Source organism: Paenibacillus sp. VT-400 (genome assembly GCF_001029205.1).
Taxonomy (GTDB): domain Bacteria; phylum Bacillota; class Bacilli; order Paenibacillales; family Paenibacillaceae; genus Paenibacillus; species Paenibacillus amylolyticus.
On the sequence record NZ_LELF01000059.1, the window covers coordinates 173,015 to 230,685 of the forward strand.

At 48.0% G+C, this 57,671-nt stretch carries 40 protein-coding genes (1 of these 40 cut by a window edge); 12 read left to right on the forward strand and 28 right to left on the reverse strand.

Going from position 1 to position 57,671, the window contains the following annotated elements:
* Positions 1 to 673: the 5' portion of a glycosyltransferase family 2 protein gene (locus tag EL84_RS07665; RefSeq protein WP_053061417.1), read on the reverse strand. The gene continues 284 nt to the left of window position 1, outside the view; 673 of the gene's 957 nt are visible here — the first part of the coding sequence; its start codon is at positions 671 to 673; its stop codon lies off the left edge, out of view.
* Positions 674 to 1,079: 406 nt separating this feature from the next.
* Between EL84_RS07665 and EL84_RS31680 the strand changes: the two genes are divergently transcribed.
* Entirely contained in the window at positions 1,080 to 1,397 is a 318-nt protein-coding gene (locus EL84_RS31680) for a hypothetical protein (RefSeq protein WP_144029806.1), read from the forward strand.
* A gap of 44 nt (positions 1,398 to 1,441) precedes the next feature.
* Positions 1,442 to 3,007 carry a M4 family metallopeptidase gene (locus EL84_RS07670; RefSeq protein WP_047841259.1) on the forward strand — a complete coding sequence of 522 codons (1,566 nt, stop codon included), beginning with the start codon at positions 1,442 to 1,444 and terminating at the stop codon, positions 3,005 to 3,007.
* Between the two features lie 170 nt (positions 3,008 to 3,177).
* Here EL84_RS07670 and EL84_RS07675 read toward each other — a convergent pair whose 3' ends face one another.
* The gene (locus EL84_RS07675; protein ID WP_047841260.1) at positions 3,178 to 8,373 is read right to left on the reverse strand and encodes a WIAG-tail domain; all 5,196 of its coding nucleotides are present in this window, start codon (positions 8,371 to 8,373) and stop codon (positions 3,178 to 3,180) included.
* A 515-nt stretch (positions 8,374 to 8,888) separates the two neighbouring features.
* On the opposite strand from EL84_RS07675, the gene EL84_RS07685 reads away from it, so the two are divergent.
* Together EL84_RS07685 and asd are read left to right on the forward strand one after the other, a co-directional pair.
* The gene (locus EL84_RS07685) at positions 8,889 to 10,019 is read left to right on the forward strand and encodes a YheC/YheD family protein (protein WP_047841262.1); all 1,131 of its coding nucleotides are present in this window, start codon (positions 8,889 to 8,891) and stop codon (positions 10,017 to 10,019) included.
* Positions 10,020 to 10,104: 85 nt separating this feature from the next.
* Positions 10,105 to 10,896: an archaetidylserine decarboxylase gene (gene asd / locus EL84_RS07690; RefSeq protein ID WP_047841263.1), complete on the forward strand. Its 792-nt coding sequence runs from the start codon at positions 10,105 to 10,107 to the stop codon at positions 10,894 to 10,896.
* A gap of 347 nt (positions 10,897 to 11,243) precedes the next feature.
* Here the strand turns inward: asd and EL84_RS07695 are convergent, their stop codons facing one another.
* Together EL84_RS07695 and EL84_RS07700 are read right to left on the reverse strand one after the other, a co-directional pair.
* On the reverse strand, positions 11,244 to 12,029 hold the full coding sequence (locus EL84_RS07695) for an AraC family transcriptional regulator (RefSeq protein WP_036605807.1): 786 nt from the start codon (positions 12,027 to 12,029) through the stop codon (positions 11,244 to 11,246).
* Positions 12,030 to 12,207: 178 nt separating this feature from the next.
* On the reverse strand, positions 12,208 to 13,665 hold the full coding sequence (locus EL84_RS07700; protein ID WP_047841264.1) for a PLP-dependent aminotransferase family protein: 1,458 nt from the start codon (positions 13,663 to 13,665) through the stop codon (positions 12,208 to 12,210).
* A 155-nt stretch (positions 13,666 to 13,820) separates the two neighbouring features.
* On the opposite strand from EL84_RS07700, the gene EL84_RS07705 reads away from it, so the two are divergent.
* From EL84_RS07705 to EL84_RS32490, 3 genes are all read left to right on the forward strand, one after another.
* Entirely contained in the window at positions 13,821 to 14,438 is a 618-nt protein-coding gene (locus tag EL84_RS07705) for a pyridoxamine 5'-phosphate oxidase family protein (RefSeq protein ID WP_047841265.1), read from the forward strand.
* Positions 14,439 to 14,616: 178 nt separating this feature from the next.
* Positions 14,617 to 15,915, forward strand: coding sequence for an aminotransferase class I/II-fold pyridoxal phosphate-dependent enzyme (locus EL84_RS07710; protein WP_047841266.1), 1,299 nt, complete (start codon positions 14,617 to 14,619; stop codon positions 15,913 to 15,915).
* A gap of 251 nt (positions 15,916 to 16,166) precedes the next feature.
* Complete coding sequence (locus EL84_RS32490; RefSeq protein ID WP_017692471.1) at positions 16,167 to 16,295, forward strand: hypothetical protein; 129 nt, start codon at positions 16,167 to 16,169, stop codon at positions 16,293 to 16,295.
* Between the two features lie 169 nt (positions 16,296 to 16,464).
* On the opposite strand, the gene EL84_RS07715 is transcribed toward EL84_RS32490, so the two are convergent.
* The 5 genes from EL84_RS07715 to EL84_RS07735 form a co-directional block, all read right to left on the reverse strand.
* Complete coding sequence (locus tag EL84_RS07715; RefSeq protein WP_047841267.1) at positions 16,465 to 17,682, reverse strand: ABC transporter permease; 1,218 nt, start codon at positions 17,680 to 17,682, stop codon at positions 16,465 to 16,467.
* A gap of 2 nt (positions 17,683 to 17,684) precedes the next feature.
* On the reverse strand, positions 17,685 to 18,437 hold the full coding sequence (locus EL84_RS07720; RefSeq protein WP_036605802.1) for an ABC transporter ATP-binding protein: 753 nt from the start codon (positions 18,435 to 18,437) through the stop codon (positions 17,685 to 17,687).
* A gap of 27 nt (positions 18,438 to 18,464) precedes the next feature.
* Positions 18,465 to 19,838: a DEAD/DEAH box helicase gene (locus EL84_RS07725; protein ID WP_047841268.1), complete on the reverse strand. Its 1,374-nt coding sequence runs from the start codon at positions 19,836 to 19,838 to the stop codon at positions 18,465 to 18,467.
* A 395-nt stretch (positions 19,839 to 20,233) separates the two neighbouring features.
* Positions 20,234 to 21,007, reverse strand: a complete 774-nt coding sequence (locus EL84_RS07730) for an SDR family NAD(P)-dependent oxidoreductase (protein ID WP_047841269.1) — start codon at positions 21,005 to 21,007, stop codon at positions 20,234 to 20,236.
* 56 nt (positions 21,008 to 21,063) lie between these two features.
* Positions 21,064 to 21,522, reverse strand: coding sequence for a chemotaxis protein CheX (locus EL84_RS07735; RefSeq protein ID WP_036605799.1), 459 nt, complete (start codon positions 21,520 to 21,522; stop codon positions 21,064 to 21,066).
* A gap of 457 nt (positions 21,523 to 21,979) precedes the next feature.
* Between EL84_RS07735 and EL84_RS07740 the strand changes: the two genes are divergently transcribed.
* Positions 21,980 to 22,882 carry a LysR family transcriptional regulator gene (locus EL84_RS07740; protein WP_036605798.1) on the forward strand — a complete coding sequence of 301 codons (903 nt, stop codon included), beginning with the start codon at positions 21,980 to 21,982 and terminating at the stop codon, positions 22,880 to 22,882.
* A gap of 30 nt (positions 22,883 to 22,912) precedes the next feature.
* Positions 22,913 to 23,722: a histidinol-phosphatase gene (locus EL84_RS07745; protein WP_047841270.1), complete on the forward strand. Its 810-nt coding sequence runs from the start codon at positions 22,913 to 22,915 to the stop codon at positions 23,720 to 23,722.
* Between the two features lie 489 nt (positions 23,723 to 24,211).
* On the opposite strand, the gene EL84_RS07750 is transcribed toward EL84_RS07745, so the two are convergent.
* The 6 genes from EL84_RS07750 to EL84_RS07775 form a co-directional block, all read right to left on the reverse strand.
* The gene (locus tag EL84_RS07750; RefSeq protein ID WP_053061418.1) at positions 24,212 to 24,844 is read right to left on the reverse strand and encodes a GNAT family N-acetyltransferase; all 633 of its coding nucleotides are present in this window, start codon (positions 24,842 to 24,844) and stop codon (positions 24,212 to 24,214) included.
* 168 nt (positions 24,845 to 25,012) lie between these two features.
* Entirely contained in the window at positions 25,013 to 25,744 is a 732-nt protein-coding gene (locus EL84_RS07755; protein ID WP_047841271.1) for a metallophosphoesterase family protein, read from the reverse strand.
* Positions 25,745 to 25,801: 57 nt separating this feature from the next.
* The gene (locus tag EL84_RS07760; protein WP_047841272.1) at positions 25,802 to 26,776 is read right to left on the reverse strand and encodes a metallophosphoesterase; all 975 of its coding nucleotides are present in this window, start codon (positions 26,774 to 26,776) and stop codon (positions 25,802 to 25,804) included.
* Between the two features lie 175 nt (positions 26,777 to 26,951).
* Complete coding sequence (gene sdhB / locus EL84_RS07765) at positions 26,952 to 27,716, reverse strand: succinate dehydrogenase iron-sulfur subunit (RefSeq protein WP_036605794.1); 765 nt, start codon at positions 27,714 to 27,716, stop codon at positions 26,952 to 26,954.
* 474 nt (positions 27,717 to 28,190) lie between these two features.
* Positions 28,191 to 29,933, reverse strand: coding sequence for a succinate dehydrogenase flavoprotein subunit (gene sdhA / locus EL84_RS07770; RefSeq protein WP_036673387.1), 1,743 nt, complete (start codon positions 29,931 to 29,933; stop codon positions 28,191 to 28,193).
* Between the two features lie 43 nt (positions 29,934 to 29,976).
* Complete coding sequence (locus tag EL84_RS07775) at positions 29,977 to 30,645, reverse strand: succinate dehydrogenase cytochrome b558 subunit (RefSeq protein ID WP_036605792.1); 669 nt, start codon at positions 30,643 to 30,645, stop codon at positions 29,977 to 29,979.
* Positions 30,646 to 30,940: 295 nt separating this feature from the next.
* On the opposite strand from EL84_RS07775, the gene EL84_RS07780 reads away from it, so the two are divergent.
* Positions 30,941 to 31,870: a LysR family transcriptional regulator gene (locus tag EL84_RS07780; RefSeq protein WP_036673385.1), complete on the forward strand. Its 930-nt coding sequence runs from the start codon at positions 30,941 to 30,943 to the stop codon at positions 31,868 to 31,870.
* Between the two features lie 54 nt (positions 31,871 to 31,924).
* On the opposite strand, the gene EL84_RS07785 is transcribed toward EL84_RS07780, so the two are convergent.
* Positions 31,925 to 32,596, reverse strand: coding sequence for a potassium channel family protein (locus EL84_RS07785; RefSeq protein ID WP_017692455.1), 672 nt, complete (start codon positions 32,594 to 32,596; stop codon positions 31,925 to 31,927).
* Between the two features lie 54 nt (positions 32,597 to 32,650).
* Complete coding sequence (locus EL84_RS07790; protein WP_047841360.1) at positions 32,651 to 33,970, reverse strand: TrkH family potassium uptake protein; 1,320 nt, start codon at positions 33,968 to 33,970, stop codon at positions 32,651 to 32,653.
* Between the two features lie 521 nt (positions 33,971 to 34,491).
* Between EL84_RS07790 and EL84_RS07795 the strand changes: the two genes are divergently transcribed.
* The gene (locus EL84_RS07795; RefSeq protein ID WP_047841273.1) at positions 34,492 to 36,189 is read left to right on the forward strand and encodes a CPBP family intramembrane glutamic endopeptidase; all 1,698 of its coding nucleotides are present in this window, start codon (positions 34,492 to 34,494) and stop codon (positions 36,187 to 36,189) included.
* On the opposite strand, the gene uvrC is transcribed toward EL84_RS07795, so the two are convergent.
* Positions 36,158 to 38,245 (reverse strand): excinuclease ABC subunit UvrC, encoded by a 2,088-nt coding sequence (gene uvrC / locus EL84_RS07800; RefSeq protein ID WP_047841274.1) that lies wholly within the window; start codon positions 38,243 to 38,245, stop codon positions 36,158 to 36,160. The genes EL84_RS07795 and uvrC overlap by 32 nt on opposite strands.
* Before the next feature lie 473 nt (positions 38,246 to 38,718).
* Positions 38,719 to 39,036 (reverse strand): thioredoxin, encoded by a 318-nt coding sequence (gene trxA / locus EL84_RS07805; protein ID WP_017692451.1) that lies wholly within the window; start codon positions 39,034 to 39,036, stop codon positions 38,719 to 38,721.
* A gap of 265 nt (positions 39,037 to 39,301) precedes the next feature.
* Between trxA and EL84_RS31690 the strand changes: the two genes are divergently transcribed.
* Entirely contained in the window at positions 39,302 to 39,457 is a 156-nt protein-coding gene (locus EL84_RS31690) for a YqzM family protein (RefSeq protein WP_143781130.1), read from the forward strand.
* A gap of 179 nt (positions 39,458 to 39,636) precedes the next feature.
* Here the strand turns inward: EL84_RS31690 and dnaI are convergent, their stop codons facing one another.
* The 9 genes from dnaI to EL84_RS07850 all read right to left on the reverse strand — a co-directional run bounded on the left by dnaI (position 39,637) and on the right by EL84_RS07850 (position 57,407).
* Positions 39,637 to 40,587 (reverse strand): primosomal protein DnaI, encoded by a 951-nt coding sequence (dnaI, locus tag EL84_RS07810; protein ID WP_036605787.1) that lies wholly within the window; start codon positions 40,585 to 40,587, stop codon positions 39,637 to 39,639.
* A gap of 263 nt (positions 40,588 to 40,850) precedes the next feature.
* Positions 40,851 to 43,634: an alpha-mannosidase gene (locus tag EL84_RS07815; protein WP_047841275.1), complete on the reverse strand. Its 2,784-nt coding sequence runs from the start codon at positions 43,632 to 43,634 to the stop codon at positions 40,851 to 40,853.
* Positions 43,631 to 46,810 carry a beta-galactosidase gene (locus EL84_RS07820; RefSeq protein ID WP_047841276.1) on the reverse strand — a complete coding sequence of 1,060 codons (3,180 nt, stop codon included), beginning with the start codon at positions 46,808 to 46,810 and terminating at the stop codon, positions 43,631 to 43,633. The genes EL84_RS07815 and EL84_RS07820 overlap by 4 nt, the downstream gene beginning before the upstream one ends.
* Positions 46,807 to 48,126 carry a glycoside hydrolase family 125 protein gene (locus EL84_RS07825; protein ID WP_047841277.1) on the reverse strand — a complete coding sequence of 440 codons (1,320 nt, stop codon included), beginning with the start codon at positions 48,124 to 48,126 and terminating at the stop codon, positions 46,807 to 46,809. The genes EL84_RS07820 and EL84_RS07825 overlap by 4 nt, the downstream gene beginning before the upstream one ends.
* Before the next feature lie 255 nt (positions 48,127 to 48,381).
* The gene (locus EL84_RS07830) at positions 48,382 to 51,588 is read right to left on the reverse strand and encodes an alpha-mannosidase (RefSeq protein WP_047841278.1); all 3,207 of its coding nucleotides are present in this window, start codon (positions 51,586 to 51,588) and stop codon (positions 48,382 to 48,384) included.
* A gap of 4 nt (positions 51,589 to 51,592) precedes the next feature.
* Entirely contained in the window at positions 51,593 to 53,947 is a 2,355-nt protein-coding gene (locus EL84_RS07835; protein ID WP_047841279.1) for a glycoside hydrolase family 3 N-terminal domain-containing protein, read from the reverse strand.
* A gap of 36 nt (positions 53,948 to 53,983) precedes the next feature.
* The gene (locus EL84_RS07840; RefSeq protein WP_036605781.1) at positions 53,984 to 54,904 is read right to left on the reverse strand and encodes a carbohydrate ABC transporter permease; all 921 of its coding nucleotides are present in this window, start codon (positions 54,902 to 54,904) and stop codon (positions 53,984 to 53,986) included.
* Positions 54,905 to 54,927: 23 nt separating this feature from the next.
* Positions 54,928 to 55,857, reverse strand: a complete 930-nt coding sequence (locus tag EL84_RS07845; RefSeq protein WP_036605780.1) for an ABC transporter permease — start codon at positions 55,855 to 55,857, stop codon at positions 54,928 to 54,930.
* A gap of 77 nt (positions 55,858 to 55,934) precedes the next feature.
* Complete coding sequence (locus tag EL84_RS07850; protein ID WP_036673370.1) at positions 55,935 to 57,407, reverse strand: ABC transporter substrate-binding protein; 1,473 nt, start codon at positions 57,405 to 57,407, stop codon at positions 55,935 to 55,937.
* Between the last annotated feature and the right edge of the window lie 264 nt (positions 57,408 to 57,671).

A 57,671-nucleotide genomic window follows, 5' to 3' on the forward strand; every position in this document is an offset into this window, starting at 1 on the left:
GTGGAATAGCTGTCATGGATGCCCCCCGGAGATCGGATCTTGCGAGTATGCTGTTCAACATGTGCTTGGCCTCCACTACGGGATGAACGGGATGATGAGTGACCGGCCCATGGTAGTCGTTAAGCGCCACATCCGTTCCCTTCAGCACAGCCTTCACGTAAGGTGCAAGATGCTCTGCGGGAATTGCGATATCTGCATCAGTAAATAACAATACCTGACCACGCGCCTCCGCTGCGCCTACTTTTCGTCCTCCATCATGCCCCAGTGCTTCGGGATACGTGAGCACTCGTGCTCCAGCCCGTTTGGCTGCGTTAGCCGTACCGTCTGTAGAACCATTCACAATGACAAGCACTTCAGCATCGCGGCATATCCGCAGCGCTTCACGGACAACTGCACCAATCCTTTTCTCCTCATTCATAGCAGGGATAATAACCGAGAGCATCGGTCGCTGAGAACCCCCCCTGTGTGAAGGAGCATCACTCATGCCATTTTCCGCTCCATTCTCTACTCCATCCTTAGCCTGTGACATCAGCTGTTTGGATGGAATAACGAACGTATAGGCCTTTGTACCCTTTTTGTGTCCAGACTTCCATCTTCGTTTCTTCAGCACTGTTTTTCTTCGTGTCACATTGGTTCGGGTTGCATAACGTGCTGTGGTACGGGTTTTGCGCAACAGTTTCACCTCCCGCATTCGATCATCGGCATGCCAAGGGAGTACACGTTATTCTATGTATTCGTGGAGCAGTGGAAACGGCGTTTGTCCTTGCACTAAGCAGGTTCTCCCTGTGAACACGAGGGTACAGGCCTTGCTTTTAGACAAAATACGTCAAAATATGTGAAAAACGCTACCTCTCCCCTACTTCAGACACAAATTTAACAAAAATCTAAAATTGTATCTTTTCCAAAGTTTTACATTGTGATAATATACGTTCCAAGCAGTTTTATTTACAAAAATAACCTTGTGGTGAACATAAGTTCCCATATATTTTTTAAATCAATTTATTGACCTTAGGTTGATTAGATTATGACCTCATTCACAGAACTTGTTAAGCAGATACATTCTACTCTTGAGAGGAGTGATGCCGTTCAGAACACACTGCCTTTGTCATTTACGCAAACCCGGATTGAACACCCCAGTTTTCCGTGAACGTATCTTCTACCTGCGCAATTGGACAACCCCCGGCTTTCTGAAAGAGGAACACAATAGACGATTAAACCTTCGGGTTGAACTGAATAAACGGTTATCCTTTTTGTTTGGTGTCGTGCTTAACACTTCCCGAGCTAAGGCCAAGCCGATTTTGTTCCAATCGTTTCTTGTCTCATTCCACGCTTCAGGTCTAGCCCCACGCTCCGCGCTGCCCAAGTTGCAGACGGAATTCCAACCGAGACTGGCATGAACATTTTCCAACCAAAAATAAGTTTAAGAATGGGAGAGTTTACTATGAAATTTGCCAAAGTTATGCCAACAATTCTTGGAGGAGCTCTTTTGCTCGCTTCCGTGTCCTCTGCTACTGCAGCTCCAGTGTCTGATCAATCCATTCCACTTCAGGCCCCTTATGCTTCTGAGGAGGGTATTCCATTGAACAGTGGAACAGATGACACTATCTTTAATTATCTTGGACAGCAGGAACAATTTCTGAATTCCGATGTGAAATCCCAGCTCAAAATTGTCAAAAGAAACACAGATACATCTGGCGTAAGACACTTCCGCCTGAAACAGTATATTAAAGGTATCCCGGTTTATGGTGCAGAACAGACGGTCCACCTGGACAAAACCGGAGCCGTGAGCTCCGCACTTGGCGATCTTCCACCGATTGAAGAGCAGGCCATTCCGAATGATGGTGTAGCCGAGATCAGCGGAGAAGACGCGATCCGTATTGCAACCGAAGAAGCAACCTCCCGGATTGGAGAGCTTGGTGCCGCGGAAATCACACCTCAAGCTGAATTGAACATCTATCATCATGAAGAAGATGGACAGACGTATCTGGTTTACATTACGGAAGTAAACGTACTGGAACCTGCCCCTCTACGGACCAAATATTTCATTAACGCAGTGGATGGCAGTATCGTATCCCAGTTTGACCTCATTAACTTTGCCACTGGAACAGGTACAGGTGTGCTTGGAGATACCAAAACCCTGACAACCACCCAATCCGGCAGCACCTTCCAACTGAAAGACACCACTCGAGGCAATGGCATCCAAACGTACACGGCGAACAATGGCTCCTCACTGCCTGGTAGCTTGCTCACGGATTCGGATAATGTTTGGACCGATCGTGCAGGTGTAGATGCTCATGCTCATGCTGCTGCTACGTATGATTTCTACAAAAACAAATTCAACCGTAACGGTATTAATGGTAACGGATTGTTGATCAGATCAACCGTGCACTACGGCTCCAATTACAATAACGCCTTCTGGAACGGGGCACAGATTGTCTTTGGTGACGGAGATGGAACGATGTTCCGATCCCTGTCTGGTGATCTGGATGTTGTGGGTCATGAATTGACGCATGGTGTTATTGAATATACAGCCAATCTGGAATATCGCAATGAACCAGGTGCACTCAATGAAGCCTTTGCCGATATTTTCGGTAATACGATCCAAAGCAAAAACTGGCTGCTCGGTGATGATATCTACACACCTAACACTCCAGGAGATGCGCTGCGCTCCCTCTCCAACCCTACATTGTATGGTCAACCTGACAAATACAGCGATCGCTACACAGGCTCACAGGACAATGGCGGTGTCCATATCAACAGTGGTATCATCAATAAAGCCTATTTCCTTGCTGCTCAAGGCGGAACACATAATGGTGTGACTGTTACCGGAATCGGTCGGGATAAAGCGATCCAGATTTTCTACAGCACACTGGTGAACTACCTGACACCAACGTCCAAATTTGCCGCTGCCAAAACAGCTACCATTCAAGCAGCCAAAGATCTGTACGGAGCAACTTCCGCTGAAGCTACTGCTATTACCAAAGCATATCAAGCTGTAGGCCTGTAAAATCTTATTTTATTGTAATTGAACTTATAATGTACTCTTAATAATGGTAACAAAACGTTCAGACACCCCTCACCGTCCGAACGGATTAAGCTGATATCAATCAAAAGCGGTGTCCCGGACAACTCTGGACACCGCTTTTGTCATTTGTTTATTACGGATACAATCCTGCACTATCCTTGCGAAGGTCCCGCAGCAATCCATGACAACAATCCGTACGTATGCTTGCAATCTGCCGTACGTGACACTTCAAGAACCGCTTCATCCTCACTCTGCGAGAGCAGGGAAATCTGGAATCCCCGATCATTACTCATGCCCACAATCACATAATGTTCTGAAGCAAATGATTCTTCAAAAACAACAGTTACCTCTGTGCATACTTCACTCTCTGGCAATACAAAAGCTTCCATCCCGAATTGTTGTACAACCGGTTGTTTGCTTACGCTGCGAACGGGCTGGAAGGCCAGATGTTTGGCTTGAACTGCCCCCGATTGCAACTGGCTGCTGCCCACGGCATCATCACACAGATGCTCTTGTGTAATTGATTGTTCACTTAACATAAACTCCGTAGTTCCAGCGATCTCCTGTGACTGTTCAAGCTGTGGTTGCTGAGCCTGATCTGCCGGCTCTGTTGTGAACAAAGCTGCCGGTAGTTCGCCAAGCTGATCTGTTTGGGATACCAGCTCTTGTTGTTGCTCCAGACCAGCACTCGGTAATGCCTCGACGATTACCTGCTGTGATTGCTGTACAACCTCATTTTCTGGTTGAAGCAATCCCTCTTGTCTTTTGATAGCTGCCAGCTGCTCCAGCGTTTCTCCACTGAACTGACGAATCGCATTCCATATCTCTTCGCTCAGATGCGCTGGACCTACAATCCCCGCATTCAAATGATTAGAGGTAATACTCTGCTCACTCAGTTTGCTGCCGTTCACGCTGCCATCGGCCAATTTGGCACTTGTGACGGACCCATTTTGCAGATGAACCCCGCTTACTGCTTCCTCTTCCAGATGAGTTGTGCGAATACTGCGTTCTTGAATATGATCAGCAAGAATGGTTCCATCCTGGATATGACGAGTTTGCACACTTTTGTCTGCTATGTGGATAGCCGATACCGCACCTTCAAGCAATTTATTACCGTTTACACTGCCGTCAGCCATTTTGGCACTTGTTATGGAACCATTGTGCAGATGAATCGAACTTACCGATTCGGCTTTGAGGTGGGAGATTCCAATGCTTCGCTCTTGAATATGGTCAGCATGTATGGCTTTCTCTTGGATATGACGGGATTGCACACTTCCATTGGCAATATGGACATCCGACACCGCATCTTCTAGCAGTTTGTCACTGCTCACACTGCCATCCGCCAGTTTGGCACTCGTTACAGACCCATTTTGCAGATGAACCGCACTTATGACTTCCTCTTCCAGATGGGACGTACCAATGCTATGCTCCTGAATATGATCAGCAAGGATCGCTCCTGCCTGGATATGGCGAGTTTGCACACTTTCCGACGCGATATGGCTCCCCAATACAGTATCTTCGAGCAATTTGCTGCCGCTAATGCTACTGTCAGCCAATTTGGCACTTGTGACGGACCCATTTTGCAGATGAACCGCACTTACGGCTTCCTCTTCCAGATGGGCTGTGCCTATGCTTCGCTCCTGAATATGACCAGCATGAATAGCTCCTGCCTGAATATGCCCGGATTGCACACTTTCCGATGCGATATGAATCCCGGATACCGTACCTTCGAGTAACTTGCTGCCAGTTATACTGCCATCCGCCAGTTTGGCACTCGTTACAGATCCATTTTGCAAATGAATGGCACTTACAGACTCCTCTTCCAAATGTGCTGTGCCGATGCTCCGCTCTTGAATATGATCAGCATGAATGGCTCCTGCCTGAATCTTACTGGATTGCACACTATCGTCTGCAATGTGGATATCCGATACTGCTCCTTCAAGCAACTTGCTGCCGGTTACACTGCCGTCGGCCAACTTGGTACTTGTTACAGATCCATTTTGCAGATGAATGGCACTTACTGCTTCCTGTTCCAAGTGAAGCATGCCAATGCTGTGCTCCTGAATATGGTCAGCAAAGATTGCTCCTTCCTGAATATGGCGGGATTGCACACTTTCCGATGCGATATGGATTCCCGACACCGCATCTTCGATCAACTTGCTGCCGGTTACACTGCCGTCGGCCAGTTTGGCACTGATGACAGACCCATTTTGCAGGTGAATCGCACTTACGGCTTCCTCCTCCAGATGGGTTGTGCCGATGCTCCGCTCCTGAATATGGTCAGCATGAATGGCCCCAGCCTGAATATGCCCGGTTTGCACACTTTCGGACGCAATATGAACCCCCGATACGGTTCCTTCAAGCAATTTGCTGCCGTTGATACTGCCATCCGCCAGTTTGGCACTTGTTACAGATCCATTTTGCAAATGAACCGCACTTACAGACTCCTCATCCAGATGAACTGAGCCAATACTGCACTCTTGAATATGATCAGCAAGGATTGCGCCTTCTTGGATATGACGGGTTTGCACACTTTCATTGGCAAGGTGAGTATCCGATACGCTTCCTGCAGCTAATTTGCTGCCATCCACACTACCAGTCGCTAGTTTGGAGCGTGTCACAGATTCATCCTGCAAAATAATCGTACTTACCGCTTCTTCTTCCAGATGAGACGTTCCGATGCTGCGTTCATGAATATGATGAGGAAGAATTTCACCATCTTGAATATGACGGGAATGCACAGCTCCTTGCTGCAGATGAACAGCACTTGTCGACTCTGCCTGAAGATGCAAACCACTGATCAAACCTGGCTGAAGGTGAGCCGCTGTAATGGATAAAGGTGCCAGATGGTCTGTCTCGACAGATCCAGGTGCCAAGTGATGCGATGTGACCACCTGTTCAGCAATATGCTCCTCATGAATGATGTCTGGCTTCAGATGCTGTGAGCTCACTACTTGAGTCCCCAAATGGTCAGATTTCACGCTGCCTTCAGCCAGATGGACGGATTGTACAACGGATGGCTGCAAGTGCTCGCTACCTACAGCAGCCTGTTGCAGTTCTGTCCCGGATACCGAGTCTGCTGTCAAATGGTCCGCACTTATGGAGCCATGTTGAAGTTTGTTGCCGGTAATACTGCCATCAGCAAATAATTCCGGCGAGCGTATTTCTTCCGACAAATGTTCCAGTGAAACGGCATGCTGCTTCAGGTGATATCCGCGAATGGTTCCTGCTGGAATATGTTTGGCGTTAATACTCTCTGCCATAATCTTGGAAGAAGTCACGCTGCCGTCTGCCAGTTTAGCTGACGTGACAGCAAAATCCGCCAGTTTATCTGTGGCAACACTTTCTGGTGAGAGCTTGGGGGAGGTAACCGCATGATCTGTTAGATGAGGCGGAAAAATGGACCCGCCAGCCAGCTGGGCTGAAGTTACACTATCAATAGCCAATTTGTCTGTGGTGACCGCGGCCCGTGCAATCGCATCCGTTTCAACACTGCCCGGCTGAAGATGAGGTACACCTACGGCATGTTCTGTCAAGTGTTCCGATTTCACTGCATAAGGTCTCAGGGCCTCGGAACCCACGCTGCCTGGAGCCAGATGTGTCCCTGTGACTCCACCACTCGCAAGATGCGAGGATATAACACTTCCCGGGGCAAGCGCTCTGCTACTCACCGATGCCGTTCCAAGCTTTTCTGTTGTCACACTTCCATCCGCGAGTTTAACGTCTGTAACGGCAGCATCCTGCAATTCATACGTACCCACGGCCGACTCTGCAAGATGCCGCTCACACACCACGTCGTCTGCAAGAGCGTCTCCGGACACACTTCCGGCAGATAGATGAGCTGCCTCGATGCTTCCACTTGCAATGTGAATAGAGTGAATTGCTGAATTGTCCACATGTACTGGCGTAATTCCCCGATTCGCAATGTGTTCCGCACGAATGGACCCTTTGGCAAGATGTTTACCCTGTACGGCTTCATCCGCAATTTTGGAAGATATGACGCTCTGATCAGAGATCTTGGATGCCGTAATGGACTGCTCCAGCAATTTTGCTGTTCCAACAGACTGGTCTGCCAGTTTGCTACTGGTTACTGCACCTTCTGTCAAATGCTCACTGCCCACTTCTCCATTGCCAATCTGCTCCTTGCCAACGGAATGAGCTCGAATCTGGCTTGAACCGATTGAACCGTCCAGTAGATGTCTTCCAGTTAGTGAACCCTCAGCTAAATGTCTTGTTTGTATGGATCCATCCTCTATCTGGTCACTTCCAATACTGCCATTTAATAGTTGTGAACGACCGACAGACCCTTCTGCCAGATGTGTCTGTTTAACAGCACTTGCCTGAATATGGTGAGACTCGATGGAGTGTTCTTCGATTTTGCTGCCTGTGACAGCAGCTTCCCGAATTTTGGATGTAGTCACTGCATCGTCAGCCAGTTTGGAGGTATTCACAGCTCCCCCCGTGAGATGTCTTGTATCCACCCCGCTAATCGCGATCTTGTCTCCAGTTACGGCATGATTCTTGATTAATTCTTCCGTTACCAGCATGCGGCTGAGATGTCTTGTGCTGATGGAGCCGTCGGCAATTTTGGCCGAATCGATGGCCTGGTTGCCAAGCTTCTGAGAAGTAATACTGCCATCTCTGATTTTCTCACCGGCAATAGAAGCATTTCGTATTTTGTGACCAGACACAGAACCGTCAATCAGGTGCTCCTCAGATACAGACGCTTCCGCAAGTTTCGCTGAAACAATGGCCCCGTCTGCAATGTGTATGCTGGTCACCGCATAATCCTGCAATGCTTCACTGCCGACCGCATCCGGTTTCAGCTTGGAGGCATCTACAGAGAAAGGAGCCAACTTGCTCTCCGTAACAGCAAATTCACTCAAGTCGTCCGTGTAGATGTAATGTCCGGTATGACCCGGCATCTGGTTCTGGTTCAGGATCTGCAGCCGGTCCTTGCTTGTTGTTTCTTGCTTGATGATATCCACCTCTTCTTCCAGAACAGGCGGAGCCACGCTGCTAACCTGAATTTGCTTATCCGAGCTATCTTCTGTCTCGATTTCCTTGCTATCAGACTCTACGGGTTCCGGCTTGATTTCGGCTTCGATCTCCACCTCTTCCAGCTCGTTTGTTGAAGCAGGTAGCTCCATTGAGTCGAATAGGAATTCTTCCGACTCCTGAACAGCCCTTGATTCCCTTTTATTCGTATTCAAACGTTCTTCCCTATTCACAGTGAAACCTGAGTTCATCTTGTCTGCCCGGCGATCAGTCAGTTCCAATTCTTTGTATTTCGGGCTCACATGCCGCAGTTTCGGCGTTGGAACCTTCTTTTTGCCATTTTTACTCATGCAGCTTGCTCCTTCCTCTAACGTTCGTCTCCGGCATCATATGCTTCCATATGGGCATCTGCCACTTCATTTATGACTTTTGCGGATTCCAGAGTACGGATGTACAGGCGTCAAGACAGGAAGGTTCGATGATCTTCGTGGAAATAGGCGTGTCAGGGCTGCAGAGGAAAGGCGGCTGTCCACGCCCCCGTCCCAGTCATGTCATAGGATATTATATCTAGGTCGTGTCTGAAAACTCGCTGAAGTGCATCTTTCACCGTCTTTTCGCCCCCTGCTGTGTCACTTTCCCTAGCCGTGCCCCGGCACGCCTGCGGAAAACTTCCTTGCTTGGAACGAAGATTCGGCAAAACCTGCTTCCTTCAGAGTTTTAGACACGCCCTGAGCAAGCACTAGTGCTTGGCGATGCATCTTACACACCGGTCTGCGTTATCGCGATGTCTGAGCCATGCGGTGACAGGCCGGCATTCCATGAATGGACGATCCATGGTCGCGATAACATCGAAGGAGGAACGGTCATGCTCCAAGAAACGATCGGCATTATGTTCGATTCACGCATGTACCGGGGGATACCGGCCGGAAGGACCGGTCAGGAATCACTCGCGAATTATGAACAGGCAGCGGCCAGTTATGGATTAACTCCCTGCTTTTTGAGGCTGGAAGATATCGATTCGGATCAAAAAACATGTCTTGCCTATGTAAAAAAAGAAGGCAGATATGTTCGCGAGCGCATGCCACTGCCCTCCGTCATTCATAACCGCTCACTCCAGCTTCGCCGGACGGAACAGCATCAGATCACCAAGCTGATGTTGCAGGGTATCCAGGTATTCAACGTTCGCAACCGGTACCGTAAAGATCACATTCATGACATGCTTCATCAGGACCTCGCCTTGCGAGAACACCTGCCCCGTGCAGTCAAAGCTACGCCAGAGTCTCTGGCCTATATGATGGAACAATATGATGACCTCGTCATCAAACCATGCAGCGGTAGCATCGGTCATGGGATTCTGCGAGTCTTTGAGCGAGATGGACAGTGGAAACTAACCTGTGAGACGAAGGCGGCACGCAAAGGGTGGGCTACCTTCCGATTGAGCAAAGGACAGCTTCCTTCCGCCACCCTAAGGCGGATCTTTCGCCATGCCTACCTCATTGAAGAGCGTATCCCACTGGTACGTTATGAGGGCAGGCCGGTAGATTTGCGGGTATCTGTACAACGTGGCAGCGATGGTCTCTGGGGAATAACAGGCATGTTTGCCAAAGCGGCTCCTGCCCATACGTTTGTCAGCAATATCGCCCAGGGCGGTAAAGTCATGAAGCTCGCAGAGGCCCTTGGATTAGGGGAATCTGGCTTCGACCTGGCTCGACTGGAATACAGAATCGGACTCGTTGCCCTTCGAATTGCCCAAAACCTGGCGGCCAGTCTTCCACATCTGGCTGATCTGGGTCTTGATCTCGGGATAACGCGCAGCGGCCAGATCTATTTTATTGAATGCAATGGACGGGATCAGCGTTACGGTTTTCGCAAGGCGGGAATGTCGGAACACTGGAAGGCAACGTACAGCAAACCGATGGCTTATGGGCGTCTGCTGCTGGAACAGAATTCAAGAATTCCGAGACAACCGCAGACATACGATAGGAGACTATATTGATTTCGTGTGCATTCTGTGTCAATATTATGCAGAACGGCCGGTCTTGCCGGCCTTGAAGTTCGCATTAACCCTAAGGGGGATATTCATGGCAAAAACGCTGTTGCGATTAATGACCGAGCTTTCTTCGCGCAAATGGATCTCCCGGACCGTGGGAGCCTTCTCCAAAAGCCGGGGAAGTAAGGCATTTATCCCTTATTTTGTCCGGACCTACGACATCCCTGTTCAGGAGGCCGAGAAAGACTGGAAGGAATACCGTTCACTGAACGATTTCTTTACCCGCAAATTAAAGCCGGGCATGCGCCCGTTGGAACTTTCAGAGCATGCACTGATCAGCCCGGTAGATGCCAAGATTACGGCAGCCGGTCCAATATCTGCAGGGACACTCCTGAATGTTAAGGGACAAAATTATACACTTGCTGAATTATTAAACCATTCTCCCCATCTGGAGAAGTACAAGCACGGGTACGGGTTCGTCCTCTATCTCAGCCCTCGCGATTATCACCGCATTCATGCACCTGTCAGCGGCCGCAAAATAGAGAGCGAACACATCAAGGGCAAAGTTTATCCCGTGAATGACTTTGGCCTGACCCATATGAGATCCGTGCTTAGTCGAAACGAACGACTCATTACGTATATCGCACATGATTACGGTGAAGTGGCGGTTGTCAAAGTAGGTGCGATGAACGTGAGTAGCATACAATATGCTGATACGGACACAAGTACCTGGGCACAAGGCGATGATCTGGCCTATTTTGAATTCGGTTCCACCGTTGTTCTGCTGACGCAGAGTGGCACATTCGAACCAAACCCGGGCTTACAGCCAGGCGATTCGGTCAAAATGGGAGCATTGCTTGGTCGTTTGAAACCGAAGAACTAATGAGTCCATACGCAAATAAAGAGGATGGCGCAGCACCTGTAACCAGGTATTGCGCCATCCTCTTTATGAATTCATATTCATCCATATATACATGCAATACGAAGCTTCGCTCCGTCGTTATTGGTCTGCTGAGTTCTCCTCAAAACCACACATCTTGCAAGTCCTCTGCCGGTTTGAAGCGACGCAGACGGTTCCGGAAAATATTGCATCCCTTCGTAGAGCATCCCCGGTTGCGGACCCGACGTTTTCCGTTCATCACAAGTTCCCCCTTTTGGTCATCTGGAATGCTAGATAATTACCCTTGCGTTCCAGACTTGAAACGGTGTCATGTTTTTCTCATCAGAATCTCAACGAATCTCGGACGGGCTTTTGCCGGTATACTGCTTGAACTGACGACTGAAGAAGAAAATATCCCGGTAGCCCAGAGCATCCGCCACTTCGGTCACATTCATGCCGGTATGCACCAGCAGATGTTCCGCCCGTTCAATACGCATGCGGATAATATAAGATTGCACCGAAGATCCCACCAGTTCCTTGAACTTGATCGAGAAGTATCGGGGCGATAAGCCAGCCCGCGCAGCCAGATCTTCCACCCGATGTGTAATCCCGGGATGCTGACGCACATAATTGGCGACCTCCTGGATGACATCGGACAACTGGTTGCTTACCTTTTTCTCCACAGGTTCTTCCGTATCGGCGCGCAGCAAATGAATCATCAATTGCTTCAGAATCAATCGACTCTCTTCATCACGTCCGTACACATCCGATAAGAATAGTCTTACATACCGTGCCAGCAAGTGCTCAAACTCCACCGTTTCCTGTACCTCGCGATAGGACTGGGGAACGTCAGCAACAGGCACGTCCACATCAAAATGAATATACGTAAGTACCAACGGTTTTTGCTTATTATGCGTTGCAGTAGGATGATCTCCTGGCCTGAACAAAAAACAACTACCCTTGCCAACTTCATACGACTGGTCATTCAGTACAAGCGTTCCTTCACCACTCCATACATAAAATAAATCATAGTTTTGCATCGGTTTTTCCCGTTTCTGCCACTTCCAGCCCGGTTCACAGACAATTTTGGCGACAGCGGGCAAAATAACAAATGATGACGGCGATGCCTGCAGCATGTCGCCACTCCCCCTTGATAGTTAATCTCTCTGCATATGGCATCATTCTGATCTGAATCTCACTTCTTCAATCCAGGCCATATGTATTTCAGTATCTTGCATGATTAAATACAACTTGCTCATATATAATCTCTGCTCCTATAGGAGCGAAATGTCTTATCCCATTATACAGCGGAATTCACCGAAACGAAAATGTGCACTTCTCCCAGGCTAGCCGCATTCGCCGGATTCCCTCTGTCATCTCTTCTTTCTCCAGATGTGCAAAAGCAAAACAGGCCGCCGGATGACCTGAAGTCAACCGATATCGCTCTGCATCACGGAACAATATGCCATCCTCCTGAGCAAGCTTTTTAAATCGCTGATAACTGTCCACATCGCCATTCCAGGTAGCGTAGATATGCAGTCCTGCATCACCAAGCTGCATCGTGAATGCCTCCGGCAACTGTAGTTCCATCTCTCGGACAAAAAAATCATGCCGTTCCCCATATAACCGGGTTAACCGTCGTAAGTGCCTCAGGTAACCTCCTCTGGTCATAAATTTTGCCAGTGCGCGCTGCTCCAGCAGTGCCGGAGGTACCGGTTCATACAACGCCTTGGCGGCAAGCAGAGGTTCTACCAGACCAGGTGGCAGGACGGCGTAGCCAAGTCGAAACGAAGCAACCATCGTTTGTGAGAATGAACCAACGTAGATGACGCGCTGTTCACGATCAAGCACTTTGAGGGGTTCAATTGGTCTTCCACCCCATCGGAATTCACTGTCGTAATCATCTTCAATGATGACCGCATTCCGCTTTGAGGCCCACGCAAGCAAGGTACGTCTTCTGTCCAATCCCAGCACGGCCCCTGTTGGAAACTGCCGGGTAGGGGTGACAAATAACGTCTGTGCCTCCCAAGGCTGAGGAATAATGCCTGCGGCATCCAACTCTGCCGGGATGATATGCCCACCACAGGACTTGACGGCATGGGCAATGCCCGGATACCCCGGATTCTCTAATACAACTGCTGCCCCCTCTGTGATCAACAACTGGGATAGAAGGGTGATGCCTTGCATTGAACCGCTGAACAATACAATCTGAGATGATTCAGCCTTAATACCACGTGTCCATCTGAGATGGGAGGCGATGGCCTCACGCAGCTCCGGATCACCGGCTACACCGCTTGATTCTCGCCAACCACTGCGATGAACCGCAGCGAGTGCACTCTTCCACTCCCCTAACGGGAAATGTTCCGCAGGCATGCGCTGCATTTGAAAATTAATGACGGACGCCTTCGGTGAAGACATCTGAGTCCGCAGGATTTCATGTTGCGTATTCAACCTCTGTACTCGTTCGCCCCAGGCAGACAGCTTGAGAACGGCTTCCTGTTTTTCATTTTCCTGAGTGGATAATGTTTCGGTGACAAATGTACCTCTTCCCCGATGTGCATGGACATAACCATCCGCAAGCAGCATGTCGTATACCTGAGCTACCGAACCACGTGACATCTCATATTGCTTTGCCAACTCACGGGTGGAAGGAAGCCGCGTGCCTCCCACCAATGTGCCTGCATGAATGGCATCACGTAACGCATGGTACAGTGCCTCATATTTGTATCGATGCTGAAGTTCATAGGTATCCATCGGCAGCCACAATTCCATCTTGCACCTCTCTTCATTTGTCTTCATCTGTGATCCCCGACTAATTGGCCTACTAAAGTGAATGTAAATTGGATCTATTTCATTGTCAATGTATGAACTATGGTTATCCATAAGATATGGCGTTTTATTATACAGTCAATGATGGGGGAATACACATGAGACGGAAAGAATTCACAGTAGATGAAGAACAGGAAATCACCGCATTTCTGGATCAGTGCTCCTTCGGGTTTCTGGGCACGGTCAGCCCGGACGGACAACCACGGGTTACACCGCTGAATTTTGTATATATGGACGGTTGCTTTTATTTTCACGGCAGTCTGGCTGGCGAGAAGATGAAACAGATCAAACAGGATTCGTCGGTCAGTTTCACAGTAGCTGAAGAGTTCTCCCTGATTCCATCCTATTTCAGTGATCCTGAGCTGGCTTGTCCGGCAACTTCTTTCTTCAAAAGTGTTATGGCCTTTGGTCAGGCTGAACCGGTTAAAGATCTGGACATCAAAGGTAAGGTACTACAACGATTCATGGAGAAACTCCAGCCGCAAGGCGGATATGTACCCATTGACGCTACTGACTCGCGTTACACAGGAAACCTCAAAGCTGTAGCCGTAGTCCGAATTATCCCAGAAAAGATCAGCGCCAAGTTTAAATTTGGACAAAATTGGTCTATTGAACGCCTGGATCATATCCGTGGTGAACTGGAACAGCGCAATGAAGGAAGAGATGCCGAAACTGCTGAAATGATGCGGAAATACTGTCCATTTCATCAACAATAAGTTTCATTTCTTAAGGATTACTCCAAGGTCTAATACAACGATAACCCACCCGAAAACCCTCTGCAACAACGCGGTAAAGTGATATAACTGTCATATTGCGTAATTTCCGTGACGGGGGCATGTCAAGGTGATATAATGTTAGGCAGTTGAATCACAAAGACTTGGAAGGATGAAAAGAATGAATCCACTGGCTGAACAGTTGAACGAAAGTATTCAGACAGGCAGCAGTCACGTCTACTCCATGCTGTCACAGCTTGGCAAAGAAATTTATTTTCCTAAAGAGGGGATTTTGAGTCAATCTGCTGAAGCAGCAAGCTTGGCCAAGACCCATAATGCCACGATTGGTATCGCCCTGGAGGGTGGTGTGCCGATGCATCTTCAGGTTATTCAGGAGAAGCTGTCTGCATTCCAACCAAAGGATCTGTATCCTTACGCTCCACCTGCAGGCAAACCTGAATTGCGGACCGTTTGGAGAGACAAGATGCTGAAGGAAACGCCTTCTCTGGAAGGCAAAACGTTTGGCAATCCGATTGTAACCAATGCATTAACCCACGGACTTAGTATCGTAGCCGACCTGTTCGCCGATGAAGGGGACGCTGTCATATATCCAGATAAAAACTGGGAAAATTACGAGCTGACCTTCGGAATTCGTCGTCATGGCCAGTTGGTTCATTATCCCCTGTTCGATGATCAGTTGAACTTCAACAGTGATGGTCTGCTTCAGGCTTTGCTTGATCAAAAGGACAAAGGTAAAGCCATCGTTCTGCTCAACTTCCCGAATAACCCTACAGGTTATACGCCTGGAGCCGAAGAAGCAGATGCCATTGTGAACACGATTCTTCAGGCAGCTGAAGCCGGTGTTAACGTGGTTGCTGTAACAGATGATGCCTACTTCGGACTGTTCTTCGAAGATTCCATTCATGAATCCCTGTTTGGCAAACTTGCCAACATTCATCCACGTGTGTTGACCATAAAAGTGGATGGTGCAACCAAGGAAGAATTCGTATGGGGCTTCCGCGTTGGATTCATTACGTATGCCCATGAAGATGCAGCTGTTCTGCATGCATTGGAGCAAAAAACACTCGGTATTATCCGGGCAACGATCTCCAGTGGCCCGCATCCTTCCCAGACTTTTGTACTGGATGCGCTCAAGGCACCGGAGTTTGAAGCACAGAAACAGGAGAAGTTCGAGATTATGAAAGGCCGCGCCAATAAGGTAAAAGCCATTCTCGATAGCGGCAAGTATGGAGATGTATGGGACTATTATCCGTTCAACTCCGGTTACTTCATGTGCCTGAAGCTAAAAGAAGTTGGCGCTGAAGAACTTCGAAGCCATTTGCTGCACAAATATGGTGTGGGTACAATCGCGCTGGGTGAATCGGATCTTCGAATCGCCTTCTCCTGTATTGAAGAATCCGGGTTGGAAGATCTGTATGAAACCATCTATCGTGGAGTTCAGGATCTGCGGACGACTTAGTTAACACAGACCTGTACCCTGAATGTTATAAGAACCCTTTGTATAACGGCGACGCTTCATGTCTCTGGATATACGAAGGGTTCTTTTGTGTTTTACATTTGCCTGATACTAGTCCATTCACCCCGGACAGCTGCCCAAAAGCTTTAATTTCTGGCTTTACCAGGCATCGGCCCAATCAGCCTACCCCCACGGCACATAATATACGATGTACGCAAGGGCGTGCCAAACAACCACTTGAAAGGGGAATGACCATGTCTGGAGTTGAAGATACAAGAGGCGGTTATGGATGCGGCGGTTACGGCGGAGGATTTACAAACACAGGTGCTATTCTCGTTCTGTTCATCTTGCTCGTGATTATCACTAAATCGTTCCTCTGTTAGTACCAATACACACTTACGCGAGAACCAAGTGATCTAACTACAAGATTCCATTACAGCACAAAGAAGGGTATTCCGGGACACAGCCCGGCATACCCTTCTTTTGTTATCTTTTGTACCTCTCACTGATGAACCCAATGTAATAATCCGAGTTGGTCAGGTGTCCGATCGTTTACTCGTCCTCTTCTTCCTTCAACCACTTGTTACCTTGCGAACGCCGCATGATCACAATCACCAGTATACCCAAAATAAGTGCTACTCCGGTGACAGTCAGTCCGCTTGCTCCGGCAGCCAGCATAGGCAACCACATGAGTAACGCAGCCAGTGCATGTAGATGGAATATGAATCCCAACACCTGAGAACGACGACTCTCACCCGAGATTGGATAGATCATAATCCAGAACGATTCACTATGACTGCGACGCAGCGCACCTAACTGAACACCTGCAAGCAACAGGAAGAACAGATACACCCCGACACCAAAGTAGCTGCCTGCTGTCCACCAGGATAGTAACATGCCCAGTACAACTAGGCGTAACACGATTGAGAACACTTCGGTTCGAACAAACGTTTTGGTTATCAAGTAACGGTAAGCTTTCCCTGCATTCCAGGGAAGACCACTCCCCAATTTGCTAAGCCAGCGACGCGAACTTACTTTCTGTCCGGATGAAGGTACATCCACAAACCAGCCAAGCGTACGCATAACCCTGCCAGCCTGACCCTGCTCTACCTGAATCAGTCGTTCCCACGCAACACGATGTTTCACCGGTATACGCAAGGCGACGATGTAGACAACAGCCAGCAACAGCAGGAACCAGACGCTGCGCTGCGGTGGCTGCCACAGCCAAGCGCCAACCGCCAGCACTGCCAGAGCCCATCGCAAGAGACGATATCCTCTTGCCGCACCGACCTGAACCATTCTTAGCTCTTGCCATGCTCCATAACTGGACAACCCTTTCCACAGCAACAGGAATACAATGAACCAGCCAAATGGCCGTGCATCCAGATCTGCTCTGACATAGAGCGGCCACAGTGTAACAAATACAAGCAGCAAGCCCAGAGTTTTATAGATGATGCCCCGGGCAAAGCTGTTCTTCAAATACTCCTGCATCCGGTATTCCTGTGGTCGCAGGAACACAATATCTGCCGGAAGCAGATATGTACGATAACTGCTAAACAGCACTAACGGTGCCAGCAGCAACAATGCAACCCAGCGAATCGGAAATTCCGCCGGAATGTTCTGGACAAACGATGTATACCAGGCGGAGAAAGCAATGACGAGAAATAAAAAGACCATAGCTACACCGCTCTGGATCACATAACCCAGATAAGGAAGAATTCCGTTCCAGAATCCTGTGCGTCTTTGCTTCCATAGCAGCTTGAGATCCATGCTCAATCCCTGCCTTGTACGAGGGAATAGAACATGTGCTCCAGCGTGGCATCCGATTCCCCGAATTGGGAGCGTAGTTCATTCAGCGTCCCTTGAGCAATAACCTGCCCACGGTGCAGAACGATAAAACGGTCACAGTAATTTTCAATCGTGGACAGAATGTGTGAACTGAGCAGGATGGATGATCCCGAAGCTTTCATCTCCAGCATAAAATCAAGCAAAGAGCGAATACCCAGCGGGTCCAGTCCCAGGAAAGGCTCATCAATGATGTACAGTGGTGGTCCTGCCACAAAAGCACACATGATCATGACCTTTTGCCGCATCCCCTTAGACAGGTGGGTCGACAGACTTGTACTTTTCTCATTCATACGGAACAGTTCCAACAGTTTCTCCGTACGTTGTTTGAAATCAGCCTCCGACACATTGTACGCTCTTGCCGTAAACTCCAGGTGCTCCATCACCGTCATCTCATCATACAGTTCAGGTGATTCCGGTACAAATGCCATAGCCGATTGGTAGATCTGCGCATCCTCGTCCCGCTTCTTGCCCATCACTCGCACTTCGCCCTGTTGAGGGGTCATCAAGCCGAGGATATGTTTCATGGTTGTGCTTTTGCCAGCACCGTTTAAGCCGATTAGTCCGACCATCTCTCCACGTCCAACTTCCAGATCGATGCCGTGAAGGACGGGCCGTTTGGCACTATAACCTCCGCTTAACCCGCTGATTTGCAGAACAGGCGATTGAACGTTTTCCATCTATCCCTGCACCCCTTTCGTCAGATTCTATTCTTCGGAGCGTGGCGTTTTATCTTTACTCCACTTGGGTGCTCCTTTGTTTTTACGATCCTGGTCGCGCTCCGTGCGGCCTGTATTACCCGTTGGTTTGCTACCTGCTGGACGCGAATTGGAGATTGTAGCTCTGGTTCCCCCATTACGATTGCCCTGACCTGGTTTGCGATCTCTGGATTGTCCTGGTTTTCTGGAGAACGAATGTCCCTCAGGCCGCGTGTCCGGACGCGGGTCAGCCTCCAGTACTTTACCGCCAAAGAGTACACGTTCTGACAGTTCAATTCCGAGTTCGCGTGCAAATTTACGCATAATAAAGATCTGTGTTTCATCCACAATGGACAAAACGATACCCGAGCGTCCCATCCGGCCTGTACGACCTGCACGGTGAACATAGTGCTCCGAGTCAAAGGCAGGGTCATAGTTAATGACCATTGGCAAGCCTTCGATATCCAGTCCTCTGGCAGCCACTTCGCTGGCAATCAGCAACTGAAGTTTGCCATTACGGAAGGCAGACAATACGTTACTGCGGGTCACTTTGTCAGCATCTCCATACAGCGCAGCAGCGGACAAGCCCAGATGATTCATTTTTGCTTCAACTTCACCAATATCTTCGGTTGCATTCACAAATACGATTGCCCGATCCGGATTGTACTGTCTAACCAGACGACGCAGCATGTCAATTTTGTTACGGTTTTCTTCTACAAAATAATAATGCTCCAGGCCCGCAGCCGTAGCTCGATCCGGTTCAATTCCGATCTGCACAGGCTCTTTCATCTCACGCTTTGCGAGTCCAGCTGTATGCTCATCAATGGTTGCTGACAGGAAGATCAGCTGACGGTCCCGCAATGCGCTCTTAAGTACAAAGTTCACGTCACTTACGCCGCCAAGTTGGAACACTTGGTCTGCTTCATCGATAACAATCGTAGAGACGTTGTGCATTTTCAGTTTTTTGAGTGTAATCAATTCCTTCAGTCGTCCCGGTGTACCCACAACCAATTGTGGATGCTCACGCAACTTCTCGATCTGACGTTTAGCCGCTGCGCCTCCAATTAGACCCAATACGCCAATCTTACGTTCTTCCGCATAACGCTGCGCTTCACGTACAATTTGCATCGCCAGCTCTTGCGTAGGTGCAATAATGAGTTTCTGCGTACCTTTGATATCCATTTTGATGGATTGTAACAGTGGCAGCAGATATGCCAGCGTTTTTCCTGTTCCCGTCTGGGATTTGGATACGACATCTCGGCCTTCCAAAATAACCGGGATCGTCTGAGCCTGTACAGGTGAAGGTTCGTTAATGCCATGTTTCGCCAAAACGGCCTCCAGATCCTGTTCCACGCCAATTGAAGCAAATGTTTGATTCGTCATGTATGTCCATCCTTTTAATTTATTCATTTTGATGTTATATAAGTTCAACTAAGGAGTAATTACACTGACACTACGAGGACAGAACAACCTTCCGATCACTGTTATCCCCAGATTTTTTTGATTCCTTTTTTTCAAAAGGAAAAATCCGGGGATAAAGGTGCACGCTTCGCTTCTTCAGGTTATTTCTGTCCTCTCCGTTATTGTGTAAAAGTTTAGTTGAACATATAAGTTGCTTGTATATTACCGAAGCCTGTCATCACATTACCTTTCATTATATGCGAAAAAAGCCTGTGTACCAAATCTTATTCCAGAATTGTATGTATACACGCCAAAAAAAAGAAAAGCCCCTCGGCGGAGCCTTTCTTTCATTCCGTATATGATGCCTTGTATCACATTTACTTCTGATTCATTACACCGTGCGACAATCGATCTGCAAGACGAGGAAATAGCTGGTACAACCATATGCCAGCAGAAGCAAGTCTTGGCAGATTCACTTCTTCCTTGCGCTTTTTCATCGCCCGAATCATATGACCCGCAACGTCTTCCGGTTTCAACATCATCCAGCGTACATTATTCACATAATTGCCAGAAGGGTCAGCCCGATGGAAAAACGGTGTATCAATCGGACCTGGATTAATCGTTGTCACCATGACTCCAGTCTTGCGAAGCTCCTGACGCAGCGCATTACTAAATCCGAGTACAGCATGTTTCGTAGCTGTATAGGAAGCGGATTTGGCTGTACCGATTTTGCCAGCCATGGAGGCCACGTTCACAATCTGACCTTTGCCACGTTCCAGCATTTGTGGAAGCACTGCTTTGGTGCAGCGGACAATGCCCATGTAATTAACGTCCATCATCTCATCGAATTCCTGTACAGACATCTCTGTCATCGCTGCGAATTTCCCGTAACCTGCATTGTTCAGCAAAATGTCGATTCGTCCGTATTTATGCAATATCGCATCCACAGCTGCCTGAACCTGCTCACTATCCGTAACATCAAGTGTGAGTAATTCATGCGGCCCTTTCAGCGAGGCACCAATCTCTTCCAGCTTGTCCCGTGAACGGGCAGCCAGAATTGGGATGGCTCCTTCTTCTATCAGCATCTGCGCACACAGCGCACCGATACCACTCGATGCACCTGTGATAAACACTACCTGATCTTTCAGCATCCGTGATGTCCTCCCGTATTGAACACATATTGCCTTTTGAGGCGTATGGTTCTATTCTACGAGATCATGACCTGAATATCCATCTCACCAATGCCGTCCATCAGCAAAGGAATACTCAGTGCTTTCGTTGCACTAAATGTAGTCAGATGTTCGGACTTCATCACTTGTGGAGGTGTAATATCGACCACAACACCCTGGTTTGACAGGATCGTGCTGGCGTTACCACTGATCATATTCCCCAGTTCGGAAATCGCACTTTTGCTCATTTCATCCATTTCTGTAATGACAAAACCACCCATCATCGCAGATACAATTTTCAATGCAACTTGTTCATTAATTCCAAATACAATGTTTCCGCTAAGTTGTCCGGTCATTCCGATCACGATCCAGACATGGTCTGCAATGTACTCTACATTTTTCACGCCAAGACTCCCGGTGGAAGGCGAAACCTGGATGAGCTGTTCGAATACGTTCCGTGCCGATTCCAGGAAAGGATTAATCACTTCCGCTTTCACTGTCTATGTCCCCCTCGCACTGGGTTATTGGTCACACACCAAAAGTCCCATATTCATTAAATTTATTATACTTTATCACGTACAAGAATTCATTAAGAATTCGTTAAACCATGTGTACTATAATTTATCGTCATCCGTGGGGCAAATGTTTATAGCTGATTCTAGCGAATAAACAGCGCTTTTCACTTCTTTTGAAGAAAGCATTTCGATCATCGTGCGTGGCAAAGGGCATTTAGGACTTTATTACTGCTTTCTCACAACTGTAAAAAAAATCAAATTCTTGTATTCGCGTTTTTTTCACAGTCTCTTGAACTACTTTTGATCCTGATCATTACCTTCATTGCTCTGCTGTCCTGAATCACCTATAATTTAAGATAACGGAACAATAACCAGTTACGGGATTACATCACACTAAACATTACATAATCAAGAAATTTTGCCTGCAAGGAGGTCACCTATGAACATAAGCCAACTGGAGACACTAATTACCATTTCCAAAACGATGAGCTTCCGCAAAGCGGGAGAACTTCTGAACCTGACCCAGCCTGCCGTCTCGGCCCAGATCAAAAGTCTGGAGGACGAATTCAGCACCGTTCTTGTGGATCGTAACCAACCCGTTACCCTGACAGACCGTGGACAGGTATTCCTGGAGCACGCTGAACGGATGCTCGATATCGTTGATGAGTTGAAACAAAAATTGTCCGATCTCGATGAAACGCCTCAGGGACGTATCGTGTTAGGCACAACAACTTCCATTGCTATTCAGATCTTGCCAAGGGTGTTATCCTATTTCCAAGATCAGTTCCCGCTGATCAAAACCAGTATCCAGTCCCTTCCTTCATCACAGATCTATACCCAGGTCGAAAATGGTCTGGTTGATATTGGTATCGGTTATCTCACGGAGCGTAATCCCAACCTGAATACATCTGTGCTGTACTATGACACATTTGAACTCGTGGTATCTCCTTCCCATCCGCTGGCAAAGAAAAAACATGCTGCAGTGGATGTGCTCCGCAGTACACCATTGATTCTGCTGTCCCCTGATACCGTAGGACGAAGGTTTACGGAAACGATCTTCAAGAAACATAATATTGAACCTAATATTGTAATGGAGTTGTCGAGCAGCGAAGAAGTGAAACGGATGGTCGAGATTGATCTCGGGGCAGCTGTCATCTCCAAACAATCGGTTGCGCATGAGTTGCGTCAAGGTACATTGCGAATGATACCCTTAAGTGAGCTGGAGGTCAGTCACCCTGTTGGTGTCATCTATAAGTCCAGTCGGTACCTTAACTCAGCGATGCAACAATTCATAAGTGACCTCAAAGGCATGCCGGAAACCCAATTCATCAGTTCAGAATGACAATGAGCCATGAGAAAGGAAGGATTCCATATGAAATTTGATCTTCATACACATCATTTTCGTTGTGGTCACGCAGACGGCAACATCCGCGATTATATAGAGGCAGGTATTAAGGCAGGACTTCAGGCCATTGGTATCTCGGATCATACGCCGTACTTTGGCAGTGAGCTTGAGCAGGCATTTCCCCGGATCGCAATGGGTAAGTCGGAATTGCAGCATTATGTGGAAGAAGTCCTTGCTTTGAAAGAAGAGTACGCTGGTAAAATCGATGTGCTGCTCGGCATTGAATCCGACTACTTCCCTGTTCATGCAGAATTGTACCGTACCACACTGGGACAGTATCCTTTTGACTATATTATTGGTTCAGTTCATCATACCGAGGATGTGAGTATCTTCAACAAAACCCGGTGGAAAGGACTGAGCGATGCTCGCAAAGTTGAAGTGAAAGAGAGCTATTATTCATTAATCCGGGAATCGGCTCGCAGCGGTATGTTCCAGATTCTTGGACACATTGATGCGATGAAAGGAAACTATCCACCCTTCTCGGAAATTATCGCTGATCAGGCCATTGATGAAACATTGCAGGTTATTGCACAATCCAACGTAGCCATCGAAATTAACACTTCAGGCAAAACCAAGATCAGTGGTGGCTGGTATCCCTCGGATGCCATTCTGGAACGCGCCCATCATTATGGAGTGAAGGTGACATTTGGATCGGACGCTCATAAACCACAGCGGGTTGCAGACGAGCTGGATGACGTTCGTACACGTCTCAACGAGATCGGATTCACCGACTGGGTATACTTCAAGCAGAAACAGATGCAGGTTGTACCACTGTAAAAAATATAGAACCACAGAGAAACCCCCACAGCGTGAACAAGCGCAGTGGGGGTTTTGTGTTTAATTCTAAATAAAAAAAAATTATATAAAGTTAAACTACATATTTACACGATAACGGAGAGGACAGAAATAACCAGAAGAAACGAAGTGTTCGCCTAAAAGCTTTCTGAAAGAAAGCTGCATCGGAAGCATACGCTATGACCGGATTTTCCCTTCTAAAATATGGGAATCAAAAAAATCCGGGTATAACAGCGATCGGAAAGTTATTCTGTCATCGGAGTGGCCAGTGTAAATAATCCACAGTTAACTTATATGGGCAAAAAAAATGAACCCGCTCGCGCGGGTCCCAACAGCATTATCTATTATCAAAAAGGGGGTCATGAGATAAGTTTACCCCCTGTCTGTTAGAGTTCAATTGCAGCTATATTTCAATTGTGTAACAAATGATTGAAGTTCGATTCATTCACGTTTGACTACTCTTACTCTATGTCATTGCGGCTTGTCAGATACCAGGGTTTGCAGGTCTTTTTCCTGAAGCGGTCTGACGTATTGTTCCCGATACATGCTATACACTTTAACATCCATCAGGGATTCTGATCCCTCGTCATCCTCATCATTCAGTCCGAACGAGGGAAGACTCCGCTCATAGGACATCCCTATTTTGCTTAGCACCCGTTGTGAAGATACATTGGCCTCATAACAACGTGCTTCCACCCTCCCCAGATGAAGATCGTCAAATCCAAACTGCAGCAGCCGCTGTACCGCCTCGGTAGCCACACCCCTGCCCCAACAGGACCTGTTCAGGATATAACCAATCTGTGCGGTACCATTCTGATCATTCCAGTGCTGGAATGAGGTGATCCCAATCACTTGTTCCTTGCCTCTCCAGCAGATCCCATAATGTAACGAATCCAGCTTGGCGCTGCTGCTCCGTATCTGGTTCAATAACCGTCTCGCCCGGATTGGCGTGGGCTGGCTTCCCCTATTCACATATCTTATGACTTGAGGATCGGAAAAGAGTTCCGATAATGTGCTGTAATCACTTTGACGTAATGATCGCAGGACAAGCCGCTCTGTCCACAAAGCCGGCAGACCTTGAACCAGCATTTTTCGGGTAAGCATGACAATCGCTCCTTTTGCCTAAACGGGCTCTAGTCCGGTAAGACAAGCATGCTCTGATGATGATCCGGCGTAATACCATTTGAACTGATCCACGAACTTTAGTATTCGCATTTTAGTATTAATATATTGCATCATTCAATTCCTCACGCTAAAAGGCCCAGATGCTGACTACTCCTGCAGCCCGCGATAGATACCCGTACGAATCTCACGAATATAGAAATCCAATGCAGGAACATTCGCCGACTGTGCAACCTGTACTTCTCGCTCAATATCATAAGGTACCCGCACAAATTGAACATTGAACGGGGTGTTGTTATCGTTGCTGTCTTCACCCTCCAGAATACAGTAAGAAGCCTGGGGAAGATCGAGTGGATTACCAACACTGCCTGCATTAAACAGTAACTTGCCGTTCATATACTGCAAGTATGCGTTATGCACATCCCCATAACCTACAACATCTGCAATACCTTGCTCAGGCTCATCATCCGGAGGATCAAACATTGCCAACCTCTTTTCCATCGCGTCCCACGGCTGTACACGATGGTATACACTTTGAGGTGAAGCATGGAGCAGACGGATGGTGCGACCACTCAGTTGAAATTGATGACTGAAGGGTAGGCCCGCCAAGTACGCCAATCGTTCCTCACCCAGCCGCTCTGCTTGCCACGTAAAGTTCTCGTTGTCTTGGTTAACCGCAACCAGTTCATCCCAATTGCCACGGATAACAAGTTCGCACGTTGCTCTCACCTGATCCACAACCTGTACCGGTTCTGGCCCCTTGCCCACGAGGTCACCAAGACAAAAGATTCGCTCCACGCCACGACTTCGGATATCTTTTAACACTGCTTCCCAGGCAGTCATGTTGCCATGAATGTCGGATACAATCGCAATTCTTTCCATCTGGATAACCTCCATTCATGTTGAATCCTTTATGTTTTATATTCATCTTATATTCTTTTATGTGGTTGATCCTTTAAGCTCAAACACCGTTAATTCTGGTCTGCACAGAAAACGAATGGGCAGTTGAGTCATGCCAAAACCACGATTCACATACACCGGCATCTGTGTCTGGGTGGTGTAATATACCCCCTGGACATCCGTGTAATACAATCCTTGAACATACTTGTGTGAACCTCGCGGAGTTGTCAGTGCCCCGATCCAGGGAAAACGTACCTGTCCACCATGGCTATGACCGGAAAGTTGTAATCCGAAACCATAGGGAGTGGCAATGTCGGCATAATCCGGTTCATGCATAAGTAACAATTTCCACACATCATGATCCAATCCCTTGATAGCTTGGGCAGGATCAGGCCTGCCTGTAAGTGCGTCATCCAGTCCAGCTATGGCCAGACGTTCGCCCCCTTGTTCAATCACCACATGTTCGTTCCGTAACAAAGTGAATCCAGCTTCACGGAACATGGTTGTCACTTCATTCTGCTGTCCGCCCCGATAATCATGATTCCCCAAAACTGCAAATTTGCCATACTTCGCTTGCATGGAGGCGAGTACCGGAATACATTCACGCATCGGCTCTGCTTCCCTCTCAACTATGTCTCCGGTAAAACAAATCAAGTCCGGTTGTTGCTCCTCAATCGTTGCTGCCAGCTTTTTCAGCTCTTTCACCCCGGTATGAAAACCAAGATGGGCATCGCTGAACTGAACTACACGCAAACCGTCAAATGCCTTTGGAAACTTCGGAAGTTTCAGCTCCACTTGCTTGATCTCCAGACGACGCGGTTCCCATAACCAGGCATAACCTCCTGTAAGCAAACTGGCACCCGCTGTCATCAAAACCATACGCAATAAGAAACTTCGGCGAGAGGGATCATGATCCTTTTCTTCTCCAGGAAACACAGACTCTTCTGCACCTGATGCTTTGTGCGAGCGCTGGGACGGCGAGTTGTTGCTGCCCTGACGCGGTGTCTCTGCCATATCTCCCCCTCCTTCTACGCTCTTAATCCATCCCCTTAGTATATCATATTCTGCATGGGTAGCCCGGTTCCTCTGCTTTATTACAAAAAGAAGCCGGGATCTCCGGCATGTTGCTGCACGGGATCACGACTTCTTCTAAGTTGCAGATTACACTTCTGCACATGTTATGACGAGATTATACACCCAACCAGCGTTTGAACATATGCTTGGTCGTTTGTTTGTTCATTTCGGCAATGGAGGTTGTCAGTGGAATGCCTTTTGGACAGGATTGCACACAGTTCTGTGAGTTACCACAGCCCTCAATGCCTCCGTCTTCCATCAACGCTTCCAGACGATCGTCGGCGTTCATCTCCCCTGTTGGGTGAGCGTTAAACAGGCGCACTTGGGACAGTGCCGCTGGACCGATAAAGTCTGTTTTCTCATTGACGTTCGGGCATGCTTCCAGACATACACCACATGTCATGCATTTGGACAGCTCATATGCCCACTGACGCTTCTTCTCAGGCATCCGTGGACCTGGACCGAGGTCATAGGTACCATCAATCGGAATCCATGCTTTTACGCGTTTCAGGGCGCTAAACATTCGGCTACGGTCGATGACCAAGTCACGAACCACTGGGAATGTCTTCATCGGTTCGATACGAACGGGCTGTTCGAGCTTGTCGATCAGGGCTGCACATGCTTGACGTGGCTTGCCGTTGATGACCATGGAACAGGCACCGCAGACTTCTTCGAGACAGTTGGAATCCCAGCAAACGGGTGCAATGGATTTGCCATCTGTATTGACGGGGTTCCGCTGAATCTCCATCAGGGCGCTGATCACATTCATGTTGGGACGGTACGGAAGCTCAAATTCTTCGTTGTACGAAGATGACTCCGGGCTATCCTGACGGGTGATGATAAACTTGACGGTTTTGTTGGCTGTAGCTTGTTCCGCCATATCGTAGTCCCCTCCTCTGGTGACGATGATTGGTGTTGCTGATGCGCAAAATGGTTTGGTGCACGGGTGGCGCTTCGTCAGCGGAATGCCCCTCTGTTCGCTGTTATCCCCGGATTTTTTTGATCAACCCTTTCGAGGGTTAAAATCCGGTGATAAAGGCGAGCGCTTCGCTTCTTCTGGGCATTTTCGCTTCCTCCGCTACGTCGTGCACTGGGTCACTTTGCTGGAAAACTGCACTCCATTCATGCTGGATTGCGGTAATTTTAGATAAGCAAGCTTTGCCAATGCGTTGCTTGCTTATGAACAGTTATTTTGCCTTCCTCTGCTGCTTTGTGCACACAGAGTACCTTTGCTGAGAACCTTCACTCCATCACTTTGATAGCAGTAACTTTGAAGAAGCTCTGCTTCTTCAAAGTTCTCCTGCCTCTCCGTTCAGGTGTTTAACTATTCATTGCATGAATAGTGTGGTACTTCTTAATCCTTGGAGTAATCCCGGATACGTGGTGGGATCAAGGATACGTCTACTGGCTCGTACGAGATTTTCGGGCCTTCCTTCGACCAGCTTGCGATAGTCGTTTTCAGGAACTCTTCGTCATTACGTTCCGTAAATTCCGGTTTGTAATGCGCGCCGCGGCTTTCGTTACGGAGTAGAGCACCGAGAGTCATCGCTTCTGCCAGTTCAATCATGTTCCACAGTTGGCGAGTGAATGCTGCGCTCGGGTTATTCCAACCGGAGCTGTCATACATGTTGATTTTGCCATAACGCTCTTTCAATTCCTTGATCTTGCCAATCGTGGCTTCAAGCTTGTCGTTGTAGCGCACAACCGTCATATTGGCTGTCATCCACTCGCCAAGCTCTTTATGAATGACATAGGCATTTTCCGTGCCCTGCATTTTCAAGATGCCTTCGTATTTGTCGCTTTGTTGTTTGGTGTGTTTCTCAAATACGGAAGATGGGATATCTGCGGACGATTTTTTAAGTCCTTTGATATATTCAGCCGCTTTTGGTCCAGCCACCATACCACCATAGATCGCAGATACCAGTGAGTTTGCACCCAGACGGTTCGCACCATGGTATTGATATTCACATTCACCAGCTGCGAACAGCCCCGGAATGTTAGTCATTTGGTTGTAATCTACCCACATGCCGCCCATGGAATAATGGACTGCCGGGAAGATTTTCATTGGGATTTTACGCGGGTCATCACCCATGAACTTCTCATAGATCTCAATGATTCCGCCCAGTTTAACATCCAGTTCCTTCGGATCTTTGTGCGACAGGTCAAGATAAACCATGTTCTCGCCGTTCACACCCAGACCCATATCTACGCAGACGCTGAAGATTTCACGAGTCGCGATATCACGTGGAACCAGGTTACCGTAGGATGGATATTTTTCTTCAAGGAAGTACCAAGGTTTTCCGTCTTTGTACGTCCAGATCCGTCCACCTTCACCACGCGCGGATTCAGACATGAGACGCAGCTTGTCATCCCCTGGAATGGCTGTTGGGTGAATCTGAATGAATTCCCCGTTTGCGTAATTTACACCTTGCTGATAAACCGCACTTGCCGCTGTACCTGTGTTAATTACAGAGTTGGTCGTTTTACCGAAGATAATCCCCGGACCACCACTCGCCAGAATAACCGCTTCTGCCGGGAAGGTCTGTACCTTCATCGTTTTCAGATCCTGAGCCACGATCCCCCGACATACGCCTTCATCATCCAAAACTGCCTGCAGGAACTCCCAGTTCTCATATTTCGTAACCAGGCCAGCTGCTTCCCAGCGACGTACCTGCTCGTCTAATGCATAGAGCAATTGTTGTCCTGTTGTCGCTCCGGCAAACGCCGTACGGTGATGCTTCGTTCCCCCGAAACGACGGAAATCAAGCAAACCTTCCGGTGTCCGGTTGAACATTACGCCCATACGGTCCATCAAGTGAATGATGCCAGGTGCTGCTTCACACATCGCTTTAACAGGAGGTTGGTTCGCAAGGAAGTCACCGCCGTATACCGTATCGTCAAAGTGTACCCATGGGGAGTCACCCTCACCCTTGGTATTTACCGCTCCGTTAATGCCGCCTTGTGCGCATACAGAGTGGGATCGTTTAACAGGAACCAGTGAAAATAAATGAACATGGACTCCGGCTTCAGCCGATTTGATCGCCGCCATCAATCCCGCGAGACCGCCGCCCACAATAATTACATTCGTTGATGCCATTGCTGTTCACTCCCTTATAAGTCAGCATTTATACGCTAAATGCTTAAATTAGAACTGTTTTTACTGCGTCAATCATCGAAGTAGCTGTCTGGAAATCAATGCTCCGGAAAGCAAATAGTGAAGCAATAAACATGATGGAAACAATAGCGAACAAGCTCATACATACGTAAGAGGATACACGTTGCGCACGCGGACCAACCGTAATTCCCCAGCTAACAAGGAACGACCACAGACCATTGGCAAAGTGATATGACGCCGCAACCACACTGATCATATATATCGCAAAGGTTATCGGATTCGTCACCGCATCATGTATGACGCCGCCAATCTCTTCATGGGATACATTACCCAGCGCAATCTGTACTCGCGTCTCCCATACGTGCCAGATGACGAATACAAACGTAATAATACCGCTTACCCTCTGTAACGTGTAGCGCCAGTTGCGCTCATTACCGTAACGCCCAACGTTAGGCTTGGCCTGATAGGCAATGTAAAGACCATAAACACCGTGATAGAACAACGGCAGCCAGATAAGTAATGCCTCAATTACAATAACAAGAGGCAAACCGTTCAGAAATGCAACGGCACCGTAAAAAGCTTCTTTGCCGCCTTCAACTGCCGTGAAGTTCGTCACCAAATGCTCAACAAAAAACAAACTGAGCGGAATGACGCCAAGCAAGGAGTGCAGCTTTCTGGAGTAAAACCCTTTCATAAAATGTCGATCCCCTTTCGCTAAATACAACGTTTTCATAAATGATTTCACTTATCATGACACGAATCCTTTTCCATGAAAAGGTTCGACAAATTGTTCCGTTTTCCCCAGGTGTGAACAACTTGTGTCACGGTTCATGTTACTCCTTTTTTTCTTATAAGGGAATTGCAATATAATTATTAAATGTTATAACCTATAGGTATAAGCAGTGAAACATTGGGTTTACAGGCTATACAACATGGAAAACGATTGAGCAAGGGCAAGAATCACATTCATGGAAAAGAGGTTATTGTTCATGTTTGAGGAGTTAAATGCATTTGCAGCGGTCGTGGAGCAGTCCAGCCTGAACCGTGCATCCAAGTTACTGAACTTGTCCCAACCCGCACTTTCACGCAAAATTGCCAAATTGGAGGATGAACTCGGGGTTGCCCTGTTCCACCGCCGTGGCAAACGGCTGGAGTTAACCAGTGTGGGCCAGTTCACCTATACCTATGCTGTAGAACAGAAGCAGCAACAACAGAAGTTCCTCACTATGCTGGCCCAGTATAAAGACGAAGAACAGAGCACCATTACACTCGGAGCCAGTCTGACGACGCTTCAAACTACGTTACCACCTCTCGTCAATGCCTTTATGGAGAAACATCCAAATGCCGAACTGAAACTGTTGACGGGTAAAACACATGAGATTGTCTCGTTTGTGCGTGACAAAAAAGCCGATGTAGGCATTGTCGCCTCCTCCATCAGCGAAGTGGGGCTTAACTGTGTGCCGCTATTCGACGATCACCTGGAGCTGGTTGTGCCGCTCACACACCCCTTGTCCGGTAAGGAAGCCGGGATGGAGCATTTGCAGGATCTGCCGATGATCACGTTCTCCAAAGGCACCTGGTACCGCAAATTAACGGATGATCTCTTTCAGCGCTGTGCCGTGATGCCGGATATTCGCATGGAGATTGATTCCTTCGAAGCGATCATCCGACTTCTGCCTTCCGCCAAAGCTGCTGCTCTATTGCCCAAGTCATATCTTCGTCCACAATTACTCGCGGACAATGATCTTGTTTCTGTTCATTTGCCTCAATTACAGCAGACCCGCAGAACAACCTGTATGATCTATGGGGAAAAAGAGGACCTCAGCGAGACCTCCAGACAATGGGTCAAGGAGACGGCTGCACTCTTTACAGCAAAGGCGCCATTGCCCTCACGGAGGGCTACGACGCCTTTGCCTTGATCTGAATCAGCCAGGCTCTAACGCCTGGCTTCCATATTTAACTCATGATAATTATCAGCTCTCTTGGCTGATAACCTCTTCTTCAAATCGGTCGATATCTGCATTATTACCAATAATGACCATGATATCCCCCATTTGAAGCGAATCCAGTGCCGTCGGAGCGATAATGACCCCAGCTTCTTTCTGTAACGCCACAATGCTGCAACCAAAACGTACACGTGCATTCAGGGTGGAAAGGGTTTTGTTGTGCAGACAGGCGGGAACCTTCATCTCGACAATACTGTAATCATTGGATAATTCAATGTAATCCAGCAAGTTCGGGGTAACCAGCTGGTGGGCAACCCGAATGCCCATATCCCGCTCAGGATAAACGACACGATCAATCCCCAGTTTATCCAATGCGCGTCCGTGAAGGACGGATATGGCCTTGGCCACAACCGTCTTGACGCCCAGCTCTTTTAACAGAATCGCGGTGAGAATGCTCGTCTGAATATCATCCCCGATAGCAACGATACAGCAGTCAAAATTTCGAATACCCAGGGAGCGTAGCACTTCCTCATCTGTGGCATCGGCTACAACGGCATGGGTGACCAATTCACTAATGTCTTCGACGACTTCTTCATTTTTATCGATCCCGAGCACCTCGTAGCCGAGTTCCATTAATTCCTGTGCCAGACTGGAGCCAAATCGCCCAAGCCCAATCACCGCAAACTGCTGTGTTTTCATTGTTCTTCACGAACCCCTTATCCAAATCAATTTCAAAACTCACTAAAAATAGATTTATCCAATAATCATTTTGCCTTCCGGATACCTGTATAACTCTTTACCCTTTTTCTGCCCAAGTGCATACGCTAATGTGATCGGTCCAAGCCTTCCTGCAAACATCGTAAAACAGATCAGGAGTTTGCCCAATGTAGTCAGTTTCAGCGTCAGTCCGAGCGATAATCCAACGGTACCAAAGGCCGATGTCGTTTCAAATAAGATCATCATAAAACTGGCGTCTTCTGTGGTACTTAATGCCATCGTTACAGCTATGATGAACAAGAGTGCCAGCAATGTAATGGTAAGCGCCTTGAAAATCCGTTCCTGTACGAGCCGGTAGCGGAAAAACACGATATCTTCACGTCCACGCATCATGGCGATGACCGCTCCCGCCATAATCATAAATGTCGTTGTTTTGATCCCGCCTCCGGTAGAACCTGGCGAAGCACCAATGAACATCAGAATGATCATAAAGAACTGTGTTGCCTGCCTGAGTCCGGCAATATCTACCGTATTGGCTCCTGCTGTTCGCGGCGTAACGGACTGGAAGAATGAACCGAGAATTTTGCCACCCCAGTTCAGGCCACCCAGTGTCCGTGGATTGCTAAATTCAAATACGAAAATGACAAGTGCACCAAACACAATTAACAATCCAGTCATTAACAGTACAACTTTGGAGTGCAGAGACAGCTTCCGCGTTTTGCGGTAATCCACCAGGTCTGACAACACCACAAAACCGATACCGCCAGAGACAATCAGGAACATTGCTGTAAAATTAACCAACGGGTCATACACATAACCGGTCAGACTGCGGAAATCCCCAAACATATCAAAGCCCGCATTGTTGAACATGGAGATCGCATGCCAATAGCCATAATAGATCGCCTGTCCAATCGGCATGTCGAACGACCAGCGAATGGCAAACAGTGTGCCACATATGCCTTCGATAATGAGTGAGTAGATCACAACTTTACGGATCAGCCGGACGATGCCCTCCATCGTGCTCTGATTCATCGCTTCCTGTAGAATCAACCGTTCTCTAAGCGAAATCCGCCGTTTGAACGCAATGGCAACCAATGTGGACATTGTCATGAAGCCCAGTCCGCCAATCTGAATCAGAATCGCGATCACAACCTGACCCAGCACCGAGAAATGAGTCCCTGTATCGACCACAACCAAACCAGTGACACAAACAGCCGAAGTTGCTGTAAAGAGCGCATCAATAAATGCAAGACTGTCACCGTTACGGTTGGATGCCGGAAGCATTAACAACAGTGTGCCTACCAATATAATGCCAGCAAACCCTAACACAAGAATACGGGGTGGCGATAATCGCATCCATTGCACATTCAGTTTCACTTGAGTATCTTCCACCTCTTCTAAAATGAAAATAACTCCACACCCGTGGAGCCTTCTTCATTTGAAATGCTGTTCCCAAACGTTAAACAAGTATGATTCAGATTAAAACGACATATATAATGAAGTTGGAATATATCCTATTCGTTCCCTTGTTGGGCGAAAGACATGCGAATCATTGCACATTTGTTTCAAAATTATAAGCGCTGCGACGTTTGTAGACAAAACGTTTTTTGTGTAAATCGGATCGAATTCAGCCAAAAAGGGAAGAACTCAGATATGGCGACGGATGGATCAGATTCTTTCGGTCCTTTTCATTCATTTTCAAGGATTTACACCTGTTTTCGTTACATCATTGGCATTCGGTGCTTGGCCTGTGCTATGTTAACTTTAATATCCATATTAGTGCGTGTTCAAAAAGGGCGGTTTTCAGTACCAAGAAGATGGGATGAAGATAGAAACTTTTTGAACTACCTCTATCAATAAAGGAGGAACACCATTACATGAATCCCTTAGGGCAGCCTTTGCAACTCAAGGCTAACTTCAAGCGGCTGGGGTTGCTTGCGGCGATTGGCCTGATTCTATTTTTTGTATTTCAGATCTTTCCTGCTACCTCATCACAAACGACAGAAATTTCGTCTACGTCCTTCATAACCAAGGAGCAGGCGAAGCAATCCGCACGATCATTCGCAGCTTCTGTGAATGACTATACACTGCCAAATGATGATGCAAAAACCCTGGTCACCTACCAGACACATTCGGATATCTACGGGTATATGGCCAAAACCAAACAACTTGATACCTATAACCAGAAATGGGAAACAAGCTATCCTTACGATGTATTCCGCGTTCGTTTGCCTGATCAAGACAAGGGCGGTTATCTTAATGTTGACGTACATATGAAAACAGGAAAAGTCGTCGGCTTCAAACGGGAACTGCCTTCTTCACTCTATACCGCCATTGAGGCGGAGCAGGTTAGTGGACGAGTGACCACATCGCAAGTGCTTGCCGAAGGCAATATTTCTCTGGACGAGAAACAACAGCTTGCGGCTGGCGTTCTGACCGAATTCGGTTATGAAGTGCCGGAACTTCAACTGGAGACTCGCGATGGTGAAGCGGGACTGAAGTATGTGGATTCTGAAAAAGCCATTGGAGACTCTAAGCTTGAATTGAATTTTACGTTTGAAGAGGGTGCGGTACGATCCTTCGATCCTGGATTCTCTGTCCCTGAATCCCATACCGATTATGTGAAAGATCAAACGCGCCAAGCTAATTGGATGACCTATGGCGGCTATGCATTCCTGACCTTTGTTCTGGGCGTGCTGGCAATCATCTATAGCATTCTGACCCGAGCACATACGTCTTTCAAACGCGGGATCATTCTCTCGCTGGTGTATTTCGCAGCTTCGGTAATTGGTACGCTGAACATGATTCCACTCTTTCAGGCACAAGGGCTCTCCAGCTTCATGTTAGCGTTCCTGATGTTAATGCAGGCGGGAATTACGCTCGTCATGAGTGCAACCATCTATCTGTCCCTTGTTGCCGGTGACGGCATGTGGCGTAAAATAGGTCTGAACCCATGGCCTCGTGCGAAAGAACCCGGATATGGAAAATATGTACTTCACAGTATGTATGCTGGTTATCTGTGGGCATTCATTCTACTGGGTGTGCAATCCATCCTGTTCTTCATTCTGGAGCGAAGCATTGGCACATGGTCAACAACGTCAGCAGATCAATCTACATTTAATATGACCTATGCCTGGCTCTTCCCGATCATGGCCTGGATGGCCGGTATTGGTGAAGAAACTGTTTATCGACTGTTCGGCATTCGCATGATGCAAAAGATTGTGCGTAACACGTTTATTGCCTGTTTGATCCCAACCATCATTTGGGCACTTGGACACACATTGTATCCGATCTATCCAGTAATCACCCGTCCCATTGAGCTGATGGTGATTGGATTGCTGTTCAGTCTGATCATGCTGCGTCACGGCTTCATTGCCGTTGTATTTGCCCATGTGATCTTCGACAGCTTGCTGATGGGACTCAGCTTGGTCTTTATGGGCGATGCCCTGAATATGACAGCTGGACTCTTCTGGATTGTACTGCCGGCCATCGTTGGATATGTGGTCTACAAATTCAATCCAAAACAAAAAGAGAAGCCGTATGTTACGACTCCTCATCCCGAAGTGCTGCAATAATCTGATTTGCCAGTTTGTCACCAATAGATAGAGGCCGGAAGTCTTCGACGCTGGCCTCTTTTATTTTGCGCAAAGAGCCAAAATGCTTCAACAGCAGCTTACGCCGCTTCTCTCCGATCCCCGGAATGGCATCCAAACGGGACGTCACCATCGATTTACCCCGCTGTTCCCGGTGGAACGAGATCGCAAAACGGTGGACCTCTTCCTGTATCCGCTGCAACAGGTAGAATTCCTGACTATCCCGTGGCAGGGAGATGACTTCCGGTGGATTACCGATCATCAACTGCGAAGTCTTATGCTTCGCATCCTTCACCAGACCACATACCGGAATAAACAGCCCCAGCTCATTTTCCAAAATATCGACCGCAGCCGAGATCTGTCCTTTACCACCATCGACCACAATCAGGTCAGGCTGGGTCAGGTTTTCTTTTAATACCCGTTCGTATCGGCGACGGATGACCTCTCTCATCGTTTCATAATCATCCGGCCCTTCAACCGAACGGACCTTGTACTTCCGATATTCCTTCTTATCCGGTTTACCATCGGTAAATACGATCATGGCAGATACCGGGTTTGTACCCTGAATATTCGAGTTATCAAACGCTTCAATACGGTGAAGCTGATCCAATCCAATAAAACGTCCCAGTCCTTCGGCAGCTTTGGATGTACGTTCTTCATTTCGCTCAATCAAACGGAACTTCTCTTCCAATGCCACACGTGCGTTGTCCACGGCCATCGTGATCATCTGCCGCTTCAATCCACGTTGCGGAATGAGCACTTTGATCTCCAACCACTCTTGTAAAGCAGCGGCAACCTGAGTTGGGTCTTCCAGTCCTGATGGAAGCTTTTCAGTTGAAGCAGTTGTATCCGTTATTAGAGCATCCTCTTGCATACTGTCAGGTTGTTCACCTTCTGCCTCAGCGGAAGCTCCGTAAGTTGCACGAGTCTCAGCAACCAGTGGCTGGGAAGCGTTACTATGCTCCACTTGTCCCGCCTGATCGAACTCTACCGTAACTGCGGCAGGTACCGATCCATCAGTATCAGAACCCGTATCAACACTATCATTATCTGTTGCAAGATCCTTGGGCATTTCCGGTAACAAAATTTCTTGTGGTAATGCCGGATTATCGCTGTAATACTGTGTTACATAGGACATGAAATCACTGTACGCCTCACCGTAAAACGGGAAGGTGGAGACATGGCGTTCGATCATTTTACCCTGACGCATATATAGAATCTGGACACACATCCAGCCTTTATCAATGGCAAAACCAAATACATCACGGTCTCTGGCATCGGCCATCGTAATTTTCTGTTTTTCCATCATCGCATCGATGGCGATTACCTGGTCGCGCAGTTCCTTGGCACGTTCAAAATAAAGATCCTCCGCAGCCTCTTGCATCTTACGCTGCAAATCCTTCTTGATCTCTTCGTGACCACCACTCAGAAATGAACCAATCTCTTGGGAAATCTGGTCGTACTGCTCCTTCTCCACTTCCTTCACACAAGGGGCAAGACACTGTCCCATGTGATAGTACAGACACACTTCTTTGGGCATTACACCACATTTGCGCAGTGGATACATCCGGTCTAGCAATTTTTTCGTTTGGTGTGCCGCATACGAGTTCGGATAAGGTCCGAAGTATTTGGCTTTATCTTTCAGCACACGCCGGGTTACTTCCAGCCGGGGGTGCTTTTCATTTGTAATTTTAAGATACGGGAATGTCTTGTCATCCTTGAGCAACACGTTGTACCGCGGCATATGTTTCTTGATCAGGTTACATTCCAGAATGAGTGCTTCCATATTACTGCCCGTCACGATATATTCGAAATCACGAATTTCAGACACCAGACGCTGGGTCTTTCCGTTATGACTGCCGATAAAATAAGAGCGTACGCGGTTCTTCAACACTTTGGCCTTACCTACGTAGATAATGGTGCCTTCACTGTTTTTCATCAGGTAACATCCAGACATGTCTGGCAGCAAAGCGAGCTTGTGGCGAATCTGCTCCAATGCTTTCTCCTGATCCTGCAAATCATTGATGAATTGATCCATAATTCGGTGAATCCTCCTTCCCGAAAAAAGTATAAATAAAAGGTTACACTAAGCCATTCTGATTACAGTACCGTCTTCCAATCCGTTATCGGATTGTCTCTGAGTCACCTTTTTTATAAGAAGAAACTAAAGATAATTCACACTGACACTACGATAACAGAACAACCTTCCAATCCCTGTTATCCCCAGATTTTTTTCATTCCCTTTTCTCAAGGGAAAAATCTGTTGATAAAGGGGAACGCTTCGCTTTTTCAGGTTTTTTCTGTCCTCTCCGTTACTGTGTAAATAATTAGTTCCAACTATATATCAGAGATGAATCCGGGATAAACGCGAGCACTTCGCTTCTCCAGATCGGTTCTGTACTCTACATTCAAGTGTAAAAAATATTTTTACTTTATATTGTCCTATATAAAGGTATTCGACGCAAAACGCCCCCGGCATGTAAACCGGAGGCGTATGTGTAAGCCTTTAAATTATTGGTGTTTTGCGATAATTCCTTTGAGCGCATCTTTCGAGTTCAGACCAACCACTTTATCTACCGGTTGACCGTCTTTGAAGAAGATCAAAGTTGGAATGCTCATTACGCCAAAGCGGGAAGCAGATTCCGGATTTTCATCCACGTTAACTTTAGCAATTTTCACTGCATCGCCAACTTCTGTGGACAGCTCTTCCAGGATTGGAGCGAGCATTTTACAAGGACCACACCAAGGCGCCCAGAAATCAACAAGAACCGTTCCTTCGCCTTCTACTTCAGCGTTGAAGGATTGATCGGATACGTTAACAATAGCCATGAAATTGTCCTCCTTATATATACTTACGGTTTATTTTAACCTGTAACGTCGTGAACGACACTTCCAGTATAACACAGGTACGTCAAACTTGTGAATTGAACGCTGCAATGTTCATCTTCCCAACATCAAATCTTCACAATTACAGGATGTAGCATACTAACTGCAAAATCTTTACAAACGCTTTCTTTTCCAAGTATACTAAAATTACTCCGGGTTTCAGCCCCTCCCATACGGGCAAGCTGTTTCCCCATAAGGAGGCAATAACATGGATGCAAATGTGCGGATCAACGACCCGCGTGAACATGTGAACGAGGAACCCCGCAACGATCTATTTGATCTGATCGCGGGTGTTGCCGGCATGGCCGGCCTGATGACAGTGATCTTTTTCGGTATGGTTATCTTCAAATTCCTCACCGAATAGGATGCTTCCAGGCTCACGCAGGACCAGAAAAGCCCGGTTTTCGCAACAATGCGAAAGCCAGGCTTTTTTTGGGACTACTTTAGCTTTTGATTGCAATCAGCTCAGCTTCTAAATCGTAAGCTCCACCGATAATTTGAAGATTAACCTTGTCCAGAACCATTTTGTTCAATTAGATCGGTTCAACGTTTGCCGCGCTGATTCTCACCCCGAACGGAGATGACATCCACGAATGGACGAATCCGGTCCATGAGACGCTGGCCTTTATTCATTTCCTCGCCGTCCCGGTTGGTAAAGCTAAGGTGTTTTTCAAGCCCATCCAGATTGTAATTGGACGTATAGAACGTAGGTTTGCGATTCATTCGATAGTTCAGAATGGACCCCATCACATGATCCCGAACCCAAGGGTTCAGATTCTCTGCCCCGATATCATCAAAGATGAGCAGATCACAACTTTTCAAAATATCCGTCATTTCCTTCAGCTTCTGCCCTTCACTGATCATGGATTTCAGATCCTCCACAAAGTCAGGCATATAAATAATGACACCCGTGTGGCCTGCAACCGCCAGTTCATGCAGCAGGTAACACATCAGAAACGTCTTACCCGTCCCGAATGTTCCTTCCAGAAACAGTCCTTGCGGAGATAATCCATTCTCCTTGGTCTCGCTAATATAACGAAGCACCTGATTTACTGCCGGAGCACGCATCCGATCCTTGCCCATAATCTCCACGTCGTTGTATCCGGCACTGAGCGCACGCTCGTCCACATAGAAACTGCGAATGCGTTGCTTAATAATATGTTCATTTTGCCGGGCGATATGTTTGGAACAAGGCGCTTTTATATCTATGATTTCGGGTTTACCGTTAAAATGTTCTACTTCCAGTTTGCAAAAGTGGCCCTGAAAATCGTTAGGACAGTTGTCGAGTCCCGGACAATTCGCACAGTTCTTTGAGTCTTTGGCGTACTGAAACAGCTTGCTCAGATCGGTCATGAGCTGTGCATCTTGCAGTTCAGGATGACCTGCGCGGAATTCGCGTACGTACGGATTTTCCATCAATTCCGCCGCAATCCGCCGCGATTGCTCACGAAAGGCAGGGTTCAGCTGCTGAAGCAGTCCTCCCAAGGATTCCATGGCTTCAAGCCCCCTTAATGTTTCAATATAGAATGAACAATGAAGTGTACCCCTGACCATCTTGATGGCATAGGAACTTTCGATCATTTGCAATTCTACTGTTCATTCTATAGAAAAACAACCAATAACTCAACTCATAGATCTGGTAAATAGCGTAACCCTTCCACCACCCTACGTAATGCCTAGTTTAGAGCATACTTGCAGTCCTGTACCTTTTAGTGTGTGTTCAAAAGTCTGTTTTTCGACTCTTTAAACAACTTTGATCAGCGGCGCAAGCCGACAGTAACGATCTCACATGAATCTGTCTGTATGTTCCATTCCTTGGTGGCAAATGATAATGTTGATGCCTCTTCTATGCTGTTGAGATGAAGTATTTCGCCCTCTTCCTCCAGGATGTTGCTTTTGTATGCCGTTTCGAATGGCTGCGGATTCGCTTGTGATGTTGCAAGCTTCAACGTGGCAGAGTCGGTGGTCATATTGAACCAGCGTAACATGACATCGCCGGAATCTTCATTCACCTTGAGTGAAGAAAAAGCCAAGCCGTCTCCTTGCCATGCAAACGGTGTGTTGTTAGGTGTCAGATAACCCGTGTGTACTTCGGTTTGTGCCAGCGTCCAAGGAACCTGGAACTGATAAGCCTCGATATATGCACCTGATGCTGCACCATTGCCATCGTGGGGAATGATCTCGATCTGAAATGTATGTTCACCAAGGCATTGTGCTTCAGGTGTCGGGAACAAACCCCAGTCTCCGAGTTCGCCTACAGCACGAAGCAGCGTAACCGCGATGGTGTTGCGACCATCCTGAAGGACTTCATATTCATTCAGGCCCAGATTGGCAACGACCAATCCGGCGTTCTTTTCACTCACATCCACAAAATTCTGTTGATGCTGTGTATTGCTTGGATTTTGCCACTCCGGTGCAGGCTTGTTATCACGTGTTGCAATTTCGAACATGGAATCCACATGATGAACAGCAGATACAAGATCCGTTGGGAAAAGAGCACGCACCCGATGATCCTTCGCCTGATTGTTGAAGGTTGTTTCCATTTGTACTCCTTTTCCATTACGACTCAGTGATATCACTGTACGAATCTGGAGCGGAATCATTTTAGTTGAACGCTGGGCTTTACGGTATGGATAATAAATCAGCTCCCGTTGTTCCTGATCCAGCATCTCATCCGCAGACTCCGGTATTTCCCAATGATGAATCACTTCAAACGAGGCCAAGTATGATGTATCCTCAAGGACCCGAATCTCGGCCTGAAGCTCGTGTGTTGTTCGCGCCACTTCATTCTCTGGTTGCTTGAACATGTATTCATTACCGATATCGCCCACATTTTCGTACACGCCAAGGTCCTTGTAAGTCCGGCCTGTTCGTTTGTCTGTGATTGTGAATGAACCGTTGTCTGCAATCGTGACGATCAAATATTGATTCTCCATGCCACGTTCACCACGCAACAAGGTATTTATTTTCGATGGAGAGCCACTCTTTGAATGATCCACAAAGTTGACCAATGCATAGGTTTTCAGGCCAAATGCAGCTACATTTTCTGTTTCAAAACGAATACGAACGCGCCGACAGCTATACGGCTGACGGAAGCGATCATCCGGCAGATCATAGCCGAATTGCAGACCCAGATCCTCCACTGTACATGGAATGTGGTTACCATTTTCATCTACAAGTACGCGGTCTGACAGGTCAACGGCTTTCATCTGCGTCGCCATCTCTTCCAACGTATGTCCATCCCGGAAATACAACCGAGCCGCGTCCAGTTCCATCTGAACTACACCGCTGCGTTCCCAACCCGTTGTATTAAATACCACAACAGGTCGAGCCTGCTCGCCGTAACGCTCAAATATGGAGGTATCGACAGCTGTAGCAATCTGGCTGGTGCTCTCTTCAATTAAAGCCTCTGCTACATGACGGCTCTTATCAAACCGTGTCACCATCTCGCGATGCACCTCATCCACACTGCATCCACAGATGCTGTCATGCGGGTGATTTTGCATCAGCGTTTTCCAGGCATACGTCAGTTGATCATGTGGATAGGCATGTCCAAGCAGATAGGCGTAGGATGCCAGGGGTTCAGCCACTTTTTCCAGCATAGTCTGGCCCAGCTGGTTCATCTGTTTCAGATACACACGAGCCGAGGCGGTGTTCACCAGAGTTCCCCAGCCATCGGTACGCTGACTGCGCAGTTCGCCTTTGACCGTGGACAGTTCATGTTCAGACGATGCTCTCAAAGCTTCCAGATAATCCGGAAAGTTGGAATGAATGAACTCGATATCGGGATATAATTGTTCAGCCATGCGAATCGCTTCTGGCAGGTCTCGCTGAATCGGTTGGTGGTCACATCCGTTCATGTAGAGTAGCTCATTGGTCGATGCATATTTCTCGGCATCTGCAAGCTTCGTTTCCCAGAACTTGCGGGCCGATTCCTCGTCTACAGGAACTTCATTTCCGTTGGAGTACCAGTTGGCAAACAATACGCCGAGCACTTTTGATCCGTCTGGTCCTTCCCACATCAGCTCCGAGAAGCTTGATTCATATCCGGCATCCGATACCGTATTGTTAAATCCCGTCGGCTTCACACCACGTCCAAAAAACACATTATCAATGCCTGATTGCTGCATCAGCTGTGGAGTCTGCCCGACCAATCCAAATGTATCGGGAAAGTAACCAATTTTCGAAGGGGTGCCGTAACGTTTGGCATCCTTATGTCCAACCTGCATGTTGCGCACATTGGCTTCTCCGCTCGTCAGAAACGCATCCTGCAAAATGTACCATGGTCCAATCACAATCCGCCCATTGCGGATATGCTTCTCCAGTCTTTCCTTCTGCTCCGGTCGAACCTGAAGATAGTCATCGATAATAATCGTTTGTCCATCCAAATAAAAGCTTTTATAGTCCGATCCCTCATCAAGCTGATCCAACAGTGAATCGACGAGCTGAATAAGACGCATATGATGCTTCTCATACGGCAAGTACCATTCCCGATCCCAGTGGGTATGCGAAATAATATGTGCTCTCTTCTTCTTGGTCATCGTGTTATCCCACCTCTTTCGTCTTGTTGTACAACCTCAACCTCATCCGGGCGATACACGCCTTTCAGCTTTCCGGAAGCATCTGTGGCAAAAAGCACCGAACGATTTTTCTCCAATTGGAACGAGTACGATACACCTGTACGTTGATCTCTTACGTGAACCTCATGGTTCAAGGCAAACTCCGATACGAATACATAGAGATTCCCTTTTGGAAAACTCAGCTTCCGCCCGTAGATTCCTGCGACATTCCCGCCAGATATCCATTCCAACTCCTGTTCGATGCCAGCAATCTCAGTGGCGTAACGATACAATTCAGCAAGTGGTTCATCCCGTCCGTTTAACTCGAGTGGCAGTGGGGTCCAGATTAATTTTCCTTTGCCCAAAGGCAGAACGTGTACTTCATCTGGTATACCATTATCCCCATGAAGCAACGTCTCCTTCGCCACCTCGGCGATACGTCGCCGTCCATAGGTCACTCGGTGATTCATGCCATTAATATTCAGCAATTCCTCCCGCTGCACGTTACCCAAACTGCGTTTGCCTACGATATGATCTGCCCGGTCACTTGTTTTCCAGTATGCGTCCAGTCCCAGCGGTCCGGTAATGAGCAAGCTCGTGCCTTCCTTCTCTGCAAACGTGAGCAATTGTTGGAGTGCATCGCTGTCCATATTGTGCGGACTCGGTACGATGATCAGCTTCGGTGGCTGCTGCTCCAGCGCTTCCAGATGATACTCGGATAACGCACGGAATGGCAATTTCAGATCATAAGACATCACACGAGTAAGCTTTGTTGTGGCATCATAGGCGAGGGCACGGTTGGAGAAGTCATTGGAATACGGGAACACCACTGCAATATCTTCCAGCTCACGGTCTTCAAAGAGATCACGAATGCCATGCATGAATCGGCCAAAATCATAAGACACATCCGCCTCTGGTTTCTCCGTACCATCTGCACGCAAGGCTCCGATATGAGACTCATTGGCGTTATCCATATAAAAGTTGGTGTTCCAGATCCATTGCACCGCTCCTGCGCCGCCTGTCGAGAAAGCATAGGCGTACTTGCGTTCGAGAATGCCACGAAGCTCTTCTTCCGTACGTTTGGCTCGCCCATCCGGGGTTTCCACATACATGATGCCCGTCTCCTGAATGAGATTTGGTTTATGTGGCGTTTTAGCGAAAATACCATCCCAGATCAGATCATCGTTTAACCACCAGGAATGCACGGTTGTATAATCCACTTCACGTTCATAGAAGAACGGCGAAGGACGCTGTGCACCAAGGGCTTCGTCCTGTCCCACAGTGACCAGATGATTCGGTACCAGATCCTTGATCGTACCTACAAGCTCTCTTGCCCAAACATTGTGCATCTCCATAGAGAAGAGACAGTAATCGAGCCAGCGTGTTCCCTTTTTGGCCTTGTGCATGTCCTGTACATCAAAGTTAATCTCTTCCGCCTCCGGGATCACCGCGGCTGCAAAGTTGGGGAGCTGCTTCGGCGACATGTTCCATGCCTCCTGCAACGCTTCAATCGTCTCATGACGTTGCTGAAGCCACTCGACAAAAGCCTGCTGTTCATACAAATCCCTCGCCGAGCGTGGGCCAGCTGAGAAGATACGTACTGGATCAAACATCGATGGCTCGTTAATCAGATCCCAGTCCACATGTGTTGTATGCGTGTGACGACTGACGATGCTGCGGATGAAACGTTTCTGAGCCTCGACACTCTGCGGGTCCAAATACGGATTCGTGCCTTCCCATGTCTCCGGTGTAAAGGAGAAGAAGGTGAATGTGACCTGTAAGCCGTGACGCTTCGCCGTTAAAATAAATGCATCAATGGCACGAAGCACATCCTCTGCCATATGTCCGTCCACCTGCATCATGTTGCGATAGGCGGTCCAGATTCCCGTCCGAATCCAGTTGATTCCGGCTTTTGCCATCTGGGCCATGTCTCGATCCCAAACATCCGCATTCGGCAGAAACAGAAATTTCCTTGCCACATCGGAGGTCATGTAGGTCATGCCCACAACTGGGAGAGGACGTCCGTCTTTTACAAAATAGTCCCTGCTGCGGGTAATCACTTCCCCTTCTGCCAGCAGTGCAGCATCCTGTCCCCAGAAGCCTTGACGCAAGGTCCGAACTTCACCGTCAGGAGCCTGCGCGTGGCATACGATACGATACAGCCCACTTTCAATGGAAACCGGGAGAAGTATACGTTCGAAACGCTGCTCACCGGAAAGTTCCATCTCCAGTCGATGGCTCCATACCTTCTCTGTCATGCCACTTGTGCGATCTTCATGCTCGACCGTTATGTCAAACGTCCACAGCTCGGATTCGGTAAGTCTATTGCCTGCACGCTGTAAAATCTGGCCTTGAAGTGTGAGTACAGCCCGCTCATCTGGCTCATACGAAGCATAATTCGTTTTCAGGGATAACTCAGTTACACCTTGCGCACAGAATTGCGCCCACTTCACAATCTCGTTAGCGCCATCCTGCGTCCAGAATGAGGTGGTCAGCGGCAGATGCACAAACATCCAGCGTGAACCAACGAAAGTCCCGCGGGAGTTTTCCCACAGAACGACCGGAGCGGCGATGCTGCGTCCATCCTTATTCATTCCACGAAGTAAAGGATAGATCTGCGTACTCATCGGTCCTGATGAACCCATCTGGTGAGGCAGATCACTTGTTTTGGTTGTATGTGGAACCAGATTCCATGTATCTGCCTTCTCGAACAGCCCCTCTTTCCCAGTGAGAAGCGGGATCTGTTCGGATGACGTGTACGATTGCACATTGGCAGAAGATACGTTCAGTGCCTCATGAATATAGAGTTCCTGATGATACGCGGTCTGCTCGGACTCTACAACCCATGCCCCGTTCACATATCGAACCGGGCGTTTGAAGGGCGCACCACCAACACTAATCAGGCTCCCGCCCTGATGCAGGTAAGCTACAATTTCCGTCCAGGCGAACTTAGGGAAATAGGGTGCATGCAGATTCACCAGACATCCTTCACCTGCTGTGGTCTTCAAAGCCTCTGCAAGTTCTTCAGCGTTTACAACGGTGATCTCTTCTACTGCTTTCCATGCATTCAGAGCCTGTGGAGTTGGCATAACGCCTTCCATCGGAAACGTAGGATCAGCGAAGATAATCAGCTTTTTATCATTAGGTTGGATACTCATAACAGGCCATCCTTCATGGATTTATAGACCAACTGGGAGAACAGGCTGTTGGACCATGCAAACCATTTTCGTGTAAAAATTGTTGGATCATCGGCATGGAAGCCTTCATGCATATAACCTGTATCTGCATCTGTCGCTTCAAGCATGCGAATAATCTCCAGTTTCTCCTCGGAAGACTGCGCAGTCAGTCCTTGCATGGACAAGCCCATATGCCAGATATAATTCGGCGGGGTGTGCGGGCTACCGATTCCTTTGGCAACCTTGCCTTCATAATAGAATGGGTTCTCTTTGCTCAGAGCGAAGCGGCGCGTATTCTGGTAGATCGGATCATCCGCTGTGACGTAACCCAGATATGGAATGGATATGAGCCCCGGTGTACCCGCATCGTCCATGAGACAGTGGTTGCCATAACCGTCCGTCTCGTACGCATAGATTGGTCCAAATTCCGGATGACGATAAATCCCGTACAACTGAATGCCGTGATCCACGTCCTGCTCCAGATCCTTCAATTCCTGCAAAAGTTCCATATCCCGGAACACCCACTCGGCAAACTCCTGCATTTGACGCAGAGCTACAACCGCGAACATGTTGCCAGGGATATTGTAGTGGAAATCACACGCATCATCACTGGAACGGAAACCGGACCAGATCATACCCGTGTAGTTGACTGGCATACCCCTTCCGTGATTGCGCAGGGAATCTGTTGGGATACCGTTATTGCGAGTGAAGCGATATGGAGATTGTTCCATGTGATGCTGTTCGACTTTAAACAGGTCCACGATTTTACGCATCGCTGCTTTGAAGCTGGAATCGAAAATGTCAGTCAGCTCGGTTTCCTTCCAATATAAATACGCCAGGCGTACAACAAAACATAATGAGTCGATCTCAAACTTACGCTCCCACACCCAAGGTGACATCTCGGTTTCGTCCGTGGTGTTCCAGTGCCAGTCGTTGGCCGTCTCATTGAAAGCATTGGCATACGGATCGATGTGAACATACTGGATATGACGTTTAATCAGCCCACCAATAATGCGTTGCAGGTCCTCATCTTCTTTTGCAAACGGAATGTAATGTACCACCTGCTCCACGGAATCACGCAGCCAGGAAGCCGGAATATCTCCTGTGATCACAAACGTAGTGCCATCCTCCATCAACTTGGTTGTTGTTTCGATGGTATTGGGGAAGCAGTTTTTGAATAATTGAAGCAGCTTCGGTCGGTGAGCCAGTTTCTGTTCTGCTTCTTCGAGCACGGCCTGAATGGATTGTGGCAAAGCAACAGGTGGCATGGGTATTTTGGGTAATCTGAACTGTTCCATGGATGAGTGCAACTCCTTAAACAAATTGAATGGTATAGCTATACAGGATGAAACAAAAAATTTACACGGGACCACTGCGCGGTCAGAAAGATCCTCCGATCGCTGTTATCCCCAGATTTTTTTGATTCCCTTTTCTAAAGGGTAAAATCTGGGGATAAAGGCGAACGCTTCGCTTCTTCGAATTCTTTCTGTCCTCTCCGTTATCGTGTAAAATTTTAGTTGAACATGTATAGCTCAAAAATATTTCAAAAAGGTTTACCGCAGTAGCACGGTTTGTATTTCGTAAGGTTTAAAAGATAGTGTAATCTGGCCATTGGTATGGGCCAGTGGTTGGACCGGTTCTTCCAGTGCGTTGGAGTGATACGCCTGTTCAAAGGCATGTGGCCATTGCAATGTGATGTTGTCGCGTTTGCCTGATGATTCATAGAAACGAAGGACTGTTCCGTGCCCATCCTCTGCCATTTTGACCGTATCGAGAATGACATGGTTGCTGTTGAAGTTAATCCATGCTCCGGTTGCCGGGCGTACAGGTGCCGCATTTGCAGATGCATCTGCAATTGGATCGACTCCAGTCCCTGTGCTTGGCTGTACCTGCTCTATCTGCTGCTCTTGTTGTATCTGATCCTTTTGTTGTACTTGTTTCACCTGCTGTACCGTCACCTCATGATTCAGCTCAGCTGCCTGACGTACGGTGTGTGCAGTTCGCCAGTCACCGTCGTGTGGGTAGAGGGAATAGGTGAATTCATGCTCTCCCAGATCGGCTGTGCGATCAGGCCATTTGGGTGCACGCAGTAGGGACAAACGAATAGTGCTTCCCTGCACGTCATACCCGTATTTGCAATCATTGAGCAGACTCACGCCGTATCCATATTCGGATACATCCGCGAAGCGATGTCCACAGACTTCATACTGGGCTTGTTCCCAGCTTGTGTTGCGATGTGTTGGGCGTTCCAGTGCGCCAAATGGAATCTCAAATGTCGCTTTGGAGGTCACCACATCAATTGGGAAGCCAACTTTCAGAAGCTTGTGATCTTCATTCCAGTTCACCTGTGTCTGGAAGTCGATACGTCGTGAGTCATGATAAAAGACGATATCTTGTGTGATTTCTGATTGATGTAGCTTCCAGCGGAAGCGCAGGACATCTTTCGTTGAACCCGCAAGCACCAGCTTTTTCTCCAAAAGTTCCACTTCGCCAGCAATCTGTTCTTCATAACGACTGTCGATATCCCATGCATCCCAAAGCGTTGGACGATCGTGGAAGAAGTGAAGTTGATTTCCTCGTTCACCCGGCTTCAGCATCTCACGCTCTGCGGTTTTATCCCACAGGCGGATGATCTCCCCACGTTCATTGAATTGCACATGGTAAAAGGCGGTATCCCATGTATCATTAAAGGTTGGTTGTGCGGCAAGGGTGGTCATTTCCCGTACATTCGTTTCCCTTGTATTTTCCGGTACAAGCCAAATCGTTTTATATCCAAACGCCGGAATGTCTGTCACGAGAATAGACATGCTGCCATCCTCCCGATCCATCCGCAAGCGCTGGCCTTTTGCATCGATGCCGTAGCGATCCAAGCCATCCTGAACAGGAAGTTGAACGACTGCACTCCGTTTCCAGCCCAGGCTGTTGAATACAACATAGGCTACTGAACCTTCCGGTCCATCTGTGTTGATACCCGTTGTCAATGCAGCAATGCCTTGATCCAGTCCGGTTCTGCCCAATTCAAATACCTGTACATATTCCTCATTCGAAGTGACGTAGGACTCCGTAATTGCCGAGCCCGGTATAATATCGTGGAATTGATTCAGCAAAATTAATTTCCAGCCTTCATGCAGTGCTGAACGCACTTCAGCTTCTGCATCTGCCTCCATATCTGGCAGAGCGAGTGTATTCCACAGCTCAGCTTCTCGATACAGAACCTCCGCTTTCCGGTTGTTGCGCTTATTGCGCGCATGGGTCGTGTAGGTTCCCCGATGTAACTCAAGATACAGATCGCCATGCCACTTCGGAAGTACAGGTTGCTCCTTTTCAATTCCGGCAAAGAAAGCTCCAGCTGTGCTATATCGGCTCGCAGGCTGTCCAACCATCAGGTCTGCGCGATCCACATACTCCAGCATCTCGCGTGTTACACCACCGCCGCCATCACCGTGTCCGTATAGAAGCATATGCTCCGGATGAGCTGCTTTCTCACGGTAGGACTGCCAGTGATCATGAATGTCCTTCGGCAGGGTGTGTTCGTTAACCCCATGATTGAGGTAGGACAGGATCGGTGTGCCGTCAATACCCACCCAATGGAAGAGATCGTATGGAAACACATTTGTGTCATTCCATCCGAGCTTTGTTGTCATGAAATACTCCACATTTCCATGCTTCAAAATCTGTGGCAGGGAGGCACAGTACCCAAACGTATCGGGCAGCCATTCAATCTGTGATGTCTTGCCAAACTCCTCCATATAGAAACGCTGACCATATAACATCTGACGAATCAGGGACTCCCCGCTTGGGATGTTCAGATCGGGCTCAACCCACATGCCGCCAACCAGTTCCCAGCGGCCTTCTACAATCCGTTGCTTCACCCGCGCGTACAGCTCGGGATCATGCTCCTTCAGAAACGCATATAATAAGGGTTGGCTCTGGGAATAAACATAGTCCGGATATTCATTCATGAGTGCATCCACGGTGGAGAAAGTACGGCTCGTTTTGCGTACCGTCTCACGTACAGGCCACAGCCAGGCAATATCAATATGTGACTGTCCCACCATATGCTCCAGACCTTCCGCGTTTCCGCCAATCTCACGCACATGATGCTTCAGATTATTCTCAATCTGACGAATACCCTCTCCCTGCTCAATCTCTTCTGCTGACATGCCTACAAATTGATCCATCGCACGATATACCAGTTCTAACAGGCGAAGCCGCCGAAAGTCACTTTCCGGTAGCAACACAGCCGAATCACGCACAATAATGACGGTATACATCAGACTACGAACCGCTTCATTGGGTCTCACCAGAATGCTCGTAATTGATGTAATTGGCGGCTGAATAACCGCCTGTTGATTCAACGGGTCTACAGGTTCAGGTACCGGGTCAAACATCTCAATCTCAAGTTCCGGAGCGTTTCCCACTTTGGATGGATCAAGCGTGACGTAGGTATGATTGCGGTCTAGACCCTGATAAGAGTGCCCATTTACCCGAAGCAAGCCTTCTCCGCCTGTCTCAAATACAAGCCCATAAGGTGTTTGCTGCCATGTAGCAGGAATCTCCAAACGTGTTCTAAAGAAATAAGTCGTTCCCTGTTTGCTCGGAAAACGCTCAAAATCTTGCCCTTCGGGGTACTCACCCTGATCCTCATACTGTCCTGGCACGTTATAATAAGCGCGGGTAATGTCCCAGCTGCGCAGCTGTAATTGCTCCAGCCACTGATGTTCGGACAACTCGCGAATAAATCGTCTGATACGTTCCAAAATCTTACGCCTCCCTTACGGTCAGTTCGGCTATTTGCGTATCGTTAACGCTGCTGCCGATATGAATATGGAATTGTCCCGGTTCAACGATAGGCTTCAAATCACGACCAATATACTGCAGCTGCTCGGCCCCGATGTGGAATTCCACGGTCTGTGTCTCTCCCGGCTCCAGGTTCACTTTTGCAAACCCCTTCAGTTCCTTGGCCGGACGAGTTAGTGAGCTGACCACGTCAGAGATGTACATCTGTACAACTTCTGCACCTGCATAACGGCCGGTGTTGGTCACAGTCACCGATACGGTAACTGATTCACCGGCTGTCATGGACGAAGAACTCAGCTTCGGTTCGCTGTACTCATATGTGGTATAACTCAGTCCGTATCCAAATGCATAACGTGGCTCCAAATCCTCCTCGAGGTAACGCTTGCCTCTGGAACGTTTGCCGTTATAGTAGATCGGTAACTGACCGACATGCTTCGGAATGGAGATCGTCAATTTACCCGATGGATTCACATCACCGAATAAAATATCTGCAATGGCATGCCCGCCCTCTTGACCCGGATACCACGCCTCCAGAATTGCATCGACATGTTCATCCACCCAAGGTTCAGTGATGGGACGACCATTAATGTAAACAACGACAAGTTTCTTGCCGAGCTTGTGAATCTCCTGAATGAGTTCCAACTGTACTCCGGCAAGCCCCAACGTCATGCGGTCGATCCCTTCGCCACACTCCATATCATTCCAGGAGTTATCTGATACATTGGAAGCGCCCGTTTTCAGATCGATCGTTCCTTCTCCAAAGTCACGTGCACTGGAACCGCCAACCACCATAATGACCGTATCTGCCTCGCTGGCAACTTCAAGGGCACGCTCGAATCCTTCTTTCGAATCACCTTTGATCCGGCACCCTGGTGCATAAAGAACCTGATCTGTACTGCTGTCACCAGTCAAAGAACCAACAGAACCCTTATCCGTTTGCCTGTCCACATAGTTAGCCAGCTTACTGCGAATCCCATCCAGTACCGTAGTCACTTTCGACTTCGGTTGCGGAGATGTGTAATCACCCAGTTGATTGTAGGCCTGATCCGCATTGGGACCAATGACGGCAATCCGACCCACATTTGCTATCGATAGAGGTAGCGTTTCAGCCTCATTTTTGAGAAGTACAACGCCTTCCGCAGCCAACTGGCGTGCCAGCTGAACATGCGCTTCACTGCCAATGACTTCTGCTGCACGATCCGCAGCCACATAAGGCTGTTCGAATAAGCCCAATCTGAACTTCAACGCCAGCACGCGAGAGGCAGCCTGATCCAGAACCTGCATATCAAGCTTGCCTTCTGCCACCGCCTGCACCAGATATTGCCCAAACATCTCACCGGACATTTCCATATCGATGCCTGCCTCAATCGCCTGTACGGAGGCTTCCATTCCATCTGCCGCGACATCATGCCCACTTGCCAGCATGTTGATCGCACCACAATCCGTAATGACCAGACCGTCAAAGCCCCAATCCTTACGCAAAACATCTTCCAGCAATTCCGTATTCACGGTGCAAGGCGTGCCATCAATTTCGTTATATGCTGGCATGATCGACGCAGCGCCCGCTTCCACCGCTTTGCGGAATGGATAGAGATCCACTTCCAGCAGCTCGCGCCAGCCCATATGTACAGGCCCTGCATTACGTCCGCCTTCTGAGCTGCCATAACCAACAAAATGTTTCAGCGTTGCCGCTACTGTATCTCCACGGTCAAGACTTTCACCCTGAAGCCCTTCTACGGAAGCAACTGCCAGCTCTCCAATGAGAAACGGATCTTCACCGAAACATTCCTCCGTACGTCCCCAGCGCGGATCACGCACAACATCCAGTACCGGAGAATAGGTGACCGCACCACCTTGAGCACGTGTCTCCCGTGCTACTGCCCGGCACATCTCCCGATACAGATCCACATTCCAGGTGCTCCCCAGTAAAAGAGGGACAGGATAGACCGTTCCGTCAATAGCCATATGACCATGCGAGCACTCTTCCCCGATCAGAATGGGAATCCCCAGTCTGGAATGTTCTATTGCATAACGTTGAATCAAATTGACCGCCTCAGCGCCTTCTCTGGCGGATAGTCCATTTTCCAGCGTAACGCCCGTCCACGGATCTGCGCGAAGTGCACCATAGAGGGAGCCGACGCCCCCATTTTCCACTTGCTGTTTAAAGGATTGGTTTAACGTGATGTTCCCTTGATCATTCGTATAGGTCTGCCAGCCAAATGGCTGCGTAAGTTGACCTACCTTTTCTTCCGTAGTCATCAGGCTAAGCAGGTGTTGTACCCGTTCCTCTACGGATTTGCTTTGGTCCTTATAAGTCATCAATCTGCATCTCTCCAATCCTATAACGTGATCCGGTTATTCTTTGACCGCGCCCACCGTCAGACCCTGTACAAAATAACGCTGGAAAAACGGATAAGCGAATATAATCGGCAACGTAGCAAGCACAACCATCGCCATTCGGGACGTATCCTGCGGAATGGACTGCATGGCTGCCAGACTCATTGAACTGTTAGCAGAGTTCTGCTGGATAAATTGGATACTCGATTCAATCCGCATTAACATAGATTGCAGTGGTACCAGATTCGGATTATCGATGTATAACAGCGCATTGAACCAATCATTCCAGTAACCAAGTGTACTGAACAACCCGATGGTTGCCAGTCCCGGCAAGGAGAGTGGAACCACGATTTTCATAAAGGTATAGAACTCACCGGCGCCATCAATCTTCGCCGATTCAATGACTGCATCCGGTACACTGGTGGAGTAGAATGTACGCAGGATCATAATATAGAAGGCATTCATCGCCAGCGGCAGAATCAGTGCCCATAACGTATCTTTCAACCCGAGCAGCTGGGATACGACCATATAGGTTGGAATCATCCCGCCGTTGAACAGCATGGTAAGAATTGCAAAGATGGAGAAAAATCTCCGATATCTGAAGCTCTTGCGGGAAACCGCATACGCATACAGCGACATGAGAATCAGACTGATGATGGTACCAAGTACCGTCACCAGAATGGTAACTCCATACGCCCGCAGCAGCGTGTCCCCACTCTGCCAGACAAACTGATATGCCGCGAGACTCCATTCTGCCGGAATCAGACGATACCCATCACGGGCCAGTGCTTTCTCGTCTGTAAACGAGATGATAACTACAAATATGAAAGGAAATACACAGATTAGAGCGAATAGACCGGCGATGATGTTCATGATCACGTTCCATCCGTTGGATACGTGGTGGAAGTCGCGTTTTTTAACAAGCCCTGCTTGAGCCATAGTGGTTCACTCCTTTCACTGTCCTAGAATAGGCTGCTGTCTTTATCTACTTTGCGAACAACATAGTTGGAGATAATAACAAGCACAAAGCCCACAACGGATTGATACAATCCCGCTGCTGTACTCATGCCGATCTCACCACTAGTTTTCAAACCTCGATATACATACGTATCAATAACATTTGTCACGGAATAAAGCGTTCCCGAATCCCTTGGCACCTGATAAAAGAGTCCAAAGTCGGCATAGAAAATGCGGCCTACGGCCAGCAAGGTCATAATCGTGATGATGGGCGACAGCAACGGAATCGTAATATTGCGAATCTGCTGCCATTTGCTTGCTCCATCAATCATGGCTGCTTCATACAGTGATTTATCAATCCCCAGTATGGAAGCAAGATAGACGACGCTGCTATACCCGATGGTTTTCCATAACGCTACGAATACCAGAATATACGGCCAATATTTCGCCTCGGAATACCACTGAATTGGTTCCATCCCAAACCAGCCGATAATCTGATTCAACATCCCGCGGTCCATGCTCAAGAAGCTGAAAGCGAAGTAACCAACGATAACCCAGGATAGAAAATACGGCAGAAACATGCCGGTTTGATACAGTTTGGCGAGTCGTTTATTCACAAGTTCCGAGAGCAGGATTGCCAATGCCACAGCAAATACCAGTCCGAGGAAGATAATGGCGATGTTATAAAAGAGGGTATTGCGTGTAATGAGCCATGCGTCACTAGTGCTGAACAGGAATTTGAAATTGTCCCAGCCAACCCATTCACTCTTCATCAGACTTGCCCAGAACCCTTCACGGCTGAATCGATATTCTTTGAAAGCAGCCACTGTGCCCACAAGTGGTAAGTAGGAGAAGAAGAAGAACCAGATGGCGCCTGGCAGCACCATGAGCAGCATGACTCGGTTTCTAATCAGGTTTTTCAAAAATGTAGTCATTGTGGAGATCCTCCTTCAGGCTTGAATGAAAAAGGACCGGACGCGATAAGCAGCCGCCCGATCCTTACGATGTACTGTTACTTGTTTTCCGCTCTCCAGGCATCCAGCTGGCTTTGGGCTTCAGCCATTACTTTCTCCAGTCCGGCTTGATTGAACTTCTCAATCACTTGATCCAGATTGGCTGCCGGGTCCAGTGTACCTGTCATCAGTGCTGCCCAATATTGCTCTTTCACGTTCTGTACCGCCGTTAGTTCGGCAGATACATTGCTTGCATCAAAGTTAAAGCTGAGGATCGGGGAATTGACACCTTCAGCGTTAAACTTCTTGAACTCATCCCATTTGTTATCCGGGTCATTGCTGTTCAGATAGAGCAGCATGTTGTTCCCGAGGGAGTATGAAGGCATATCGTAGTTTTTCGATTCAGGCAGATTTTCCATATGTGTGTCATCCACTTTTTTGTAGTGTGTGCCCTCAATACCGGAGTCCACCATATTACGCAGCACAGGATCTGTATTGAGCAGGTTCAGGAATTCCATCGCTTTCTCCGGATATTCCGAGTTGGCCGAGATGGCCATGATGGAACCTTGTACAGATGTATTTGTTATAATTGCTTCACTTGCCGGTGTTGAAACGACTTGATAACCGTAACTTGCAGACCATTGATTGTCCGCGAGCGGCTGAGTCTGTGCACGATCCAGGAACCAGTTGCCCGATGTTGTCAGGTCGTTCGTGGAACCTGTTGTTGCCGCTTCTGCCGATACATAACCAGCCTTGTAGTATTTGTGCATCGTAGTAAGTGCTTCTTTCATTTCAGGTGTTTCCAGTATGTTTACAAGCTTATAGTCTGTTGTATCCAGCTTGATTGCCATTGGCAGATTCTGAATGACATAGTCATAAGGCACGTAAGGAACATAGTTTTTATCCATGGCAAATGGTGTTACACTCGCCTCGTTTTCCTTAATTGTTTTGAGCAGAGGCTCCAGACTGTCTAACGTACGAACGCCAGAGATGTCCAGCTTGTATTTATCAACCAGCATTTGGTTAAAGCGCCATACCTCTTGTTGTGGCAGCTCTTTGTTGGCTGGAATTCCGTAATTGTGTCCATCTACTTTGGAACCGCTGAGGAACGCAGGATCAATGGTCTTGGTAAGATCCTGACCGTATTCAGCAAGCAGGTCATCCAGTTCAAGGAATGCACCTTTTCTGGCATTTTGTACATAATCGAATCCACCAGAAGAAGTGAACAGAATGTCCATTGGCTCACCGGATGCTACGTTAACCTGCATCTTCTGCGGGTAGTCACCCCAGTCAACCATCTTCATCGTTACCGTGGCATTAATTTTCTCTTTGGTATACTTGCTCACTTCTTCCATCACTTTATTGACGTCTTTCTGAGGGGTACCGATGGTATACCAGATCAACTCTACCGCGTCATCTCCAGCTCCCCCGGATTCTGAAGCATCTTTGCTTCCTCCACAGGCACTAAGAACAAGTGTAACGGCCATTAACAATGCAAGAACGAGTGAGAAGCGTTTTCTTTGTTTACTCATTTCTTTGATCCTCCCTTTTCGTGTTCCCTTAGGCTCTACTTACTAACTGCTTTAACCTTATCGAATGAAAGCATTTACAAAAAGAAGATAAACTTAAGTTTTCGAGGTACAAATTAAAGAGAAATCGTCCTTGGGCATCTATTTTGTACCTATTTAAATAAATCGCTTACATGAAAGAGACATGCCGGGTAACGTATGCCATGATTTTCTACCATGCCATTCCTGTTCCCGATATGTCTCTTGGCTCTCTGTCCGCATGGTTGG

What these genes read in the sequence shown, in the direction of transcription:
- EL84_RS31680 (WP_144029806.1), top strand. Translation starts at nt 1,080, where the DNA reads ATGCCGTTCAGAACACACTGCCTTTGTCATTTACGCAAACCCGGATTG.
- EL84_RS07670 (WP_047841259.1), top strand. Translation starts at nt 1,442, where the DNA reads ATGAAATTTGCCAAAGTTATGCCAACAATTCTTGGAGGAGCTCTTTTG.
- EL84_RS07675 (WP_047841260.1), bottom strand. Translation starts at nt 8,373, where the DNA reads ATGAGTAAAAATGGCAAAAAGAAGGTTCCAACGCCGAAACTGCGGCAT.
- EL84_RS07685 (WP_047841262.1), top strand. Translation starts at nt 8,889, where the DNA reads ATGCTCCAAGAAACGATCGGCATTATGTTCGATTCACGCATGTACCGG.
- asd (WP_047841263.1), top strand. Translation starts at nt 10,105, where the DNA reads ATGGCAAAAACGCTGTTGCGATTAATGACCGAGCTTTCTTCGCGCAAA.
- EL84_RS07695 (WP_036605807.1), bottom strand. Translation starts at nt 12,029, where the DNA reads ATGCTGCAGGCATCGCCGTCATCATTTGTTATTTTGCCCGCTGTCGCC.
- EL84_RS07700 (WP_047841264.1), bottom strand. Translation starts at nt 13,665, where the DNA reads ATGGAATTGTGGCTGCCGATGGATACCTATGAACTTCAGCATCGATAC.
- EL84_RS07705 (WP_047841265.1), top strand. Translation starts at nt 13,821, where the DNA reads ATGAGACGGAAAGAATTCACAGTAGATGAAGAACAGGAAATCACCGCA.
- EL84_RS07710 (WP_047841266.1), top strand. Translation starts at nt 14,617, where the DNA reads ATGAATCCACTGGCTGAACAGTTGAACGAAAGTATTCAGACAGGCAGC.
- EL84_RS32490 (WP_017692471.1), top strand. Translation starts at nt 16,167, where the DNA reads ATGTCTGGAGTTGAAGATACAAGAGGCGGTTATGGATGCGGCGGTTAC.
- EL84_RS07715 (WP_047841267.1), bottom strand. Translation starts at nt 17,682, where the DNA reads ATGGATCTCAAGCTGCTATGGAAGCAAAGACGCACAGGATTCTGGAAC.
- EL84_RS07720 (WP_036605802.1), bottom strand. Translation starts at nt 18,437, where the DNA reads ATGGAAAACGTTCAATCGCCTGTTCTGCAAATCAGCGGGTTAAGCGGA.
- EL84_RS07725 (WP_047841268.1), bottom strand. Translation starts at nt 19,838, where the DNA reads ATGACGAATCAAACATTTGCTTCAATTGGCGTGGAACAGGATCTGGAG.
- EL84_RS07730 (WP_047841269.1), bottom strand. Translation starts at nt 21,007, where the DNA reads ATGCTGAAAGATCAGGTAGTGTTTATCACAGGTGCATCGAGTGGTATC.
- EL84_RS07740 (WP_036605798.1), top strand. Translation starts at nt 21,980, where the DNA reads ATGAACATAAGCCAACTGGAGACACTAATTACCATTTCCAAAACGATG.
- EL84_RS07745 (WP_047841270.1), top strand. Translation starts at nt 22,913, where the DNA reads ATGAAATTTGATCTTCATACACATCATTTTCGTTGTGGTCACGCAGAC.
- EL84_RS07750 (WP_053061418.1), bottom strand. Translation starts at nt 24,844, where the DNA reads ATGCTTACCCGAAAAATGCTGGTTCAAGGTCTGCCGGCTTTGTGGACA.
- EL84_RS07755 (WP_047841271.1), bottom strand. Translation starts at nt 25,744, where the DNA reads ATGGAAAGAATTGCGATTGTATCCGACATTCATGGCAACATGACTGCC.
- EL84_RS07760 (WP_047841272.1), bottom strand. Translation starts at nt 26,776, where the DNA reads ATGGCAGAGACACCGCGTCAGGGCAGCAACAACTCGCCGTCCCAGCGC.
- sdhB (WP_036605794.1), bottom strand. Translation starts at nt 27,716, where the DNA reads ATGGCGGAACAAGCTACAGCCAACAAAACCGTCAAGTTTATCATCACC.
- sdhA (WP_036673387.1), bottom strand. Translation starts at nt 29,933, where the DNA reads ATGGCATCAACGAATGTAATTATTGTGGGCGGCGGTCTCGCGGGATTG.
- EL84_RS07775 (WP_036605792.1), bottom strand. Translation starts at nt 30,645, where the DNA reads ATGAAAGGGTTTTACTCCAGAAAGCTGCACTCCTTGCTTGGCGTCATT.
- EL84_RS07780 (WP_036673385.1), top strand. Translation starts at nt 30,941, where the DNA reads ATGTTTGAGGAGTTAAATGCATTTGCAGCGGTCGTGGAGCAGTCCAGC.
- EL84_RS07785 (WP_017692455.1), bottom strand. Translation starts at nt 32,596, where the DNA reads ATGAAAACACAGCAGTTTGCGGTGATTGGGCTTGGGCGATTTGGCTCC.
- EL84_RS07790 (WP_047841360.1), bottom strand. Translation starts at nt 33,970, where the DNA reads ATGCGATTATCGCCACCCCGTATTCTTGTGTTAGGGTTTGCTGGCATT.
- EL84_RS07795 (WP_047841273.1), top strand. Translation starts at nt 34,492, where the DNA reads ATGAATCCCTTAGGGCAGCCTTTGCAACTCAAGGCTAACTTCAAGCGG.
- uvrC (WP_047841274.1), bottom strand. Translation starts at nt 38,245, where the DNA reads ATGGATCAATTCATCAATGATTTGCAGGATCAGGAGAAAGCATTGGAG.
- trxA (WP_017692451.1), bottom strand. Translation starts at nt 39,036, where the DNA reads ATGGCTATTGTTAACGTATCCGATCAATCCTTCAACGCTGAAGTAGAA.
- EL84_RS31690 (WP_143781130.1), top strand. Translation starts at nt 39,302, where the DNA reads ATGGATGCAAATGTGCGGATCAACGACCCGCGTGAACATGTGAACGAG.
- dnaI (WP_036605787.1), bottom strand. Translation starts at nt 40,587, where the DNA reads ATGGAATCCTTGGGAGGACTGCTTCAGCAGCTGAACCCTGCCTTTCGT.
- EL84_RS07815 (WP_047841275.1), bottom strand. Translation starts at nt 43,634, where the DNA reads ATGACCAAGAAGAAGAGAGCACATATTATTTCGCATACCCACTGGGAT.
- EL84_RS07820 (WP_047841276.1), bottom strand. Translation starts at nt 46,810, where the DNA reads ATGAGTATCCAACCTAATGATAAAAAGCTGATTATCTTCGCTGATCCT.
- EL84_RS07825 (WP_047841277.1), bottom strand. Translation starts at nt 48,126, where the DNA reads ATGGAACAGTTCAGATTACCCAAAATACCCATGCCACCTGTTGCTTTG.
- EL84_RS07835 (WP_047841279.1), bottom strand. Translation starts at nt 53,947, where the DNA reads ATGACTTATAAGGACCAAAGCAAATCCGTAGAGGAACGGGTACAACAC.
- EL84_RS07840 (WP_036605781.1), bottom strand. Translation starts at nt 54,904, where the DNA reads ATGGCTCAAGCAGGGCTTGTTAAAAAACGCGACTTCCACCACGTATCC.
- EL84_RS07845 (WP_036605780.1), bottom strand. Translation starts at nt 55,857, where the DNA reads ATGACTACATTTTTGAAAAACCTGATTAGAAACCGAGTCATGCTGCTC.
- EL84_RS07850 (WP_036673370.1), bottom strand. Translation starts at nt 57,407, where the DNA reads ATGAGTAAACAAAGAAAACGCTTCTCACTCGTTCTTGCATTGTTAATG.